This window comes from Bradyrhizobium iriomotense (assembly GCF_018129405.1).
In the GTDB taxonomy this organism is placed as follows: Bacteria; Pseudomonadota; Alphaproteobacteria; order Rhizobiales; family Xanthobacteraceae; genus Bradyrhizobium; species Bradyrhizobium iriomotense_B.
In genome coordinates, this window is record NZ_JAFCLP010000003.1 from 55619 (window position 1) to 112241 (window position 56623).

Consider the following 56623-nt stretch of genomic DNA (forward strand, 5'->3'; position numbering starts at 1 on the left):
ACGATGCAGATTCGCGCCGGCGACACCTATGATCCCCGCGTCATCGCGCTGCTGGACCATCACGTAACGGCTGCGCGGGCGCAGACCGCGCCGGGCAGCGCGCATGCGCTCGATCTGGCGGGCATTCGCGCCAGCGACATCGCGTTCTGGACCGGTTGGGACGGCGAGACGCTCGTCGCCACCGGCGCGCTCAAGACGCTTTCGCCCGGTCATGGCGAGGTCAAGTCGATGCATACGCTTCAGACCGCGCGGCGGCGCGGCTTTGGCGGCCAGATGCTCCGCCACATCATCGCAGAAGCCCGCGCGCGCGGCGTGGAGCGGCTCAGCCTCGAGACCGGCTCGTGGGATTATTTCAAGCCGGCGCACGCGCTCTACCAGGCGCATGGTTTTGTGCTCTGCGGCCCGTTCGAGGGTTATGTCCGGGATTCCAATAGCTTGTTCCTGACGCTCGATCTGAGCGCTCGCTGAGCCTCCGGCCAACTGCCGGGCCTGAAATGCCATCATGCCCCTCAAAATGAGTTGCGTACCTCAAAACACCTCTGCTAGCCTTCAGCCATGGCCGAGACGCTCACCACCGCCGCGCTGACGCTGAAAGACATCGCCCGCGAGGCGGGCGTCAGCCTCGCGACGGTCGACCGCGTGCTGCACAACCGGCCGGGCGTGAGGCCGGACACGGTCCGGCGTGTCCGGGAGGCGATCGAGCGCAACTCCTTCCAGCCGCATGTGGCCGCCGCGGAGCTCGCGCGCGGCCGCGCCCGCCGCTTTGCCTTCGTGATGCCGTCGGGGCCGAACCCGTTCATGCAGCAGATCGAGGCCTATCTCGGCGAGATGACGGCCTGGCTCTCGGCCCGCCGCCTCAATGTCGAGATGGTCACAACCGACGTGTTCGACGCCTCCGTGCTGGCCACCTCATTGGAGGCGCTGTCCGGCGATTACGACGGCGTCGCCGTGGTGGCACTGGATCATCCCACCGTCCGCGCCGCCATCAACGACCTCGTCGATGCCGGCACCAAGGTCGTGACGCTGGTCTCAGACGTGCCGTCGTCGCGCCGTCACCATTATGTCGGCATCGACAACATCGCGGCGGGGCGCACCGCCGGTGCGCTGGTCGGGCGGCTGGTCGGCGGGCGCTCAGGCAAGGTGGCTGTCGTCGCGGGATCGCAGGGCCTGCGCGACCATGCCGAGCGCATCTTCGGCTTCAACCAGGTGATGGCCTCGGAATTCCCCGACCTCAGTGTGCTGCCGGTGCTGGAAGGGCGCGACGAGGACGCGCGCTCGGAGCAACTTCTGGCACGGCTGTTGGGCAGGCATGCTGACATTGTCGGCCTCTACAACGTCGGCGCCGGCACACAGGGCGTTGCCAAAGCGTTGAGCGAGGCCGGCCGCGACAAGGTCGTGTTTGTCGGGCACGACGTCACCGCGCTGACGCGCAAGCTGCTGCTGCAGGGTGTGATGGATGCCGCGATCTCGCAGAACCCGGGACATGAGGCGCGCGCCGCCGTGCGCGTCCTGCTCGCGCTCGCCCGCGGCGAGCCGATCCTGCGTGAGCAGGAGAAGATCAGGATCGACATCGTGATGCGGGACAATCTGCCTTAGCGGCAGGTGGATTTGGAAACGGCCCGTTGCGGGGAAGGCGACGTCAAGCTCGCACACCGCGACGGAACAAGAGGAGGATGGCGTGTATCTCGGCATCGACATCGGCACGTCCGGTGTGAAGGCGGTTCTCGTGAACGACGCCGGCGCGGTGATCGCGACGGCGGCGCGCGAGCTCGCGCTGTCGCATCCGGCACCGCTGTGGTCCGAGCAGGATCCCGACGCCTGGGTCGAGGGCGCGATCGGTGCGGTCGACGATCTCGCGAGTCATCATCCGCGCGAGGTTGCGCGGGTTGCCGGCATCGGGCTGTCAGGCCAGATGCATGGCGCGACGCTGCTGGGCGAAGACGGACGCCCGCTGCGTCCCGCGATCCTCTGGAACGACGGCCGTTCGCAGGCCGAATGCGCCATACTGGAGCGACGCTGTCCGTCGCTGCACGCCATCGCCGGCAATCTGGCGATGCCCGGCTTCACCGCGCCAAAGCTGTTTTGGGTCGCGCGGCACGAGCCGGAGATATTTGCGCGTATCGCAAAAGTGCTGCTGCCGAAGGCCTATGTCCGCTACCGGCTGACCGGCGAGATGGTCGAGGACATGTCGGATGCGGCCGGCACGCTGTGGCTCGATGTCGGCGAGCGCCGCTGGTCGGCGCTGCTGCTGCACGCGACCGGCCTCGATCTGCATCACATGCCGCGCCTCGTCGAGGGCAGCGCGGTGAGCGCAGTGCTCGCGCCGGAATACGCGCAGCGTTGGGGCATGGCCAAAGACGTCGTGGTCGCGGGCGGCGCCGGCGACAACGCGGCGAGTGCGATCGGGCTCGGCGCCATTGCACCCGGCGATGCCTTCCTGTCGCTTGGCACCTCCGGCGTGGTGTTCCGCGTCACCGATCGTTTCGCGCCGGCACCGGCTTCCGCCGTGCATGCCTTCTGCCACGCGCTGCCCGGCCTCTGGCACCAGATGGGCGTGATGCTGTCGGCCGCGGCTTCGCTGGCCTGGCTGTCCGATGTGATGGAGACGCCCGCCGCGGCGCTCTTGGCGCCGCTCGGCGAGCGCGTCGACGGGCCGAGTCCCATAAAATTCCTGCCTTATCTCGATGGCGAGCGCGCGCCGCACAACGATGCGGCCGCGAGCGGCGCCTTCGTCGGCCTGCGCGGCGCGACCGGGCGTTCCCAGATCGTGCAGGCCGTGGTCGAAGGCGTCGCCTTCGCTGCGCGCGACAATCTGGCGGCCCTGAGCACGGCGAGCGGGCCGATCACTGAACTCGACCTCGTCGGCGGCGGTTCGCGCTCGCCGCTCTGGGCGCAGATCTGCGCCGACGTGCTTGGCATTCCCGTCCACCGCGTCGAGGAGGGCGAGGTGGGTGCCGCGCTCGGCGCCGCACGGCTCGGCCGCATCGCCGCCACCGGCGAAGCTCCGGCAGAGGTCTGCACCCGTCCGCGGCGGCTTGCGAGCTTCGCACCCCGCGCATCCGTGACCGCCGCCTATGACGAAGCCTATCGCCGCTGGCGTGCGCTTTATCCCGCATTGAAGGAGTCTCTCTAAGTGAACGCGCCAGCCAAATTCTTCGATGCAACGACGCCCGTTGCCTTTGCCGGCAAGGATGCGGCGAACACGCATGCCTTCCGCTGGTACGACAAGGACCGCCTCGTACATGGCCGCAGGCTCGAAGATCATTTGCGCTTTGCGGTCTGCTATTGGCATTCCCTGTGCTGGCCCGGCGGCGATCCCTTCGGCGGCGAGACATTTTTGCGGCCCTGGCATCACGGCAGCGATCCGATGGCGATGGCACGCGCCAAGGCCGATGTCGCCTTCGAGCTGTTCCGCCTGCTTGACGTGCCCTTCTTCACCTTCCACGACGTCGATGCGGCGCCGGAAGGGGACTCGCTCAGCGAGTCCGTCGCCAACCTCAACGCGATCGCCGATGTCTTCGAAGCGAAGATGGAATCGGCAAAAGTCCGCCTGCTCTGGGGCACCGCAAACCTGTTCACGCATCGCCGCTACATGGCGGGCGCCGCAACCAACCCGGACCCCGACATCTTCACCTATGCCGCCGGCCAGGTTCGCGCTGCGCTTGAGGTGACGCACCGGCTCGGCGGCCAGAACTATGTGCTGTGGGGCGGCCGCGAGGGCTACGAGACACTGCTCAACACCGATCTGAAGCGCGAGCTCGACCAGCTCGGCCGCTTCGTCTCGCTCGTCGTCGAGCACAAGCACAAGATCGGTTTCAAGGGCCCGATCCTGATCGAGCCCAAGCCCAAGGAGCCGACCAAGCATCAATACGACTTCGATGTCGCCACCTGCTACGGCTTCCTCGAACGCTACGACCTGCTCAAGGACGTCAAGCTCAACATCGAGCAGAACCACGCTATCCTCGCCGGGCACTCCTTCCATCACGAGGTCGCGCTCGCCGAAGCGCTCGGTGTGTTCGGTTCGCTCGACATCAACCGCGGCGACGATCTGCTGGGATGGGACACCGACCAGTTCGCGATGAACGTGAGCGAGTTGTCGCTGGTGTTCCACGAGATCCTGAACCACGGCGGCTTCACCTCGGGCGGGCTCAATTTCGACGCCAAGATCCGCCGCCAGTCGATCGACCCTGACGATCTCATTCACGCCCATGTCGGCTCGATGGATGCCTGCGCGCGCGCCTTTCTCGCCGCCGCCGACATGCTCGATGCCGGCGCCCTCACTGCGCCGCTCGACAAGCGTTATGAGGGCTGGGCCGGCCCCGAGGGCCGCGCCATTCTCGGCGGCCAGCGCTCGCTCGCCGATCTCGCCGACCGTGCGATGAGTCCCGGCTTCGATCCGCAGCCGCGGTCGGGCCGGCAGGAATATCTGGAATCCCTGGTCAACCGCTATGTCTGAGGAACGCCGCTGATGACAAAGGCTGACGCGACACCGGTCCTCGAATTGACCGGCATCGGCAAAGAGTTCGGCGCGATCCGCGCGCTGCACGACGTCGACATGCAGGTCTTCCCGGGCGAGGTGGTCGGCCTGATGGGCGACAACGGCGCCGGCAAGTCGACGCTGGTCAAGATCATCGCCGGCAATTTCCGCCCCACGCATGGCGAGATGCGCTTTGCCGGCAGCGCGGTCCACTTCAACCGGCCCGTCGATGCCCGCGCGGTCGGCATCGAGGTGGTCTACCAGGATCTCGCACTATCGGACAATCTGACGGCGGCGGCCAACGTCTTCCTCGGCCGCGAGCTGAAGCGCAAATTCGGACCCATCGCGCTGCTCGACCACAAGGCGATGGCGGCGCGCGCACTTGAGCTGTTCGGCGAATTGCGCTCGGAGACGCGCCCCGACGATCTCGTCAAGCAGATGTCCGGCGGCCAGCGCCAGGCCGTCGCGATCGCGCGGACCCGTCTCTCCAATGCGCGGCTGGTGATGATGGATGAGCCGACCGCCGCGATCTCGGTGCGCCAGGTCGAGCAGGTGCTCGGCCTGATTCACCGGCTCAAGGAGCAGGGCGTCGCCGTGATGCTGATCTCGCACCGCATGCCCGACGTGTTCGCGGTGTGCGACCGCGTCATCGTCATGCGCCGCGGCGAGAAGCGGGCCGACAAGCCGATCCACGAGACCTCACCGGAGGAAGTCACCGCCCTCATCACCGGCGCGAAGGAGGCGGCGTGATGGCTATGCCCATGGAATCCCCGATCAGCTTCACCAATGTCGGCAAGATCCGATGGTGGCAGCGCGGCATCTTCGCCTCGCAGACCGGCTACGTTCTGCTCGCGCTGGCGGTCCTGCTGGTGATCATGCATTTCGCCAGCCCGTACTTCTTCACCGAAGGCAACATGCAGAACGTGGCGAAGAACTTTTCCTTCATCGCCATTGCCACGCTCGGCGTCACCTTCGTGATCATCACCGGCGGCATCGATCTGTCGGTCGGCTCGATGATGTGCTTCTCCGCCATGATCACCTCGATGGTGATGACCGAGCTGTCGGCGCCCGGCTCGCCGTTGGTGCACATGGCGGCCGACGGCAAGACCGTGCTCGCCAATGTGCCCGGCCTGATCCTGCTGATCTCGCTCCTCGCCGGCCTCGGCGTCGCGCTGATCGCGGGGCTCGTCAACGGCTTCTGCATCGCCATGCTCGGCCTGTCGCCCTTCGTCACCACGCTCGGCATGCTCTCGATCGTGCGCGGGCTCGGCTATGTCGTCTCCAACGGCCGCGGCAGTTTCCCGGGCGGGCCGGACGCCGATTATTTCTATGCGCTCACCTCGGGCGACGTGCTCGGCGTGCCCGTGCCGTTTATCTATCTCGTGATCCTCGCGCTGACGATGGCGGTGGTGCTGCACCACACCTCGTTCGGCCGCCACGTCTTCGCGCTCGGCGGCAACGAGAAGGCGGCCGAGCTGACCGGCATCCCAGTGGTGCGGGTGAAGATCGAGGTCTATGTGATCTGCGCGCTCGCCGCAGGGCTCCAGGGCATCATCATCTCCGGCTGGCTCGGATCGGCGCCGGCCAACATGGCGACGTCCTATGAGCTCAACGTGATCGCGGCGGCCGTGATCGGCGGTGCCAACCTTGCCGGCGGCATCGGCGGCCCGCTCGGGGCCATCGTCGGCTGCGTGCTGCTCGAGGTGATCCGCAACGGTCTCGTGCTGGCGCAGGTCTCCTCCTACTGGCAGCAGACGCTGGTGGGCGTGATCATCATTCTGGCCGTGCTGGTCGATCGCATCCGCTCGCGAATGACCTGACGTGACGTCGTCTCGGGAAGGCAACGAAAATGCCGCCTGTCCGCTTCCCGGGCGCTTTCGAAAGGATGGGCACCAAACAAGGGTGGAGGAGACAATGAGGAAACTGCTTCTTGCCGGCATCGCTGTTGCGATGATGGCGACGCCGGCGCTTGCCGCGAACTACCGCTTCGTCATCGTGCCCAAGGCGATGAACAATCCGTTCTTCGACTTCGCGCGTGACGGTTGCCTGAAGCGCGCCAAGGAGCTCGGCAATATCGAGTGCATCTACAAGGGTCCGGTCGAGCACGAGCCGGCGACGCAGGCGCAGATCATCCAGGACTTCGTCACCCAGAAGGTCGACGGCCTCGCCATCTCGGTCGCCGACGTCGCGGCGATGACCAAGTCGATCGAGGCGGCGACGGCCGCCGGCATTCCCGTCATCACCTTCGATGCCGACGCGCCCGGCTCCAAGCGCATCGCCTATATCGGCACCAACAACAAGGAGTTCGGCTTAGCCCTCGGCAAGCAGCTGCTGAAGATGCGGCCGGATGGCGGCAAGTATGCGATGGTCTCGGGCGGTCCTGGCGCCAAGAACCTCGCTGAGCGCGTCGATGGCGTTCGCGAGGCGCTGAAGGGGTCGAAATGGACCGAGGTTGCGGGCTCGCCGACCTTCTGCAACGACGATCCAGCGCTCGCGGTCCAGCAGATGACGGATATGCGCACCGCCACGCCCGATCTCGCCGCCATCGTTCCCATCGGGGGTTGGCCGATGTTCGCCCCCGAAGGCTTCAAGGCCTTCGCGTCCAGGAACAAGAAGGACATCGATTCCGGCAAGTTCACGCTGGTCGTCGCCGATACGCTGAAGATGCAGCTCGAGCTGCTGCGTGACGGCTATGCCAATGCGCTGGTCGGCCAGCGTCCGTTCGAGATGGGCGAGAAGGCGATGGATACGCTGCTCGCCATCAAGAAGGGCGAGAAGGTGCCGGAGATCGTCTACACCGGCCTCGACCTCGTCACCAAGGACAACGTCGCGCAGATGCTGAAGTAGGAGCGCCCGCCAGCCCCGCGCTCCTGCGTGCCTCTCCCGCTTGCGCTTGCCGCAAGCGGGAGAGATGATCTTTGGACTGCTGGAATGAAGACTGTAAGGCAATGGGAATGAAGCGCTCGCGGCTCGGCTCTCTCGACGTCACCTCAATCGGTCTCGGTTCCGCCCCACTCGGCGGATTGTTCACCCCCGTCAGCGACGCGGATGCGGAAGCGACGATCGCGCGCGCCTGGACGGCCGGAATCCGCTTCTTCGATACCGCGCCGCTCTACGGCTTTGGCCTCGCGGAACGGCGGCTCGGTGCGTTCTTGCGGCAGCAGAAGCGCGAGTCCTACGCCGTCTCGACCAAGGTCGGCCGCCTGCTGCGCGCCCCCGATGGCGGCGCCGCCGAGGACGAACACTACAAGGGTACGCCGCGTGAGCGGCCCGTGTTCGATTTCAGTTATGACGGCGTGATGCGTTCGGTGGAGGAAAGTCTTGCCCGCCTCGGGCTCGACCGCGTCGACGTCCTGCTGGTGCACGATCCCGACGATCACTATGACGAGGCCGTCACGGGTGCCTTCCGCGCGCTGCAGCGCCTGCGCACTGAGGGCACGGTCAAAGCGATCGGCGCCGGCATGAACCAGTCGGAAATGCTCGTGCGCTTTGCCGAGGCCGTGCCGGTCGACTGCTTCCTGCTCGCCGGGCGCTATACGTTGCTCGACCAGGGCGCGCTGGACGCGCTGTTTCCGGTTTGCGCGGCCAGGAACATCGGCATCCTGCTCGGCGGCATCTACAACAGCGGCATTTTGGCCAATCCGCATGCGGGTGCGAAGTTCAACTATCAGGATGCCGACGCCGCGCTCGTCGCACGTGCGCTCACGCTCGACGAGCTCTGCCGCAAGCACGGCACCGAGCTGAAGGCCGCCGCGCTGCAGTTCTGCATGGCTCACCCGGCGGTGACCGTTGCCGTGATGGGCGCGCGTAACGCCGGCGAAGTTGCCGACAACATCGCAATGTCGGAGCGGGCGGTGCCGCCGGCATTCTGGCAGGAGCTACGTGCGCGAAATCTCGTCGACGCCCGCGCGCCGCTGCCCGGTGGAGCGTAGGCCATGATCATCGACGCCCATCAGCATTTCTGGGATCCCGCGCGCGCCGACTATCCCTGGATGGACGCGCCCGAGCTGGCGCCGATCCGCCGCGCCTTCGGCCCCGCCGATCTCGCACCGCTGTTGAAGGCGAACGGCATCGACGCCAGCATCGTCGTGCAGTGCCGCTCCGCCCTCGAGGAGACCGAGGAATTTTTGCGCATCGCGCATGCGACGCCCTCGGTGATCGGTGTCGTCGGCTGGGCCGATCTGACTGACGGCGACCTCGGCGAAACGCTCGACCGGTTGCGTGCGTTGCCGGGCGGCGACAAGCTCGTGGGCATCCGCCACCAGGTCCATGACGAGCTCGATGCGGACTGGCTGCTGCGCGAAGACGTCCAGCGCGGCCTCACCGCGGTGTTCGCCCGCGATCTCGCCTACGATTTCCTCGTCCGCACCCGCGAGCTGCCGGCCGCGATCGCAACCGCACAGGCCTTCCCGCAAGCGCGCTTCGTGCTCGACCATGCCGCAAAACCGCCGATCGCCGACGGCGGAAGCGACGAATGGACCGACCGCATCACAGCGCTCGCCGCCTGCGGCAACGTCTGGTGCAAGATCTCAGGCCTCGCGACGGAGGCTGTCTGGAGCGACTGGAATGCGGAACGGCTGCTTCCGTTCGTCGAACATGCCGCGAAATGTTTTGGCGAGGATCGGCTGATCTTCGGCTCGGACTGGCCGGTGTGCCTGCTCGCCGGCAGCTACGGCGAGATCAAGGGCGCGCTGGAGGGATGTCTGGCGAAGCTGGGCTCCGGTGTGCGGGAGAAGGCGTTTGGGGGGAATGCGAAGGCTGCGTATCGGTTGGTGACTGCATAAGCAAGCCCGCGCACCCAATCACAGGTGTCGTCCCGGCGAAGGCCGGGACCCATACCGCGTGATCTCTCGGGTTGCCCAAGGCAGGAGTACCGAACGACTAATCTTCGCCAAACTACTCCCTGTGGTTATGGGTCCCGGCCCCCCGCGCGCAATTGCGCGCTAGGCCGGAACGACACCGGAGTTTGAGGGAACGCCTGTGGCTCATGCCCCCGCGGGCACCTGATCCAGAAACCCCGTCACGCTCCGGATCCGCCCGTCCTTCAGCACGGCAAAATCCGTCCCCTTGATCGGGCTGTCGACACCGTCAGGGCCGAGGCCCCACGAGAACCGCACATGATCGCCGTAGCCGTTGGGCTCGCCGATCAGCTTGAACCTGAAATCGGGAAAACGCTGCTGCACGCCCGATATCAGCGCGTCGATGTCATCAGGGCCGTCGCCCTTCATCAGGGGATCGACATAGCTCGCATCCGCCGTCCAGGTCTGGCTCAGCAGCTCGCGCCGGCGGCTTGTCGTGCGCTCGTTCCAGAGATCGATATAGAGGCGGGCGATGGCGGTGTGGTCGGTCATGTTGCTCTCCTTCAATGACGCCGTGTCCGGCTGACCGTCACTATCGAAGGAAAGCGCGCGCTGATCGATTACCTCGGAGGTCATCGGCGCGTGCAAAAAAATGAAGCGCGATGATGACCTCATCGCGCTTCATTCGCATGTGTACTGCTTGCGAAGATTACTTCGCGGCCGTCACCATGATCTCGACGGTGTATTGCGGCGCCGCCAGCTTGGCTTCGACGGTGGCGCGGGCCGGGGTGTTGCCGGGCGAGACCCAGGCGTCCCACACCGCGTTCATCTCGCCGAAGGTCTTCATGTCGGTGATGTAGATCGTGGCCGAGAGCAGCTTCGACTTGTCGGTGCCGGCCTTGGCGAGATGGCCGTCGATGGTCTTCAGGATGTCCTGGGTCTGCTTGGTCACGCTTTCGCCGGCAGCGTTGCTGGCGACGACACCGGCGAGATAGACGGTGTTGCCGTGCACGACGGCCTGGCTCATGCGCGGGCCGGTTTCAAAACGCTGAATGCTCATTTGGGATCTCCTGGTGGAATGGCGGCCCTGTCTAGCCCAGCGGCCCGCGCCGTGCCACCCCGGTGGCGCATGCGTCGCCGGCAATGCATGCGCCGATTCACGGAAATTGACTGAAGAATGTCCAGATTGTTTCGGCGCCGTCGATGTCGCCGTTCTGCGGCCCCAGCAGGCTGGTCGCGACCCGCGGGAAGCGAGCATCCGGCGCAAAGCCGGGCATGCGGTGGCCGCCACCGTTGATGCGATAGAGTACGACGTCATGGCCTTTCGGACAGCGCGAAGTGATCCGCGTGACGGTGGACTGGTCTGCGGGCGCCTTGTCGGGCAAATCTGTCACGCTGGCATCGTCCGCCTCGCAGCCATTGAGCTTGCGCCAGAACGCCAGCGTTTCCTCGGTCGACCAGAACCCGTCTGCGGCAAAATAGCTCGATCCGCGTCCGCCCGCGTAAGGCACCAATGGATCGGCCGTGCCGTTCATGAGCAGCATCGGCAGCGGTCGCGACGGATGGCAAGTGACCGCGGTCTCATCGGTGAGGTTCATGACCACGCTGGCGCCGGCCGCGAACAGATCGGCGCGCGCGCAGAGAAGCGTCATCGCCATGGCGCCGCCATTGGAGATGCCGGCGACATAGACGCGCTTCGGGTCGGCCGTGCCGTTCGCCAGCAGCTTCTCGACGAGCTTGGCGATGAAGGCGATGTCGTCGGTGCCGTCGGGCGGGCCGCGGAGCGCGGGTCCCGCCTTGGTTCGCGCATCGGCCCAGGCATGGTTGAGGCCGTCAGGAAATGCCACGGCGAAACCTTCGCGCTTCGCGACCTGCGGCCACGCCGTCCGCGCGACCATGTCGGCGCCGCGCTGGGTCTTGCCATGCAGCACGACCACCAGCGGCACAAGTCTCTTCGCGGGCAGTTGCAAGGTGTAGGAGCGCTTCACGCCGTTGACGTCGATGATGTCGGCGGATGCGACCGAGGTCGAGGTCAATGCCGCAACAAACATCCCGACCTGCATCCACCGCCGCATGATCTATCCCACCGCTTTCGCCGCCGCGCGGCCGGCATTGCGGCCGGAGAACAGGCAGCCGCCGAGGAAGGTGCCCTCCAGCGAACGATAGCCGTGCACGCCGCCGCCGCCGAAGCCCGCGGCTTCGCCGACCGCATAGAGGCCCGGAATGACGCTGCCTTCGCTGCCGAACACGCGCGAGTCGAGATCGGTCTCGAAACCGCCCAGCGTCTTGCGGGTGAGGATGTTGAGCTTGACCGCGATCAGCGGCCCGTGCGCGGGGTCGAGGATGCGGTGAGGTGAGGCGGTGCGGATCAGCCTGTCCCCGATATAGCGGCGCGCATTGTGGATGTTCATGACCTGCGCATCCTTGACGTAAGGATTGGCGATCTCGCGGTCGCGCGCCTCGATCTGCACTTTGATGTGCTCGAGCTTGAGCAGGTCGTTGCCGGCAAGCTTGTTCATCTCCGCAACAAGGTCCTCGAGCTTGTCGCGCACGATGAAGTCGACACCATGGCTTTTGAAGGCCTCGACCGGCGCAGGCGCGCCCTTGTTGGTGGCGCGGCGCAAGGTCATGCGCCAGCTCTTGCCGGTGAGATCCGGGTTCTGCTCCGAGCCCGACAGCGCAAATTCCTTCTTGATGATGCTCTGGGTCAGGACGAACCAGGAATAATCATAGCCGGTGGACATGATGTATTTGAGCTGGCCGAGCGTGTCGGAGCCGGGGAACAGCGGCGCCGGCAATCGTGTGCCTGTTGCGTCGAACCACATCGACGAAGGCCCGGGCAGGATGCGGATGCCGTGGCGCGGCCAGATCGGTGACCAGTTCTGGATGCCCTCGACATAGTGCCACATGCGGTCGCGGTTGATCAGCCGCGCGCCGGTCTTTTCCGTGATGCCGATCATGCGGCCGTCGACGTGCTCGGGCACGCCGGAGATCATGAACTTCGGCGGCTCGCCGAGCCGCTTCGGCCAGTTCGCCCGCACCAGCTCATGATTGCCGCCGATGCCGCCGGACGCCACGATCACGGCCTGCGCCTTCAGCGCGAACTCGCCGACGACGTTGCGCGAGGAGCTCTTGCCGCGCTCGATCGTGTCGGGCGCAAGAACGGCACCGCTGACGCCATCCACCGTGCCGTTGGTGATGGAGAGCGCATCGACGCGGTGACGGAACTTGAAGACCAGCCGGCCGCTCTTCATCGCCTCGCGCGCACGGCGCTCGAACGGCTCGACGATGCCGGGGCCGGTGCCCCAGGTGACGTGGAAGCGCGGCACCGAATTGCCGTGACCCATTGCATCGTAGCCGCCGCGCTCGGCCCAGCCCACCACGGGAAAGATGCGATGGCCCATCGCGCGCAGCCAGTCGCGCTTCTCGCCCGCCGCGAACGTGACATAGGCCTCGGCCCATTGCCGCGGCCAAAAGTCCTCGTCGCGGTCGAAGCCGGCGGTGCCGAGCCAGTCCTGCATTGCGAGCTCGAACGAGTCCTTGATGCCGAGCCGGCGCTGCTCCGGCGTATCGACCAGGAACAACCCGCCGAACGACCAGAACGCCTGGCCGCCGAGCGATTGCTCGCCTTCCTGGTCGACCACGATCACGCGCTTGCCCGCGTCGGCGATCTCGGTGGCCGCCACGAGCCCCGACAGTCCCGCGCCGACCACAATGACGTCTGCTTCTTCAGCCATGTGTTTCCCCCTCCATGAGTTCCCCCCGGTAATTGCCCGGATTGAAGCCAGCGGTCGTAACTGAGATCAAGGGTGTGGCGCGCAAGACACCGTTAACTTGTTCCAGTTTGGGATAGGGACCGGCCGGGTGCAGCGCGGACGCAACACTGGATTTGAATTTGTTTTGAGCCAGCCGGCCTGCCTAGACAAAACCTTGGTTACGACGGACGCTAGCACTGCATCACCACCTGACACGCAGATTCGAATTCGACCGGGGCGGGGGACAATGAAGTTTCTGACGGGGTTGCTTGCGGCGGTTCTCTTGATCGCGGGCATGGGGGTTTCTCACGCGGTGGTTCGGATCGCGGATGACCGCGGCGGCCGGATTGGAACCTACGTCGACAGATACCAGGACCTCAGGCAGTCGGGCGAGACCGTCATCATCGACGGCCTCTGCGCCTCGGCCTGCACCATCGTCCTCGGCGCCATCCCGCACGACCGCATCTGCGTGACCTCCAGCGCGACGCTCGGCTTCCACGCCGCCTGGGATTTCGGCGCCAATGGCCGCGCTGTCACCAATCCCGAAGCGACCCAGATGCTCTACGCGATGTATCCGTCGCAGGTGAGGCGCTGGATCAACCAGCGCGGCGGCCTGACCCCGCACATGCTGTTCCTGAGGGGCAAGCAGCTCCAGGCCATGTACAAGCCCTGCTACATGGACGCCCAGGCTTCGGCGATCAAGCCGGCACGCCGGCCCATGCCGCAACCGGAGCAGGTCGAGACAGCCCGGGGCCAACTCCTCCACTAAACATTCGCCCGGCATGACGGGATCGTTTGGCTCGTCGGTGCCGCCTTGCCCGCAGGCGGGCTAAAGCCTATCTGAAAGCCTGGGAACCGGGGCCTTCGCCCCCAAAATTGTCATGGCTCAACCACTGCACCCGGGACATCCGCTACAGGACAATTCGCCCACTGCCGGCCGGACGCCGTCCGTGCTGCTCTTGGCGGGCGCCGGTGCCGGCGGGCTGGTCGTGATCGGCGCGCTGGCGCTCTGGTTCCACTACGGCAGCCAGGTGTTCTTCGAAATGATCAGGACCGGTTTCGCCGCCTGCTTCTGACCCGACAGGAAGTTTTCTATGAGTTCCGCCGCCCGTCCGCTGGTGATCGCGACCGCCTTTGCAGCAAGCCTCGTCCTCGGGCTCCTGATCATGTTCTGGGCCATGGGCGGGGTCAGCAAGGTGGCGCAGCCCGCCGCGATCGGCGGCCCGTTCCAGCTCACCGACCAGAACGGCAAGGCCGTCACCGACAAGAGCCTGAAGGGCAAGCCGACCCTGATCTTCTTCGGCTACACCCATTGCCCCGACGTCTGCCCGACCTCGCTGTTCGAGATCTCGGAGGTGCTGCGCGCGATGGGCAAGGACGCCGACAAGGTCAATGCCGTCTTCATCTCGGTCGATCCCGAGCGCGACACGCCGGCGACGATGAAGGACTATCTGTCGAGCTTCGACCCTCACCTCGCGGGCCTGTCCGGCGATCCCGCCGAGACCGCCAAGGTGATCACCTCCTACCGGGTCTATGCCAAGAAGGTCCCGACCAAGGACGGCGACTACACCATGGACCACACCGCGCTGATCTATCTGATGGACCGCGACGGCCGCTTCGTCTCGCCGTTCAACCTGAAGCGGACGCCGGAAGAGGCCGCGGTGGATCTGAAGCGGTATCTCTGAGCTTCACCCTGGCCGCAATCGGCGCTCGCGTTCCCGGCGGGATGGTCTATAAGGCCCTCTGATCCCAACGAAATTCATTGCTTTTCGGTCGATGGCTCCATCGCAACAGGCGAAATCGTTCAAATCTGTCCGTGGCTTGCTGGCAGGGCTGGCAGCCGGCCTTTGCCTGCTCGCTGGCCTGCCCGGCGCGTACGCCCAGGCCCCGGCCAAGCAGCCCCCCTCGGCAGCTCAGGCCACGCCGCCGACCGCCCCCCAGGCAGCCCCTCAGGCCGTGCCCGGGTTCTGGGACCCGCGCCGGCGCCCGGAGCGGCCGGACCTGTCGCGCCTCACCGTGATCCGCTTCCTGACCGAGACCGACTATCCGCCGTTCAACTACACCGGCGCCGACGGCAATCCGGCCGGCTTCAACGTCGATCTTGCCCGCGTGCTGTGCGAGGAGATCAAGGTCACCTGCACGGTGCAGATGCGGCGTTTCGAGACGCTGGTCGATGCGCTCACCTCCAACCGGGGCGATGCCATCATCGCCTCGATGGCGGTGAGCCCGCAGCTGCGCGCCCGCGTCGACTTCACCGATCCCTATTACCGCGTGCCGGCGCGCTTCGTCTCGCGCAAGGATGCGGTGATGCCGGAGATCCGCCCCGAATATCTCGAAGGCAAGAAGGTCGGCGTCATCGCCGGCTCCGCGCATGAGGCGTATCTGAAAGCGATGTTCACCGACGCCGAGCTGCACCCCTATCAGAGCGACGACGCGATGCGCGCTGCGCTTCGCAAGGGGGAGGTCGACTTCATCTTCGGTGACGCCATCTCGCTCGCGTTCTGGATCAACGGCACCGATTCCGGCGATTGCTGCGCCTTCTCAGGCGGCCCGTTCGTCGAGAGCCGCTTCTTCGGCGAAGGCATCGGCATCGCCGTCCGCAAGGGCAACGACGTGCTGCGCCAGGCCCTGAACTGGGCCCTGTTCCGCGTCTGGGAAAAAGGCCGCTACACCGATCTGTGGCTGCGCTATTTCTCGGTGAGCCCGTTCTAACCTATCAACCCCGTCATTCCGGGGCGCGCAAAGCGCGAACTACGGTGCGCAGTTGCGCACCTGAGAATCTCGAGATTCCGGGTTCGATGCTGCGCATCGCCCCGGAATGACGATCAAGACCATTTTTGCATTCTGCCCGGAAATCGCTATTTTCCGCGGCCCGGAGGCCCCTGATGTCCGTTATCGATCTTGCCGCGAATCCGAGCGACCTGCGTGCGCTCGCCGAACAATCCAACGCCTGGCCGTTCGAGCAGGCGAAGGCCATTGTCGCGCGGCTGAAGAAAAGCCCGAAGGACGAGGTGTTGTTCGAGACCGGCTACGGCCCGTCAGGCCTGCCGCATATCGGCACGTTCGGCGAGGTCGCGCGCACCTCGATGGTGCGCCATGCCTTCCGCGTGCTGACGGAGGACAAGATCAAGACGCGGCTTCTGGCGTTCTCCGACGACATGGACGGGTTTCGGAAAGTGCCCGACAACGTCCCCAACAAGGAGATGCTGGCCGCGCATCTCGGCAAGCCGCTGACGCGGGTGCCGGATCCGTTCTCCAACGAGTACCCGTCGTTCGGGCACCACAACAATGCGCGGCTGCGCGCCTTCCTCGATCATTTCGGTTTCGACTACGAGTTTGCGAGCTCGACCGACTACTATACGTCGGGCCGTTTCGACGCGACGCTGCTGAAGATGCTCGCGGCCTACGACAAGGTGATGGCGATCATCCTGCCGACGCTGGGGCCGGACCGCCGCGCAACCTATTCGCCGTTCCTCCCCATCAGCAAGACCACGGGTGTCGTGCTGCAGGTGCCGATGATCCGCCGCGACGTCGCGGCCGGCACGGTGACCTATGTCGATCCTGACACGAACCAGGAAGTCGAGACGCCGGTCACCGGCGGCAACGTCAAGTGCCAGTGGAAGGCCGACTGGGCGATGCGCTGGGTCGCGCTCGGCGTCGACTATGAGATGGCCGGCAAGGACCTGATCGATTCCGTGAAGCTGTCCGGCGCGATCGCGAAGGCGCTCGGCGCCACGCCGCCGGAGGGCTTCAACTACGAGCTCTTCCTCGACGAGAAGGGCCAGAAGATCTCGAAGTCGAAGGGCAACGGCCTCACCATCGACGAATGGCTGCGCTATGCCTCGCCGGAATCGCTGTCGCTGTTCATGTACCGCGAGCCGAAGGCGGCCAAGCGGCTGTATTTCGACGTCATCCCGCGCAACGTCGACGACTATCAGCAGTTCATCGACGGCTTCCCGAAGCAGGACGGCAAGCAGCAACTCGGCAATCCGGTCTGGCACATCCACAACGGCAAGCCGCCGCAAGGCGACATGCCCGTCACCTTCCAGCTGCTGCTGACGCTGGTGTCGTCATCGAACGCGGAGAACGCCGAGACGCTGTGGGGCTTCATCGGCCGCTATCGTCCCGGCGTGAGCCCGCAGACGCATCCCAAGCTCGATGCGATGGTCGGCTACGCCATCAACTATTATCGCGACTTCGTCGCGCCGACGAAGCAGTTCCGCGTGCCCACGGACACGGAGCGCGCGGCGCTGCAGGACCTGCGCGATGCGCTCTCGCAGCTTCCGCAGGACTCCTCGCCCGAGGACATCCAGAACGTCGTCTACGAGATCGGCCGCCGCGAGCCGTTCCTCGACCAGGTCAAGAAGGGCAAGGACGGCCGCCCCGGCGTCACGCTCGACTGGTTCAACATGCTCTACCAGGTGCTGCTCGGCCAGGAGAAGGGCCCACGCTTCGGCTCCTTCGTCGCGGTGTACGGCGTGCAGAACGCGGTGAACATGATCGACGGCGCGCTGGCAAGGAGCGCGTAGCCGCACCCTCATTGTCATCGTCCGCGAAGGCGGACGATCCAGTATTCCAGAGGCGGTCGTTGTGGAGTAGAGAGGCCGCGGCGTACTGGATTCCCCGCCTTCGCGGGGAATGACAGCGAACCAGATACGTAGCCCGGATGAGCGTAGCGACATCCGGGATGCCGCAAAGAAGGTCCCGGATATCGCTACGCTCATCCGGGCTACGAACCTTCATGCAAACGCAACTCTCTCCCCAACGTCGTCCTGGCGAAAGCCAGGACGCATAACCACCGTCGGATGTGGTTATGGGGACTCGGAGTTGCCAACTCGCACGACGACTTCTCCCTGGGGCAATGGGTCCTGGCTTTCGCCAGGACGACATCGATGAATACTTGCGCCCCGGTCAAATCGACCGCAGCACGTAACGCCGGTTATCCTTCTGCACCGGGCGTGCGTTCATCGGGTAGAGCTTTGCGAATGCTGCGACGTCGGCCGCCGACACCTGGATCGGCGTGGTCAGCAGCAGCCATTCGACCACTTCCGAGCAGGGCGGCGTCGTCAGCGAGCCGGGATAGCGGTAATAGCTGAGCTTCGGCGGCAGCATGGCGAGCGGATCGATGCTCGCATCCGCCTTCACCGCGGGCCCTTCCGCCGCCGGCATGGTCTTGACGATCTTGCCAAAGGCCGCGTTGGGCTTGCCCTCGGCCATCAGCACGCCGACCACGGCGAGCCCGCCGGCATCGTTGCGGTGGACGAAATGCGCCTCCATCGGAAAATTCTTGCCGCCGATCATGTGCTCGCTCGGCCGGTGGAAGTGCACCTGGAGCAGCTTGTATTTGACGTCGCCGAGCGTGAGCGTGCTGCCCTCGGCGAAGTTGAGCTGGATCGTGTGCCCGTTGTTGACGATGGTGTCGGCACTCTTGCCCCAGTTCAGCTTCAGCGCGGGCAGTTGCGACTTGACCGTCGTCTCGATGTCGATCGGCGATTGTTGCAGGCCGACCGCGCAGGCCTTGTTGGCTGCATCGATCTCGCCCCATTTGGCCGGCCCGCCGGCGCCCTCATAGCTCCAATGCGCGCCTTCGGCGGCGAAGCCCGGCTTGCAGAGCGGACAAAGCGCAAGACCGGCGAGTGCTTTCAAGGCGTGGCGGCGATTCATGATAGTCCCCCTCAGATCAACTTGATCGGCAATTTCGCGCGCAACCTAGGCGAGAGGGACGGTGAGTCGCAATGGCGATCGCGCGTCGAATCTATTGGCTCGCCCACACGATCCTTGCGATCCACGCGACCTCGCCGGTCGCCATCGTACGCTCGGCCAGCGAGACATCGAGCGGCTGCAATTCCAGCGCCTTTGCCGTGCGGCGCTTCAGGGTGGCGATCGTCACCTCGCCCGCTCTGGTCTTCACCACGACACGGTCGCCCTTGTGGATCGCTGCGCTGGGTGAAACCAGGATGACGTCGCCGTCGCGATAGGTGGGCGCAAGCACATCGCCCGCGATCGCCAGCGCAAAGGTCTTGCTGTCCTCGGGAAAAGGAAGCGCGACTTCGCTCCAGCCCTTGCCCGATGGAAGGCCGGACTCATCGAAGGCGCCGCTCGCGCCGGCCAGCGCGAGGCCGAGCAGCGGCACCGAACGGCCGTCGCCGGCCTCGCCGTCGACCAGCCTTGCAAAAGTGTCGATCGAGTCGCCGGTCGCCGCCAGCGCTTTCGCGATCGATTCGGTCGAGGGCCAGCGCTCGCGGCCGTCCGCGGTGACGCGCTTGGACCTGTTGAAGGTGGTGGGGTCGAGCCCGGCGCGCTTGGCAAGGCCGGACGGCGACAGGCCGGCACGCGCCGCCAGCCGATCCAGCGCGACCCAGATCTGGTCGTGACTCAGCATCCTCTGTGCTTTGGCCTGTCTGACCATGGAAGGTCCAGCCCGTCGCAACTCAGGAAAACTGTCCTCAAATCAACCGGTTTTCCGTTTTTCGCGCAAGGGGTGGCAGGAAAGCGGTTGTCGAGCGAAGGGTATACAAGTTCGTGGCCAGGAAAACGCGTCAAAACAGGAATACGCGCCCGTTCCGATTTCATCGGGACGGAATAGGCTCTAAGTCTTGAGTTCGGAAGGAGCGGCCTTTACGGTCGCGCCCGGGGTTTCAGGGACCCCAAGAGACGAAAAAACCCAAGAGACTCAAAGAGCTGTCTCAAAGGGCAAACAGGGCTGCGTAAGCGGTGGTCAAAATCTACAAAATCTGTCCGGCCTCGGCCTGGCGCGAGGCGGAACGACACGGCGTGTACCAGGGCAGCGCGGACGATTCGCGCGACGGCTTCATCCATTTCTCGACGGCCGCCCAGGTTCCCGAGACCCTGCGGAAGCATTTCGCCGGGCAGCGGGCGCTGTTCCTGGTCGAGGTCGACGGCGATGCGCTCGGCAGCGAGCTGCGCTGGGAGCGCTCGCGCAATGACGAGCTGTTTCCGCACCTCTACGGCGAGCTCGATCTCGGCGCGGTGATTTCGGTGATAAATCTCAACATGCGCTCGGACGGCGGTCACGACGTGCCGGAGCTTGCCCCGTGATCCGTGCTTTCGACGCTCTCTCGCTGCCGGTGCTGCGTTGGCTCGATCCGGAGGATGCGCATCGCCTGGCGATCCAGGGCCTGCGCTTCCTGCCGCCGGTCAAGCCGCGCCCTGACGATGCCAAGCTCGCGGTGCGCGCCTTCGGGCTCAACTTTCCCAATCCGATCGGCATGGCCGCGGGCTTCGACAAGAGCGCCGAGGTGCCGGACGCGCTGCTGCGGCTCGGTTTCGGCTTCGTCGAGATCGGCTCGGTGACGCCGAAGCCGCAAGCCGGCAACCCGCGCCCGCGCCTGTTCCGGCTCGAGCGCGACGAGGCTGTCATCAACCGCATGGGCTTCAACAATGACGGTGCGGAAGTCGCGCTGCGCCGCCTCGCCGCCCGCGCGCAGCATGGCGGCATCGTCGGCGTCAATGTCGGCGCCAACAAGGATTCGCCGGACCGTGTCGCCGACTACGTCAAGCTGATCGAGACCTTTGCGCCGGTCGCGAGCTATTTCACCGTCAACGTCTCCTCGCCGAACACGCCGGGCCTGCGAAACTTGCAGGAAGGCGCGCTGCTCGACGATCTCCTCGCGCGCGTGATCGATGCACGGGAGCGGGTGCGGCAAAAGGCGGGTGATACGCCGGTGCTGCTTAAGATCGCGCCTGACTTGAGCCTCGCCCAGCTCGACGATGTCGTGCAGGTCGCGCGCTCGCGAAAGGTCGACGGCATGATCGTGTCGAACACGACGATCGCGCGGCCGAGCACGCTGCGCGAGGAGATGCGCGCCAAGGAGCAGGGCGGCCTGTCCGGCCGGCCGCTGTTCCGCCTCTCGACGCGGATGGTCGCGGAGACTTATGTGCGGGTCGAAGGTGCATTCCCCCTGGTCGGCGTCGGCGGCGTCGATTCCGGCGGCGCGGCGCTGACGAAGATCCGTGCCGGCGCCAGCCTGATCCAGCTCTATTCGTCGCTGGTCTACAAGGGCCTCGGCCTCGTCGACGAGATCAAGCGCGACCTCACCTCGACGCTGCTGCGCACGGGCCGGGATTCGCTCTCCGACATCGTCGGCGCGGATGCGGCGACGCTGACCGCGGAAGACTGGCCGGGGATGTAGCGCGGTCTCGTAGCCCGGATGGAGCGTAGCGCAATCCGGGAATCTTTCCGCGAATACGAAGACCCCCGGATTACGCTGCGCTCCATCCGGGCTACGTTCTTCTATGGCTTCGAAAACGTCGCCCGATACAGCGCCGGATACCTCACACCCTGCAATCCGCCACGCGCGACATAGAACGCAATCAGCGCGCACCACAGTCCGGCATTGCCGAACGATCGCAGCGCCAGCCAGACGCCGAAGAAGATCGCGAGCGAGGCCAGCATCAGGTTGCGCATCTCGCGCGCCCAGGTGGCGCCGACATAGATGCCGTCGAAGCCGAACGCGAACACGCCGGGGACCGGCGCGAGCACGATGAACGGCAGGAAGTCGCGCGCGGCCCGGCGGACGTCCTCGCTCGCCGTCATGAAGTTGATCAGTGCCGGCCCGAACAGTGCGAACAGCACGGCGACGACCAGCGCGAAGCCGAGCCCCCACAGCAGCACCAGCCGGGTCGAATCCGAAAAACCCTTGGCGTCGCGCCCGCCAAAGGTGCGGCCGCAGAGCTGCTGGGCGGCATTGGCGAGGCCGTCGAGGAAGAAGGCGCTGACCAGCAGGAAATTGTTGAGCACGGAGTTCGCCGCCAGCGTGACGTCGCCGGCGCGCGCGCCCTTGGCGGTAAAGAACAGGAACACGGCGATCAGTGCCGCGGTGCGGATCAGGATGTCGGTGTTGACCGCCAACAGCCGCATCAGTTTTGCGCGATCGAACAGCGTTGCGCGGGGCACCTTGAAGCCGCCATCGGCATGGCGTCGGCAGACGATGACGCCGAGCACGAAGCCTGTTGTCTCCGACAGCAGTGCGGCGATCGCGGCGCCCGCAATGCCGGTGTCGTAGACCAGCACCAGCAAGATCGTCGCCGCCATGTTGATGAGGTTGATGACGACCTGCAGCAGCAGTGCCGGATTGGCGCGGGCCTGTCCCACCAGCCAGCCGAGGATGACGTAATTGGCGAAGGCGAAGGGCGACGACCAGATCCGGATCATGAAATAGGTCTTTGCGGCCTGCGTCACGCCTTCGCTGCCGCCCATCAGGTCGAACAGCACGGCGGCGAGCGGCAATTGCAGCACGATCAGCGCCGCGCCGATGAGGCCTGCGACGATGAAGCCGCGCACCAGGATCACGGTCTGCTCGCGCGTCTCGCCCGCGCCGAGCGCCTGCGCGGTGAAGGCGAGCGTGCTCATGCGCAGGAAGCCGAACAGCCAGAACAGGCAGTCGAAGATGACGGAGGCCATCGCGACGCCGCCGAGCAGCGCCGCGTCGTCGAGCCGGCCGATTGCGGTGGTCGAGACCACGCCGATCAGGGGCGTCGTGAGGTTCGCGACCATCGCGGGACCTGCGATGGCGAACACCTGCCGGCTTCCGACGCGGGGATGAACGGGGGCGTGCATGTCAGAACACGAGCACCATGCCGTCTTCGGCGGCGAGGTGCTCGATGTCGTCCAGGCGCGACAGCATGTCCTCGCTCATATGGGTGAGGACGAGCCGCTTGGCGCCGATGTCGGGCAGATGCTGTTCCAAGGTCTTCAGGCTGAGATGGTTCTTGACCACCTTCTCGTACATGTAGGCTTCAGCGATGAAAAGGTCCGCGCCATGCGCCAGCGGAATGAGCGTCTCCGTCCATTCGGTATCGGCGCTGTAGGCGAGCGTGCGGCCCTCGGCCTCGACGCGGTAGGCGAGGAAAGGACCGCCGGATTCGCCGTGCACGACCGGGTAGGGTGTCACGGTCACGACGCCGAAGGTTCGGCTTTGCTCGGGTGCAAGCTCGACGACGTTGAGTTCAAAACGCTGCTTGGTCTTGGAGGAGTGCTCGAACAGCGCTTCCATCACGTCACGCAGCCGCGTCTCGATGCCTTGCGGGCCCGCGATCGTCAGCGGCCGCGTCCGCCGGGAGAATTGCGCGTCGAGCAGAAAGAACGGCAGGCCGGCAAAATGATCGCCGTGGAAATGTGTGATCAGGATCAGGTCGATGTCGTTGCGATCGATCTCCAATCGCTTCAGCGCCGGCAGGGCCGACGCACCGCAATCGATCAGGAAGTTGGCTTCGCGCCCGGAGACATGGAAGCAGGTGTTGAGCCTGCCGCCGGAGCCGAAGGCGTCACCGCAGCCGACGAAACGCAGTTGCATCGGCTGCGCACTCCCTGAATCACATCCTTACCGGCCGCGTGGTGCGCCGAAGACGCGCGACAGCAGCCAGATCGGGATCACGATGACTGCGCCGAGCAGGAAGTAGCGCCACAGCCAGTTCACCGCATCGAAGCCGAGATCCCAGAGACGCTGGAACAGCAGGCGGATGCTGTGGATGATGTTCCAGGGATCGAAGCCGATCGCGGCGAGCACGACGCCGACCAGGATCGAGAGCAGGACCAGGCGAAACGCGACCGCCAGCGGCGAGCCGCCGAGAAAGCGGTTCAGGCCATCGCTGCGGCCGGCCGGCAAATCTCTGACGTCTTGGACCATCGCAAACTCCCTGGACGGATTCGATCCCATTATAGGGCACGGCGGGGGACATGGGGAACCCGGGACGGGGCGTCAATCGGGTTACGGGAGTTTAATTCGGGCAGTGCCTCACACCTCAATCTCCGCCGGCTCCGCGTTCAGCATCCTTTCCAGCGTCTCCAGCCGGTCGGCCTCCCGCGGCGGCTTGTCCCAGCGCAGGCGGCTGATGCGCGGAAAGCGCATGGCGATGCCGGATTTGTGCCGTGGCGAGCGCTGCAGCCCCTCGAAGGCGACCTCCAGCACCAGCCCCTTGTCGCCCTCGTGCACGACATGGCGCACGGGACCGAATTTTTCGGTGGTGTTGCGGCGGACGAAGCGGTCGATCTGCAGCAGCTCCTCGTCGGTGAAGCCGAAATAGGCTTTTCCGACCGGCACCAGCTCGTCGCCGCCTTCGCCCTTGGTCCAAACACCAAAGGTGTAGTCGGAATAATAGGACGAGCGCTTGCCGTGGCCGCGCTGCGCATACATCAGCACGGCATCGATGATGTGCGGATCGCGCTTCCACTTCCACCACTGGCCCTTCGGCCGGCCCGGCAGATAAGGCGCATCGCGCCGCTTAAGCATCACGCCCTCGACGGCGTCCGCATCTTCGCCGGCGCCGGCACTCGCGGGATCGGCGCGTGCGGCGGTCAACGCCTCCCAGCTCGCGAAGGGGACGGTGGGCGACAGGTCGATGCGGGAATCGTCGAGCTTCCTGACGAATGTCTCCAGCCGTTCGCGCCGCTCCACGAACGGCAGCTCGCGCAGATCGTTCTCGTCGTCGCCGAGCAGATCATAGGCGCGCAAATGGATCGGAAACTCCTTGATCAGTTTTGGCGACACGACCTTGCGGTTGAGCCGCTGCTGCAAAACGTTGAAGCTCTGCACGCGGCCTTCGCGCAGGATCAGCAGCTCGCCGTCGATCGCGCCGGGTAAGCGCAGCGACGGCACGAGATCCGGAAAGCTGCCGGTAATGTCCTCGCCGGTGCGCGAATAGAGCCGCGCCGTGATGTGCCCGCGATCGTCGCGGCCGGCGACTGCCTGCACCCGGATGCCGTCCCATTTCCATTCGGCGATGTAGTCGACGGGATCGAGCGCCGCGAAATCGCCGTCCTCGATCGCGTGAGCCAGCATCACCGGCCGGAACGGTGCGGGATCGCGATTAACCGGCTTTTCGCCGCGGCCTTCCAGCCAGGCGAACAGGTCGAGATAGGGCGGGCTGAGCCCCGGCCAAATCAGCTCGATCTCGTGCGGGTCCTTGTCCCCGAGCGCGGCGGCCGCAGTCTTGGCCAGTCGCGCGGAAATGCCGATCCGCAACGCTCCGGTGACGAGCTTGAGCAGTGCCCAGCGCCCGGTCTCGTCGAGCTCATCGAGCCAGCGCTCGAGCTGTTTTGGCAGTTCGGTCTTGCCGAGCGTGCGCAGCGTGGTGACGACCTCGGTGAGGGTCGGTGAGGGAGGGTTGTTGTGGGCGGCGAGCTCGGCCCTAGGCCACATCAGCGCGACCGTCTCCGAGAGATCGCCGACATAATCGTAACTCAACCCGAACAGCACCTCATCCGTGCGGGCCGCGATGAGGTCGCGGATCAGCGCCGGCTTGGCGTGCTTGAAGCTGAGCGCGCCGGTCAGCGCGGCGAGCGCATAGCCGCGATCGGGATCGCCGACCTCGCGGAAATAGCAGGTGATGAGCCGCAGCTTGTTGTTGCGGCCGGGCTCGTAGGCGAGGCGATCGAGCAGTTCGGCGAAGCGGTTCATGCTTCGGCCTCGTCGGCAATGGGCGTCTCGCTCTCCTCCTCGTCGCCATAGCCGACCAGATCGAGCGGCTGCGCTTTCAGGCCCTTGCTCCGGCACCAATGCACCAGCGCATCTTCCTGGCCGTGGGTGACCCGGATTTCGCCGGCGCCGGTCGCCGCGATGGTCGCGGTGAGGCCGTCCCAATCGGCATGATCGGAGATCACCAGCGGCAGCTCGACGCCGCGCTGCCGCGCCCGGGCGCGCACGCGCATCCACCCCGAGGCGAAGGCGGTGACGGGATCGGGAAAGCGGCGCGTCCAGAGATCGGATGTCGCCGAGGGCGGCGCCAGCGTGATGGTGCCGGCAAGCGCCGCCTTCTTCACGCCCTTCACCGGCCTGAGCTCGCCGAGGTCGATGCCGCGGCTCTGATAGTATTCGGTGATCGTCTCCATCGCGCCATGCAGATAGATCGGCGCGTCATAGCCGGCCTGGCGCAGCAGCGCGATCACGCGCTGCGCCTTGCCGAGTGAATAGGCGCCGACGAGATGCGCGCGCTCCGGAAACAGCGCGACCGACGCCAGCAGCTTCTTCACCTCGTCGGCCGCGTCGCCATGCCGGAACACCGGCAGCCCGAACGTCGCCTCGGTGATGAAGACGTCGCACGGCACCAGCTCGAACGGCGTGCAGGTCGGATCTCGCGCATCCTTGTAGTCGCCGGAGGCGACAATGCAGGTGTCCTTGCACGTCACCGCGATCTGCGCCGAGCCGAGCACATGGCCGGCCGGGTGGAATTTCACGCGGACGTCGCCGAGCTGGATCTCCTCGCCATAGCGGATGACTTGCGTCGAGCCGGCAAAATTCTCGCCATAGCGCAGCCGCATCATGTCCAGGGTTTCCTGCGTCGCCAGCACCGCGCCATGGCCGGCGCGGGCATGGTCGGAATGGCCGTGGGTGATCACGGCCCGCTCGACCGGGCGGACAGGGTCGATATGGAAGCCGCCGGGCTTGCAGCACAGGCCGGCAGCAGCTGGCAGCAGGATGTCTTGCGGACGCATCGAGGTCATATAGGCAGCGGTGCCCCGATATTCACCCGTCATGCGTGGGCTTGACCCACGCATCCATCCTCTTAAACAGTCCCCTTTTTCATGGATTGCCGGGTCAGGCCCGGCAATGACGAGTGTTGGTTCCTAATGCCGCTCCGCCTGTTTCTGACCTCCGGCGATCTCATGGCTGACCGCCGTTTCGAGTTCGCGCGCGACCTCCAGCTCAAGGGCGATCTGCCCGCCGCAGCCGACCTCCTGGAGCAGGCGATCGAGCTCGCACCGAATTTCACCTCGGCCTGGTTCACGCTCGGCGAGATCCGCCAGCAGCTCGGCGAGCGCGACAAGGCGATCGCGGCCTTCCGCAAGGCGCGGGACTCCGATCCTGAAGACCAGCACGGCGCCGGCCTGCATTTGATGCGGCTCGGCGACGCGCAAGTGGCGGAGATGCCGAAGGCCTATGTGCAGGCCCTGTTCGACCAGTACGCGCCGCGCTTCGAGCACGCGCTGATCAACGATCTCGGCTATCGCGCCCCCGCGCTGATCTTCAAGGCGGTGCTGGCCGCGCGCGTCGCCGCCAAGAAGCCGGCCTTCTTCAGGCGCACCATCGATCTCGGCTGCGGCACCGGCCTTGCGGCCGCCGCCTTCGCGAAGCAGGTCGACCATTTCATCGGCATCGATCTGTCGCCCGGCATGATCAAGGAGGCGCGCGCGACGCAGCTCTATGCGGAGCTCGAAGTCGCCGACATGATCGAGGGCCTGCGTACGAAGAGCGACGCGAGTGCGAACCTCGTGGTCGCGGCCGATGCGTTCGTCTATCTCTCCGATCTCGCCCCTGTTCTCACCGAGACAAAGCGCGTGCTCGTATCGGGCGGCGTGCTCGCCTTCACGCTGGAGACGCATGCGGGCGATGGCATCGTGCTTGGCGAAGGCCTGCGCTATGCCCATTCGGCGGAATATGTGCGCGGTGCCATCGCGAAAGCCGGGCTCAAGCTGCTGACACTCGAGCCGGCCTCGCCGCGCAACGAGAACAGCGAGCCGGTGCGCGGCCTCGTCGTCGTTGCCGAGAAAACTTGAGTCTAGGCGCTAACGCCCTCGCGATTTGAGCGTCATTGCGTCGCAAAGCTGCGACTTCTCACTTGCGAGCCGTGCTGCGTTCCCAGCACAATGCGCGCATCAGGGAGAAAACAACAATGACGAAAAATCCATCGCGGCGCGATTTCAGCGCCGCCGCGCTCGCCACCATCGCCGCATCGACATTGCCCGCGCCCTATGTCTGGGCCGCGGAGAAGAAATACGATGCCGGCGCCAGCGACACCGAGATCAAGATCGGCCAGACCGTGCCGCATTCCGGCCCAGGCTCGCTCTACGGCGTGCTCGGGCGCGTCGGCGAAGCCTATTTCCAGATGCTGAACGAGAAGGGCGGCATCAACGGGCGCAAGGTCAAGTTCCTCACCATGGACGATGCCTACAGCGCGCCGAAATGCGTCGAGGCGACGCGGCGCCTGGTCGAGCAGGAGGAGGTGCTGGCGCTCTACGGCTCGCTCGGCACCGCGCCGCAGACCGCCGTGCACAAATACCTGAACTCCAAGGGCGTGCCACAGCTGCTGCTCAACACCGGCGCGTCGAAGTGGAACAATCCGAAAGAGTTCAAATGGACGATGGCGGGTCTGCCGCTCTATCCGACCGAGGCGCGCATCTTGGCGCGGCACGTCGTCGCCGTGAAGCCGAATGCGAAGATCGGCATCCTCTACCAGAACGACGATTTCGGCCGCGACTTCCTCGGCCCCTTCAAGAAGGTGCTGGCGGACGCCGGCGGCACGGCGCAGGTGATCATGGAGCAGACCTACGATCTCACCGAGCCGACCGTCGATTCCCAGCTCATCAATCTCTCCAAGTCCGGCGCCGACGTCTTCTACAACATCTCGACCGGCAAGGCGTCGTCGCAGTCGATCCGCAAAGTCGCCGAGCTCGGCTGGAAGCCGCTGCAGCTGCTGTCTGCCGGCTCGACCGGCCGTTCGATCCTCAGCGCCGCGGGCCTCGAGAATGCCGCCGGCATCGTCGCCATCCGCTACAACAAGGAGGTCGGGCTGCCGAAATGGGAGAAGGATCCGGACGTGATGGCGTTCGAGGAGCTGCGCAAGAAGTACACGCCGGCGATCGACCCCGACAACACCATCGCCTTTGCCGGCTATGGCCAGGCGGTGACCATGGGCGAGATTTTGCGCCGCTGCGGCGACGACCTCACCCGCGCCAACGTCTTGAAGCAGGCCTCCACGCTCGCCGGCTTCCACTCGCCCTATTTCCTCGACGGCGTCACCTACAGCTACACGCCCGAGGACTACACGCCGATGAAGACGCTGTTCATCTCCACCTTCACCGGCAAGGACTGGGACATCTCCGACAAGCCGATGTCGGAGTAGGGTGACGCTCTCTCTTCCCCTCTCCCCGCTTGCGGGGAGAGGGCAGGGTGAGGGGGAGCCTCCGCGGGGACGGAGGCAGTTGCCCTTGCGGAGACTCCCCCTCACCCGGAATTCGCGCTGACGCGCAAATTCCGGCCTCTCCCCGCAGGCGGGGAGAGGCGAAGCAAGCCCCCCTCGACGAACCCACCCCCACGGCTTACCTCTTATGCCGTGCCGCCCCGCATCCTCAAAATCCCGGCCGAGCCGGCGACGCTGCTGCCCGACCGCTTCAACGCGTGGTTCGCGGCGCGCGGCTGGTCGCCGCGTGCGCATCAGCTGGCGCTGCTGGACAAGGCGCGCGAGGACCGTTCCGCGCTCTTGATCGCGCCGACCGGTGCCGGCAAGACGCTGGCGGGATTTCTGCCGACGCTGGTAGAGCTGTCGACGCCGGCGGTCGAACGCAACGCCGGCGTCAAGCAAAACCTCATCTCCACCGGCCGCAGCGTGCAACGCGCCGGCGGTCTCCACACCCTCTACATCTCGCCGCTCAAGGCGCTCGCCGTCGACATCGCGCGTAACCTCGAGCGTCCCGTTGCCGAGATGGGCTTGCCGATCAAGGTCGAGACCCGCACCGGCGACACGCCGGTATCGCGGCGCCAGCGCCAGCGACGCTATCCGCCTGATGTCCTGCTGACGACGCCTGAGCAGCTCGCGCTCTTGCTCTCCTCGGACGATGCGCCGTTCCTGTTCTCCTCCCTGAAGCGCATCGTGCTGGACGAGCTGCACGCGCTGGTGACCTCCAAGCGCGGTGATCTACTCTCGCTTGGACTCGCGCGCCTCTGGCGCCTCGCGCCGCAGATGCGCGCAATCGGCCTGTCGGCGACCGTGGCCGAGCCGGAGCAGCTCGCGCGCGTCCTGGTGCCGCAGCCCGACGGGAAGGAGGCGGCCGCCGACATCGTCGTCGCTGGCGGCGCGGCGCCGCCAGAGGTCGAGATGCTGGACACGCGCGAGCGGCTGCCCTGGGCCGGTCACAGCGCGCGCCACGCGCTCCCCGAGATCTACGAGCTGATCAAGGCGAACAGGACCACGCTCGTTTTCGTCAACACCCGCAGCCAGGCCGAGATGCTGTTCCAGAATCTCTGGAGCATGAACGACGACGGCCTTGCGATTGCGCTGCATCACGGCTCGCTCGACGTCGCCCAGCGCCGCAAGGTCGAGGACGCCATGTCGGCGGGACGCTTGCGCGGCGTCGTCTGCACCTCCTCGCTCGACCTCGGTGTCGACTGGGGCGACGTCGATCTCGTCGTCAATATCGGCGCGCCGAAGGGCTCCTCGCGCCTGATGCAGCGCATCGGCCGCGCCAACCACCGCCTCGACGAGGCCTCGCGCGCGGTGCTGGTGCCGGCCAACCGGTTCGAGGTGCTGGAATGCCGCGTCGCCATCGACGCCATCGCCGAGAATGCGCAGGACACGCCGCCGCTGCGCACCGGCGCGCTCGACGTGCTCGCGCAGCACGTGCTCGGCTGCGCCTGCGGCGAGCCGTTTTTCAGCGACGATCTCTACCGCGAAGTCCGCACCGCCGCGCCCTACGCAAGCCTCTCGCGGCAGGATTTCGACGACGTCGTCGATTTCGTCGCCTCGGGCGGCTACGCGCTGAAGACCTATGAGCGCTTCGCCCGCATCAAGCAGGACAAGGAGGGACGCTGGCGCGTTGCCAATCCCAAGGTGCGGCAGAGCTACCGCATGAATGTCGGCACCATCGTCGAGGACGACATGCTGAAGGTGCGCCTGGTGCGCTCGCGCGGCGGCGGTGATGGAAAGGCAGGTGGATCGACGGGCGTGATCGCGCGCGGCGGCCGGTTGCTCGGCGAGATCGAGGAAGCCTTCATCGAAGGCCTCAGCCCCGGCGACACCTTCGTGTTCAGCGGCGAGGTGGTGCGCTACGAAACCCTGGTCGAGGACCAGGTCTATGTCTCGCGCGCGCATGACAAGGACCCGAAAGTGCCGTCCTACATGGGCGGCAAGTTTCCGCTCTCGACCTATCTTGCCGAGCGCGTGCGCCGTCTGCTCGACGACGGCCGCGCTTGGGGCGGCTTGCCCGAGCAGGTGCGCGACTGGCTGTCGCTGCAAAAGGACGTCTCGCGCGTGCCCGCGGTGCGCGAGCTGCTGGTTGAGAGCTTTCCGCGCGCCAACAAGCATTATCTCGTCTGCTATCCCTTCGAGGGGCGGCTCGCGCACCAGACGCTGGGCATGCTGCTGACGCGGCGGCTGGAGCGCGCACGCGCGCGGCCGCTCGGCTTCGTCGCCAATGAATATGCGGTGGCGATCTGGGGGCTCGGCGATCTCTCCTTCATGATCCGCGACGGCAGGATCGACCTCAACGCGCTGTTCGACCCCGACATGCTCGGCGACGATCTCGAAGCCTGGCTCGCCGAATCCGCTCTGATGAAGCGCACGTTCCGCAACTGCGCGATCATCTCCGGCCTGATCGCGCGCCGTCACACCGGCGAAGAGAAAAGCCGCCGCCAGGTGCTGTTCTCGACCGACCTCGTCTACGACGTCTTGCGAAAACACCAGGCCGATCACGTCCTGCTCCGCGCCGCGCGCGCCGATGCCGCCACCGGCCTGCTCGATCTGCGCCGCCTCGGCGACATGCTCGCCCGTATCCACGGCCGCATCACCCATCGGGAACTCGATCATGTCTCGCCACTCGCCGTCCCCGTGATGCTGGAAATCGGCCGCGAGTCAGTTTATGGCGAAGCTGCAGACGAACTTTTGGCGGAAGCCGCCGACGAGCTCGTCAAAGAGGCGATGGATAGAAGCGGGTAAGACGTGACGGCAGGCGCGCTGGTTTCAGGGGATGACGAGGACATGCGCGTTTCCAAGGTCACCATCAGCGATGTGACGTTCGCGGCCGATCTCTCCGGCGCGCTGTTCTGGGAGGAGCAGCGCCTGCTCGTCGTCTCCGACCTGCATCTGGAAAAAGGTTCGAGCTTCGCGACGCGCGGCGTGCTGCTGCCGCCCTACGATACCATCGCGACACTTGGCCGGCTCGCTGCTGTCATCTCCCGCCATGATCCGCGAACCGTCATCGCGCTCGGCGACAGCTTTCACGACCGCACCGCGCATGAGCGCCTGTCGGCCGAGGACCGCGACGCAGTGGCCGCACTTCAGGCCGGCCGCGACTGGATCTGGATCTCGGGCAATCACGATCCGATGCTGCCGCGGGATCTCGGCGGCACCATTGCCGACGAAGTCGCGATCGGCCCGATCACCTTCCGTCACGAGCCGACCGGCGCGCATGGCGAGATTGCCGGCCATCTGCATCCCAAGGCCCGCATCTCCGCGCGCGGAAGGTCGATGGAGCGCCGCTGCTTTGCCAGCGACGGCATGCGCGCCGTGATGCCCGCCTTCGGCGCCTATGCCGGCGGCCTCAGCATCCGCGACGCCGCGTTCGCAAGGATCTTTCCGAAGAACGGCTTCGTCGCACACCTGCTCGGCGACCGCCGCGTCCACGCCATCGCCGCGTCGCGGTGTTATTGAGACGTTCACTTCGTAGGGTGGGTTAGCCTTGCGGCGGCGCGGAGCGCCGTCCGCTGGCGTAACCCACCATGCTTCCGCGCACGCGGGACGAAGTTGGTGGGTTACGCCGAGCAGATGCACTTCGTGCATCTGCGGGGCTAACCTACCCTACGCATCGCGTCACGCCGCCTTCGCCTGCACGTTCTCGCAGAACTCCGCCAGCCGGTCCGCGAGCCGCAGCGTCGCGGGGCTCGCATGAGGCGAGGCCATCAGCGCCACTTCCGTCCTGTTGATCGGCGCAAAGCCGTCTTTCGCGGTCAGCACGCGGTGATCGGACTGGATCGACATCTCCGACAGGATGCTCAGCCCCATGCCGGCGGCGACCGCGGCCTGGATGCCGGCGAGGCTCGATGACGAATAGGCCATGTGCCAGGCGCGGCCCGCGGTCTCCAGCGCGTGAATGGCGCCGGCGCGGTAGAGGCAGCCGGTCGGAAAGCCGATCAGCGGCACCGAGGAGGTGTCGACGTCGACCGGGTGGCTCTTGCTGGTGACCCAATGCACCCGCTCCGGCCACACCGCGATCGCGCCCTTCTCGCCGGCCGCACGCTTGTAGAGCGCGAGATCGAGCTCGCCGCGCTCGAGATCGCGAGCGAGGTTCTTGCTCTGGTCGGCGCGCACGTCGAGGCGCAGGCCAGGGTGCGAGCGCGAGAACGTCCCCAGCAGCTTCGCCAGCCGGTACGCGGCAAAGTCCTCGGGGATGCCGAGCCGGATCGCGCCTTCGCCGTCCGGCTGGCGCAGCACGTCGCGCGCCTCTTCCGCAAGCGACAGCAGCCGCCGCGCATAAGACAGCAGCCGCTCGCCGGCCTCGGTGGGGCGCACGTCCTTGCCGTCGCGATGCAGCAGCACCTGGCCGACGTCCTCCTCCAGCCGCTTGATCTGCTGGCTGACGGTCGATTGCGTGCGGTGGACGCGTTCGCCGGCGCGAGTGAAGCCGCCGGCCTCGACCACGGAGACGAAGCTGCGCAGAAGCTCCAGATCGAGCATCTCTGCCTCCATTTGAAAATCCACTGACTGGAAGTTAATCATTTAATTTCCAAATGACAAGCGGCGTCCCTAGATCGAGGGCCAGAAGAAAAAACATCCGAGAATGCCTTCATGTCCCTCGCCACCTCGCTTCCCGCACCCCGCAGCCGCTTCAACACGCTGCCGCTCGCCATCGGCCTGTTCTGCCTGCTCTGGAGCTATGCCTTCGTCGCCGGCAAGATCGGGGTCACCCATTGCCCGCCGCTGATCCTGCTGGCCGCGCGCTTCTCGCTCGCCGGCATTTTGATCCTGGGTGCAACGCTCATGCGCGGCGAGGCCTGGTCGCTGTCCTGGCGCGATGTCGCGATCTTCGCCGCGCTCGGCATCGCCAACAACGCGCTCTATCTCGGGCTCGGCTACACCGGCCTGCAATCGGTCTCCGCCGGTCTCGGCGGCCTGATCGTCTCGGCCAATCCGGTGTTCACGGCGGCCCTCGCCACGCTGCTGCTTGGCGAAGGCATGACCTGGCGCAAGGCGGCCGGCCTGCTGCTCGGCGTCATCGGCGTGACGGCGATCGTCTGGCACCGTCTGTCGGTCGGCACCGACTCCGCTCACGGCATCGTCTTCACGCTGGCCTCGCTCGCCTCCATCGTCGCCGGCACGATTCTGTTTAAGCTGCTGGCGCCGAAGGGATCCCTGTGGATCGGCAACGGCGTGCAGAACCTCGCTGCCGGCATCGTGCTGACGCCGGTCGCGCTCACCTTCGCCGACGTCCGCGCGATCGAATTCACGCCGAGCCTGATCGGGGCCTTTGCCTTCCTCGTGCTCGGCGGCTCGATCCTCGCCTACTGGCTCTGGTTTCATCTCTTGAAAGTCTGCGGCGCCACCGCCGCCAGCGCCTATCATTTCCTGATGCCGCCGCTCGGCATGCTGTTCGCGTACATCGTGCTCGGCGAGCACGTCGAGGCGCGAGACCTGCTCGGCATCATCCCGGTCGCGCTCGGCATCTATCTGGTGACGCGGCCGGCGAAGGCGGGGGCGTAAGGCGTGCAAAAATTTCTCAACGTCGTCCTGGCGAAAGCCAGGACCCATTACCCCAGGGAGCAGTTTGGCGCGTAGTGGTAACCCCGAGTCCCCGCAATCACGATGGCCGGTGGTTATGGGTCCTGGCTTTCGCCAGGACGACGTGGAGAGATTGTCGTGCGCCTTCGCAATGACGGAGTACGCAGCTAGTCCTTCCTGAACACAATCGACGCCATCCACCCCGTCATCAGCGCCATCGCCGCGGTGGCGAGGCCGTAGATCAGGCCGTTCTGCCGCGCCGTCGTCGCGACGAACTGCTCGAAGCCGACCTTGACGATCTCGAAGGCGGTCTCGGTCTTGGTGACCAGCGCGCCGTTCGCGAATAGCTTGATCTCGATCTCATAGGTGCCGATCGGCACCTCCGCCGGCAACGGAATGCCGGTGCGGAACACTGTCGGCGTCAGGAACGTCACCGCGCTCGGGTCTTCGCGATAGAGCCCGCGCTCGGTGCGCAGGCGGATGAAGGCCGAGCGGAACGCATCGTTCGGCACCACGTCGGCAAAGTCGCCGCTGACCCGCTGCGTCAGCAGCACGTTGTTGAGCCCGATCTGCTGCCGCCGCGCGATCTCGGGCGAGGTGATGGCGTCGAAGGGACGGTTGGCGAACAGCGCCAGATAGCTCGGCACCTGCAGGAATTGCCGGTAATCGGTGTTGATCCAGATCCCGAATTTGCGCTCCTTGCGCCGCGTCACCATGTCGGCGCGCGGGCCGATCACTGTGACCACGAGGTCGTAGGCGGTGCGGTCGGCGGGCGTCGTCGCATCCTTCTCGACCGAGCCGAACAGCACCAGCTCCTCGCCGGAATAATTCGGCGTCACCGTGACGCGATGGTTGGAGACCGACACGATCAGCCGCTCGGCCTGCGCGGCGGAGCCGAGCAGCAGGACGAGAAGCGCTGCGAGGAGCGTGCGCATCATGTGCTCACCCCCACCTCACGGATGGTGAAGAGATCCTCAGGCCGGATCACCAGCTCGATGGCGAAGCGGACGCCGACCGAGAGGATCAGCAGGCCCAGCAGCAGCCGCAGCTGCTCGCCGCGAATCTTCTGGCCGGCACGTGCCCCGAACTGCGCCCCGGTGACGCCGCCGACCATCAGGATCAGCGCCAGCACGGCGTCGACCAGGTGATTGGTCACCGCGTGCAGCAGGGTCGCGACCAGCATGGTGACGAGGGTGAGGACCATCGAGGTCCCGATCACCGTCGAGGTCGGCACCCTGAGCAGATAGATCATGATCGGCACCAGGATGAAGCCGCCGCCGATGCCCATGATGGCGCCGATGAAGCCGATCATGGTGCCGACGATCAGCACGGGGATCACCGAGAGATAGATTTTCGAGCGCTTGAACCGCATCTTCAGCGGCAGGCCGTGGATCCAGTTGTGCGTGCGCCGCGGCGGCACCGCGCCGCGCCGGGTCCGCATCAGGGCGCGCAGGCCCTCGGAGAACATCAGGCTGCCGACGGTGGTGAGCAGCACGACATAGGACAGCGCGATCATCAGATCGAGCTGGCCGAGCGCGCGAAGCTGCGTGAAGGTCCACACGCCCAGTGCCGTCCCGGTCACGCCGCCGCATAAGAGGACGCTCGCCAGCGCCGGATCGATCGCGCGTCGTCGCCAGTAGGAGAGGGCGCCTGAAAACGAGGAGGCCGCGATGTGGCTCGCCACGGAAGCGACCGCGACCGCCGGCGTGATGCCGATGAAGATCAGGAGCGGCGTCATCAGGAAGCCGCCGCCGATGCCGAACATGCCCGAGACGAAGCCGACGGCCGCGCCCATCGCCAGCACCAGGAAGACGTTGACCGGAAGATCGGCGATCGGGAGATAAAGCTGCATCGAGCCTGGTCCGGCGGACGATCAAAGACTGCGGAATGCTCGCGCAGGACGAGCGATTGCCGCGCTCCTCACATAGCCGAAAACGCCGCGCCGCGGGACAACGAATTGAACACGGCGCGGCGTTTTTCGCAACAAACCTGTGCTCTGAGAATGCCCATCCTTGTGCTCCTTTGTGGCACCCGAAACTGGCGATTGCCGCCATCGAAAGGGGCCGAAACGTTGATGCAGATCAACAGCCGAGCATCGTCAGCCCGGGACGATAACCGAGATAGAGAACGCAGCCTGATCCGCATCGTCCTGACGAAAAGGCCGGGTGACAAGATGAACGAGAATGTCGTCGCTCTTCTCAACCCCATCAAAACGATCAGGGCGCACAAGATCCTGAGTGTCGCGTTTTTGGCTCTCGCGCTGACGTTGATAGCGGTCGTCAACTCATTTCGGTTTTCACCAGATCCGAGCGGAGATGCAAGTTTCATCAACCGCGCCCAGCAGAAGTCCGTACCGGGAATCAAGGTGAGTGCGAGCGCACTCGGAGCGGATGAGAGCGAAAGGAGCTTTGGTGAAAATCTGGCCGGCTACAACATTCAACCCGTCTGGCTGTCGATCGAGAACGAGACCGATGAGGCATTGGCGCTTCTCCCGGTCACCATGGATCCCGATTATTATTCTGCCTATGAGGTCTCCTACAGATTCCACGGCGCTCTGTCATGGTTCGCCAACCGCGCCCGTGACGAATTCTTTCTCAAGCGCCAGATGCCGAGCGACCTTGCGCCGCACAGCAAGACGACAGGCTTCGTCTACGGGGTTCTGGATGCCGGCATCAAATATGCGCACATCATGATCGTCGGGAAGAGCCGCGTGGAGAGCTTCGACCTTGCGCTGTCGGTTCCAGGGCCGCCATTTGTCGGCACCAATATTCGGGCCGAGAAAGTCTATCCCGGCACGAAGATCGAGGAACTCGATCTTTCGTCATTGCGGGAGAGATTTGCAAACTTCGCCTGCTGTACTAAAGGGCCTGAGGGGAAACGTGATGGTGATCCGCTCAATCTCGTCATCATCGAAAGCAAGCAAGACCCCATCGTCCCTCTTATTGCCCGCGGATGGCACCTTGCCAGACAGCTCGATTTTGCAAGCGCGATCGAGACCGCGCGCGCTTTCCTGCTTCGAGATCCGTATCAGACGTCGCCCGTGAGCCCGCTTTATGTGTTCGGCCGCAGGGAAGACGTCGTCGTTCAGAAAGCCCGGTCCACCATCAATGAGCGCATTCACGCCCGTTTTTGGCTGACGCCGTACACCTTCGATAATCGAAGGGTGTGGGTCGGCCATGTGAGCCGGGATATTGGTGTCCGCCTGACCGATCAGACGTGGAATTTGACCACGCACAAGATTGCGCCCGACGTCGATTTCGATCGGGCCTATTTTCTTCAGGATCTAATCATGTCCGGATTCAGCGAGCGATTCGGTTACGTCAATGGTGTCGGAGCCGCACCACCATCCGCACCGCGTGCAAATCTGACAGGCGACCCCTATTACACCGATGGATTGCGCGCGGTCATATTCCTGTCGAATCAAATAACGCCGCTCGGCAAGATCGACAGGCTTGCCTGGGAAACGCCGCCGTAGTGCGAGGGACCCTGTTCGCGGAGCGCTATCGCATCGCGCTTCAGTGCGCCGCTGAGGCCGAGCGCTTGGCCGCCACCGGCTTCGGCGCCGGCTTTGCGGTCGCCTGCGGCGCGCTGTCCCAGCCGCCGTTCGGGGCGGGGACGTTGACCGCATCATCAGGCTGCGGCTCGGCGCTGAAAGTCTGGATCGCGAGCTTGGCGGCGGCGAGCGATTGCGGGTCGAGGCGCTTGGCGACATCGTCACGCTTGCCGGCGGCATCCGCATCGCCCTGCGCAGCCGCGAGGCTGAACCATTTGTAGGACTCGGCGAGGTTCTGCTCGACGCCGATGCCGCGGGCATAGAGGATGCCGAGGTTGAACTGACTGTCGGCGACGCCGCGATCGGCAGCTTTCCGGAACCACTGCGCCGCGCTCTTGTAATTGGCGCCGCGTCCGCCGCCATCGGCATCGAGCACCGCGAGATTGTGCATCGCCTTGGCGTTGCCGCGCTCGGCGGCCTGGGTGTAGTAGCGGCGCGCGATGTCGGCGTCCTTCTTCACGCCAAGGCCCTTCTCATAGAGCGTGCCGAGGCGGAAGGTCGCGGGCACAACGCCGGCCTGCGCCGCGCGGTCGTACCACTTCGCCGCTTCATCGTAATTGGTGGCGACGCCCTTGCCTTCCGCAAAGCGCACGCCGATCTCGTAGGCCGCGGTCGCATCGCCCTTCATCGCAGCGGTGCGCAGGCTAGGGCCGCCGATGCCGTCAGGCAGCTTCTCGCTCGGCGGCACCTGGATGAGGCCGAGCCGGGCGCGGCTGCTGCCGGACAGCGCGCCGGTGACGTCGCTGCTCGCAGCAGGCGGCGGCACTGCTGCGGCAGGCGCCTGCGGGATTTCAACCGAGGCCGAGCTGCCGGAATTGGGAGTGGGCGCCGGCGCGGCATTGTTCTGCGATTGCCGCCCGATCGGCGTCGGCGAGGTCATCGACGGCGTGATCTGCTCGGGCGCGGTTGGCTTGATCTCGACCGGCGGCGGTGGTGCGGCCTGCGGTGCTGGCTGGCTCGGAATATCCTGCATCGCCTGCGGCGCCGGCGGCGCGCTGCCGCCTTCGAGCAGGTTCATCGCCATCTTGAAGGTGCCGAGCACGATCACGACCACGCTCGCGCCGACCAGCAGCGAGCGGATCTTCGAGGTGATGGTCGAGCCGCCTTCCTGGGCCTTGTCCTTGGCGCGGGCGATCGCGGCCTTGGCGCCACGGGCCGGCTTCTCGGGCGGCTGCGCGGCGGCAGCCTGGGCCGCGCGGCGCGCGGCGGCGATGAAGCTCGACGACGACACCGGCTCTTTCGGTGCGGCGGGAATTTCGCTGATCGCGCTTTCGGACGCCGCAATGCGCTCCGACGGCGTGGCGACGCGGCCGCCCGGCCGTGTGCCCGGCTCGAGCGGATGATCCGGAGGCAATTCCGGCGCGATCGCGGCGCGCGCGGGCGCCGTATGCGGCTCCAGGATCTCGCTGATCGCGCGCGGCGGAACAGGCGGCGGCATCGGCGGCGGCGCTGCGGGGGCAGCGGCATGGAATTCGCGCGGCGCGGCGACGAAGGCAGAATGCGCCGTGTGTGCGGCGGCGGGATTGGGCAGCTCCGGCTTCGGATCGTATTTCGGCGGCTGTGCCTGCTGCTGTGGCTCACGCGCCACCGGCGCGGGCTCCATCGGCGCGGCGATCGGCATCGGGTGCGGCGCAGGGGCCGGCGGCGCGGTGCGCACCGCGCGCAGATCGCCCTCGATCATGGAGAGGCGATCCACGACATGGCCCAGCGCGCTGTGCACGGCGTCGAGCGAGTCCTGGGTGCTGCGGTTGGTCTCGGCCTGGCTGAAGCGGATGTCGGAGAGCTCGCGCTTGACGAGATCGACCACGCCTGAATCGACCGGCGGCGCCGAGTTGCGGCTTTCGGCGAGGGCCGAATAGGTCGCCTGCTGCCGCTCCAAGTGCCTGAGGATGTCGTGCAGCCCGTCCTCGACGCGGCTCAAATTGCCGTTGCGCGGATCGGCGGCGGCCTCGATCCGCTCCAGGAGATACGAGACCCGCTGTTCGAGATGCGCGAAGGTCGAGGCGGAATCGTTGCCGACCTGCATGCGGTCGAAGCGGTCCGACAGCGCGCGGATCGCGGCTTCCAGATGCTCGGTGCTTTCGGGCGGCTGCGGCCGCTCGCGGGTTTCGAGCGCTGCGGTGAGCGCGGCAATGCGCTGCTCCAGCACCGCGAAGCTGTCGCTGTGCCCGGACGAACGGGTGATCTGGTCGACCTTGGACGACAGCAGCTGCACGTCCTCGGACAGCCGGGCCAGCGCCTCGTTGGAGGCGACATTGGAGACGATGCCGCGCAGTGCCGCGATCGCGCCTTCGAGCTGGCGCACCGTCGTGGGATCGTCATTGGCGCGCAGGATCAGATCGAGCTTGGCGCCGAGATTGCGGATCGCTTCGTCATAGCCGGTGAGCTGCTCGGCCGGCGTCAGCGTGCGCAGCACCTGCTTGATGTCGGACAGCGCGCGCTCGATGCCGGAGAGAACCTGGCCGTCGGTGCCGTTGGAGCGGGTCTCGTCGATGCGCCGATGCAGCGAGCGGATCTCGTTCTCGATCGATTCGATCGCGCGCCGCGGCATCGCCTCGGTGATGGCGGTGCGAATTTCCGCAAGCTCGCTGCGGAAGGCATTGATGGCCTGCTCGGTATTGTCAGGACGCTGCAGCGCTTCGATCTGGCTCGTGATCTTGAGCAGGTGGCGCTCGAGCGACGAGAAATCGGGCCCCGGCTGCGGTGGCGGCGGAGCATAGGCAGGCGCGGGCGGCGCCATTGGTGCCATGGTCGGCGCGTACGGTGCTGCGGGTGCAATCGAGGGCGCGGCGCGCGGCGGCATCTGCCGGGGCGTAAAGCCGTCGAGCTCGCTCTGGCGCGCGGTGATCTCGGCGACCGCAACGTCGAACGACGCGGGGCTCAGGGGTGGTGAGCTGCGATAGACCTGTGTGGCTGCGCGCTCGACTGCATCGGCCTGACGCTGACGCGCTTCAACCGGTGACGGCGCTGGTGCCGGCCGCGGCGCCTGCGGCTGCTGCGGACGGGAGATTTGCGACAGCCGCGCGTCGAGCCGCGAGATCGCGTCGTTGAGCTGGCGCGCGACGCCATGCTCGCGCGAGACATCTCTTTCACGAGAAGAGTCCTGGCGCGGGGCGGGCTTTGAAATCCGTTCGATCTGCTGGGTGATCGCGTCGAGCCGCTGGTGGATGTCGGCGACTTCGCGGCTCTCCTGGCTCGGCATGTGTTGCGGACGTTGATCCTGACGCTGATCGTAAGGTCCGCGAAAGTTCGGCGGCGCAGTCTCGCCGAGCGTGGAGTTGAGCCAATCGTTGAGTGACATGCCCGCACGACGCGCAGCAGCTTCGGCCCGCTCCCTCACGGATGGATCGATGCCATCAACACTCCACGATACGCGCGAATTCATGACTCTGTCCGGTTCCGACTCCGGCGCCCCACCCGGCGCCTCCAGCCTCCCCACGCGTGCCGGTTGCAAAGACAATCGAATTTGGCGCGGGTCGTCTGCCTCGAAAACCGACTTTTTCCTGTTACGGTAAATAACGGGTTAAGGAATGCGGCGCGGGTGTCTTAAAGTTGGGCGGCGGGAACCTTCATCGGTGTCATGTCCCGCGAAGGTGCGTAGCCCGGATGGAGCGCAGCGCAATCCGGGGTCAGCGGTGCTCGGGGCGAAGACCCCGGATTACGCTGCGCTCCATCCGGGCTACAGACCAGCGCCCCCTCAGCCCTTCCCCTCGCGCTTGCCATCCTCGATCGGCACCACCGCGGCCTTGCCGCTCATCGTCGACAGCGCCGCGAGCGCCTCCTCGCAAAAATCGGCCACCATCTGCTCGTGGCGGGCCCCTAAGCGGAGCAGGAGCAGGTTGCCGAGGTCGAGCCGGCCTTCCGCCGTGCCGTCCGGAAAACGCTTCTTCAGGATGCGCTCGTAATTGGCGTGGCGGTCGCGGTGGTGCTCCAGGCGGGCCATCAGGTCGGTGCGCAGCGGCTCGATGTCGATGCTGTCGAGCGCATGGAGGCGAACCAGCAGGTCGTCCTTGGTCGAGGCCGGCGTGCTTGGCCGCGCGGCCCAGTGCCGCAGCGCTGTTCTACCTTCGGGCGTGAGCGTATAAACCAGCTTGTTCGGCTTGCCTGTCTGCACGACCTCGCGGCCCTGGATGTAGCCGCGGTCGCGCAGCTTGGAGAGCTCGCGGTAGATCTGCTGGTGGTCGGCCTTCCAGAAGAAGCCGATCGAGGAATCGAACGTCTTGGCGAGCTCGTAGCCCGTCATCGGACGTTCTGTCAGGCATGCGAGGATTGCGTCGCCCAGCGCCATGACCGGCCTCCTGTTCTCGATCTCTGACCAATCTGCTTGACTTTATGCGCATCGGCGCATATGCGTCAATGTGCATATGAGGCTCAAGGATGGGGCCAAAGACCCCACCCGAAAACCCAGCGAAATCAAGCTGGGCGCTACTGTGCATGGGGTTGTTTTCGCGTTTTTTTGCCAAGGCTCCTGGAAAGCCCTTTAGGGAGGCACCCGAGAATGACCGGCCTCGATTCCTGGTACGCCTACATGAAGTCCCATGACCGCACCGCGCTCTGGAACCTGCTGCATCCTGACGCCGTGTTCGAAAGCCCCGTCGTGCATTCGCCGCAGCGCGGCCGCGACATCACCTTCAAATACCTCTCCAGCGCCGAGAAGGTGCTCGGCGGTCCCGGCTTCACCTATGTCGGCGAGTGGAAGAGCGCTGACGGCGCCGTGCTCGAATTCAAGAACGTGATCGACGGCATCGAGATCAACGGTGTCGACATCATCACCTTCGATACCGAGGGACGCATCACGCATTTCAAGGTGATGGTGCGTCCGCTCAAGGCGATCAACATGCTGCACCGCCTGATGGCGGAGCAGCTTGCCGCCGCCCAATCATAAGCCCAACATCATCACTTCAAGGCCCAATGACTTCAAGGCCAATGCCGGGAGAACGCCATGCCGATCTATAAAGCCCCTGTCGAAGACGTGAACTTCCTGCTCAACGACGTCTTCCAGATCGACCGTTACGACAATCTGGCGGGCTTCTCCGATGCATCGAGCGACGTGCGCGAGGCGATCCTCGGCGAGGCCGCCAAGCTCGCCGAAGAGGTGCTGCAGCCGCTGAACCGCGTCGGCGATCTCGAAGGCTGCAAGCGCACGGACGACGGCAGCGTCACCACGCCGAAGGGTTTCAAGGACGCGTTCAAGCAGGTCGCCGAAGGCGGCTGGCTCGGTCTGTCGGCGCCGACCGAGTTCGGCGGCCAGGGCCTGCCGGTGACGCTCTCGCAAGCCGTCAACGAATTCCAGATCTCCGCCAACATGGCGTTCTCGATGTATGGCGGCCTCACCATGGGTGCGACCGCGGCACTTCTCGTGCACGGCACGCCCGAGCAGAAGCAGACCTACGTGCCGAAGATGGTGGCGGGCGAATGGACCGGCACCATGAACCTCACCGAGCCGCATTGCGGCACCGATCTCGGCATGCTCCGCACCAAGGCGGTGCGGCAGGCCGACGGCAGCTTCAAGATCACGGGCACCAAGATCTTCATCTCGGCCGGTGAGCACGACCTCGCGCCCAACATTATCCATCTCGTGCTCGCCCGCATCGAGGGCGCACCCGCCGGCATCAAGGGCGTGTCGCTGTTCGTGGTGCCGAAATTCCTGGTGAACGCCGACGGTTCGGTTGGCGCGCGCAATGGCGTCGTCTGCGGCTCGATCGAGCACAAGATGGGCATCCACGGCAATTCCACCTGCGTGATGAACTACGACCAGGCCACCGGCTGGCTGATCGGCGAAGAGAACAAGGGCATGCAGGGCATGTTCGTGATGATGAACGAGGCTCGGCTCGGCGTCGCCGTGCAGGGCCTCGCGCAGTCCGAGGTCGCCTATCAGAACGCGGTCGCCTATGCCCGCGAGCGCATCCAGGGCCGCGCGCTCACCGGCGCCAAGGCGCCGGACAAGGCGGCCGATCCGATCATCGTGCATCCCGACGTGCGCCGCACGCTGCTCTCGATCCGCGGCTTCAACGAGGCCGCGCGCGCCTTCGTGATGTGGACCGCGCTGAAGAGCGACGTCGCCCATCGCTCCGAAGACCCCAAGGACCGCCAGGCCGCCGACGACCACATGGGCCTGATGACGCCGGTGCTGAAGGGCTTCCTCACCGAGTACGGTTTTGCCAACGCGGTGCAGGCGCAGCAGATGTATGGCGGCCACGGCTACATCGCCGAGCAGGGCATGGAGCAGTTCGTGCGCGATGCGCGCATTGCCATGATCTATGAAGGCGCCAACGGCATCCAGGCGCTCGACCTCGTCGGCCGCAAGCTGCCGCGCGACGGCGGCCGCGCCATCATGGCCTTCTTCGGCGAGGTCATGGCCTTCGCCAAGGAGAACGGCGGCGACGAGGCGATGAAGCCCTTCATCACCCCGCTCTCGACCTCGCTCGGCCATCTGCAGCAGGCCACCACCTGGCTGATGCAGAACGCGATGATGAAGCCGGATAATGCCGGTGCAGCCGCGACCGACTACATGCATCTCTTCGGCTTCGTCGCGCTCGGCTACATGTGGGCGAAGATGGCCAAGGTCACGCAGGCGAAGATTGCCGAGAGCGGGGCGACGCCCTATCTCTCCACGAAACTCGTCACCGGCCGCTTCTTCATGGAGCGGATGCTGCCGGAGACCGCGGCCAATCTCGCGCGCATCCAGTCCGGCTGCGCCACCATCATGGAATTGCCGGCGGAAGCGTTCTGAGGCCCGCTCCCGCCGCCGTTTCCCAATAGCTTTCAAACATCACATCAGGAGGGCGTCATGCCTGAGGCATTCATCTACGATCACGTCCGCACCCCCCGTGGCCGCGGCAAAGCGGACGGCGCGCTGCACGAAGTGACCGCGCTCGCGCTCGCTAGCGTGCCGCTGAAGGCGCTGAAGGACCGCAACAACCTGCCGGAAGACTCGGTCGACGACGTCGTGCTCGGCGTGGTCGATCCCGTCGGCGAAGCCGGTTCCGACATCGCGCGCTTTGCCGCGCTGAAGGCCGGTCTCGGCGAAGCCGTGCCCGGCGTGCAGATCAGCCGCTTCTGCGCCTCCGGCCTCGACGCCGTGAACTTTGCTGCCGCGCAAGTGATGAGCGGCCAGCATGAGCTGGTGATCGGCGGCGGCGCCGAATCCATGAGCCGCGTCGGCATCGGCGCCTCCGGCGGCGCCTGGCCGATGGACCCCTCGATGGCCGTGCCGGCCTATTTCATGCCGCAGGGCGTTTCGGCCGATCTGATCGCGACCAAGTATGGCTTCTCGCGCGACGACGTCGACGCCTACGCGGTGCAGAGCCAGCAGCGCGCCGCCAAGGCCTGGGACGAGGGCCGCTTCAACAAGTCGGTCGTGCCGGTGAAGGACATCAACGGCCTCACCATCCTCGCCAAGGACGAGCACATGCGTCCTTCGACGACGATGCAGTCGCTGGCACAGCTGCAGCCGTCGTTCACGATGATGGCGCAGATGGGCGGCTTCGACGGTGTCGCGATCCAGTCGCACCCGGAGATCGAGCGCGTCAATTACGTGCACCACGCCGGCAACTCCTCCGGCATCGTCGACGGCGCCGGTGCCGTGCTGCTCGGCAGCAAGGAGGCGGGTGCCAAGTATGGCATGAAGCCGCGCGCAAAAATCCGCGCCTTCGCCAACATCGGCTCGGAGCCTGCGATGATGCTGACCGGTCCGGTCGACGTCACCGAAAAGCTGTTCGCGCGCTCCGGCATGAAGAAGTCGGACATCGACCTGTTCGAGCTCAACGAGGCCTTCGCCTCCGTGGTGCTGCGCTACATCCAGGCCTTCGACATCGACAATGCCAAGATCAACGTCAATGGCGGCGCCATCGCGCTCGGCCATCCGTTAGGGGCGACCGGCGCGATGATCCTCGGCACCGTGCTCGACGAGCTCGAGCGCACCAACAAGTCCACGGCCCTCGTCACGCTGTGCATCGGCGGCGGCATGGGCACCGCGACCATCATCGAGCGCGTCTAAGGGTAGGGAGCAACCAACATGACTTACAAGAACTTCAAGGTTGAGACCGATTCCGACGGCATCGCGCTCGTCACCTGGGACATCCCGGGCCGTTCGATGAACGTGCTCGACGAAACCTCGACCAATGAGCTCGACGCGATCGTCAAGGCAACCACGGCTGATGCCGCGGTGAAGGGCGTCGTCATCACCTCCGCCAAGGAAGCGTTCTGCGCCGGCGCCGACCTGTCCATGCTCGAAGGCATGAACCAGGCCTACGCAAAAGTCTTCAAGGAGCAGGGCGAGACCGCCGCGAACCAGATGCTGTTCGAGCAGAGCCGCCGCTTCTCGCAGGTGCTGCGCTCGATCGAGACATCAGGCAAGCCGTGGGCGGCCGCGATCAACGGCCTCGCGCTCGGCGGCGGCTTCGAGATCACGCTGTGCTGCCACTATCGCGTGGCGGCAGAAAATCCCAAGACCCGTCTCGGCCTGCCCGAGGTCAAGGTCGGCCTGTTTCCGGGCGCCGGCGGCACGCAGCGCGTGCCGCGCCTGGTGCCGCCGCAGGATGCGATGACCATCCTGCTCAAGGGCGATCCCGTCACGGTCGAGAAGGCCAAGGCGCTGAATTTGATTCACGCCATCGTTCCCGCCGCCGACCTCGTCAAGGCCGCGAAGGACTGGATCAAGGGCGGCGGCAAGGCCGTCGCGCCCTGGGATGAAAAGGGCTTCAAGCTCCCGGGCGGCCCGGTGTTCTCCAAGGCCGGCATGATGATGTTCCCGGCCGGCAATGCGATCTATCGTCGCGAGACCTACGACAATTATCCGGCCGCGCGCGCCATCATGAGCTGCGTCTATGAAGGCCTGCAACTGCCGATCGACGCCGCGCTGCGCGTCGAGTCGCGCTACTTCACCTCGGTGCTGCGCTCGAAGGAAGCGGCTGCGATGATCCGCAGCCTGTTCCTGTCGATGCAGGAGCTCAACAAGGGCGCGCGTCGTCCGAAGGATGTGCCCGCGACCAAGGTGAAGAAGATCGCCGTGATCGGCGCCGGCTTCATGGGCGCCAGCGTCGGCTACGTCTCGGCCCGCGCCGGCCTCGACGTCGTCCTGATCGACCGCGACCAGGAAAGCGCCGACAAGGGCAAAGCGCATGCGCAGAAGGTGATCGAGGACCAGATCAAGAAGGGGCGCGCCAAGCCTGATGATGCGGAGAAGCTGCTCGCGCGCATCACGCCGACCGCCGACTATGCGGCGCTGAAGGACGTCGACCTCGTGATCGAGGCCGTGTTCGAGGACCGCAAGGTCAAGGCCGAGACCTTCGCCAAGGCGCAGCAATATCTGAAGCCGGACGTGATCTTCGCGTCGAACACCTCGACGCTGCCGATCACCTCGCTGGCCGAGAGCTTCAAGGACCAGGGCAAGTTCGTCGGCATCCACTTCTTCTCGCCGGTCGAGAAGATGATGCTGGTCGAGATCATCCTCGGCAAGAACACCGGCGATGTCGCGCTGGCGACCGCGCTCGACTATGTCCGTCAGATCGGCAAGACGCCGATCGTGGTCAACGACTCCAGAGGCTTCTTCGCCAATCGCTGCGTCGGCCGCTACGTCGCCGAAGGCAACGAGATGTTCCTGGAAGGCGTGCCGCCGGCGATGATCGAGAACTGCGCCAAGATGGCCGGCATGCCGGTCGGCCCGCTCTCGCTGTCCGACGAAGTCGCGCTCGATCTCGGCCTCAAGATCATGAAGGCGACCGAAGCCGATCTCGGCCCCAACGCCATCAATCCCGATCAGAAGAAGCTGATGGTGGAGATGGTCGAGAAGCAGGGCCGTCTCGGCCGCAAGAACAGCAAGGGCTTCTACGATTACCCCGAGAAGGGCAAGGGCCAGAAGAGCCTGTGGCCGGGTCTGTCCGCGCTGCAGCCGAAGCAGCTCGACCCCGATACACTCGACATCGAGGAGCTGAAGCAGCGCTTCCTGGTGGTGCAGGCGGTGGAAGCCGCGCGCACGGTTGAGGACAACGTCATCACCGACCCGCGCGAGGCGGATGTCGGCTCCATCCTCGGCTTCGGCTTCGCGCCGTTCACCGGCGGCACGCTGTCCTACATCGATTTCATGGGCACGAAGAAGTTCGTCGAGCTCTGCCACAAGCTCGAGGCGAAGTACGGCTCGCGCTTCACCCCGCCGAAGCTGCTTGAGGAGATGGCGGCGAAGGGGGAAACCTTCTACGGGCGGTTCGCGCCGAAGAAGGCGGCAGCTGCCTGATCGTTTGACTTCGTAGCCCGGATGGAGCGTAGCGAAATCCGGGTCAATCTCGCCGCATGCAAAGATCCCGGATTGCGCTTCACTCCATCCGGGCTACGCGACAACGACAAGGGCTGGATCACTGATCCGGCCCTTTTGCTTTTGCGCATCCTCACGGTTGCATCCAATTTGTTCCAGGTTGTGGAACCGCTCACAGATTCCGGATAGGAACCGTGCCAGAGTCTCCGCTGCCGCGGCGTCGCGCAATTGTCATAGGCGCGCCAAAGCGGCGCCGTTCTTTTGCTCGGCCCTGGCACTAGTCTTGCTGCGGGTCAGGGTCACGAATTGCGTTGGGACACTTGCCGATCCCCATCGGCAAGCCGAAGACGAAAACGAAAGTTGTCCTTGATGAACTCCCTGGTGCTGCGGAAGACCGCGCTCGATCGCGATCTTGCCGCAAAATATGCTGTTGCGACCGCAACCCACCCTCTCTCATCGCAGCAGAAGCCGGCGCGCCTGCGCCGCAAGGGCCCGGCGCTCTGGGCCGCGCTGGCGCTACTTGTGCTGGCGGCGGATTTTTTGCTGGCCTATCTCGCCTGGCTCGCCATCGACCTCGTCATGGGGTGAGACCGCGCGAGCGTGCAGCAGATACGATGCCCCGAGATAGGCGAGCTGGGAGGCGACAAGGCAGACGGCAATGACAATCACGCCCCCCACCATCCCGAAATCGTACACGCGAAGAACGATCGCCGAGACAACTGCAATCAACGGCGAGATCACGACCAGCGCCCAGATACGGAAAACGCGACCTGTCGCTATTCCCACCAGCGCGCTTGCAACGATCAGGACGATGGCAATCGTCAACTTAAACTCCGATGAGAGTGCAAATATTCGTCAATCAATGCCTCAAACTCGCCCGCTTTGCGCGTGGTGACAAGACAGCACCACTTACATTTGGCGAACAGTCGTTCATAAGTCTAATCAAGGTACGATGATCCGCGGAGGAGATGGATCCGTGCGGCGCCGTGATGCAGCAACAAGAAGGGCCGGATCGTCCGACCCGGCCCTTGGAAAAGATTGGATTGTCGCGTCTCAGGCGGCCTGGATCAGGCCTTCCTTCTTCAGCGCCTCCTGCACCTGGGGGCGCGCGGCGACGCGGGCCTTGTAGGCGGCAAGGTTCGGCATCGCGGTGAAGTCGAACTTCAACCGGTCGGCCCAGGTCAGCATCGTGAAGAGATAGCCGTCGGCTACCGTGAACTGCTTGCCCAACAGGTAGTCGCGGCCGGCGAGCTGGCTGTCGATGTATTTCAGCTTGCCCATGACGCGGTCCTTGAAGAACGCTTTGGCCTCGTCGTTCAAGGCGGGAGCGAACAGCGGGCTAAAACTCTTGTGCACCTCGGAGGTGAGGAAGTTCAGCCATTCGAGCAGCTTGTAGCGCTCGGCGCTGCCGTGGGCGGGCGCCAGCGCCTTGGCTGATGCCTGATCGGCGATCATCTGGACAATCACCGGTCCTTCGGTCACGATCTCACCGCTGTCGAGGCCCAGCGCCGGGACCTGGCCCTTGGGGTTCAGCTTCAGATAATCCTCACCATTTTCGAGCTTCTTGGCCCGGATATCGACCTTGACCAGTTCGTAGGGCAGGCCGGCTTCCAGGAGCGCGATGTGGGGGGACAGGGAGCAGGCCCCGGGCGAATAATAGAGCTTCATGGAATTTCATCCTCTTGACGCTTGGCTGCGGCGAAGGAACGCCTACATGCATCTGCATGCAATAGTCAAGATTGATGCAGGTGCATCGAGTGAGGTAAGAGACGGGCGACGAGCTTGAGCGGGACCATGAAACGCAAACCATCGACCGAGGCAACCTCCGCCTGGATCCGCCTGATGCGGGTGCAGAGCCGCGTGCTCGACTGCGTCGAGCAGGACCTGAAGAAGGCGGGCTTCCCGCCGTTGGCCTGGTATGACGCGCTGCTCGAGCTGTCGCGTGCCCCCTCCGGCGAGCTGCGGCCGGTGGAACTCGAACGGCAGATGCTGATCCCGCAATACTCCACCTCGCGGTTGATCGATCGCCTAGTCGACGAGGGGCTCGCCTCCCGGCGCGAATGCAAGATCGACAAGCGCGGCCAGTTCGTGGAGATCACCGAAGCCGGCCGCGAATTGCAGAAGCGGATGTGGGGCGCCTATTCTGCCGCAATCGAGAAATATGTCGGCTCGAAACTGTCCGATGCCGATGCCGTCAAGCTCAGCGGCCTGCTCGACCGGCTGGGCTGCTCGTGCGGTGAGATGAAGCTGCCGCCCGTCGCCAACGTCAACGAAAGCACGCCGTCGCGATGATCGCGCGGCAAACCAGCACGTCCGCGCACCGGTGGGTTCGCGGACGATCCCCTTCACCCCGCGCGCATTCGGTCGAAGCGCCTTTGATTAGAGTTTGATATGGCGCGAGACCAGATCGATATGACGCCGCTGCAGTCACGCGACGAACTCGTCGCGTGGTTCGAGGCCGGCTGCAAGGACCCGTCCGAATTCCGCATGGGCACCGAGCACGAGAAGACGCCGTTCACGCTCGAGGGCCACCGCCCGGTGCCGTATGAAGGCGCACGCGGCATCGGCGCGCTGCTCGAAGGCATGAAGCTCCTGCTCGGCTGGGAGCCGATCATGGAGAAGGGCAACATCATCGGCCTCTACGACGTCACCGGCGGCGGCGCGATCTCGCTCGAGCCGGGCGGACAGTTCGAGCTCTCGGGCGCGCCGGTCGAGAACGTCCACCAGACCCAGAGCGAGCTGATGGCGCATCTGGCGCAGGTGCGCGAGATCGCCACGCCGCTCGGCATCGGCTTCCTTGGTCTCGGCATGACGCCGTCCTGGTCGCGTGCCGACATCCCGGTGATGCCCAAGGGCCGCTACAAGATCATGACCAATTACATGCCGAAGGTCGGCCAGTACGGCCTCGACATGATGTACCGGACCTGCACGGTGCAGACCAATCTCGACTTCTCCTCCGAAGCCGATATGGTCAAGAAGCTGCGCGTGTCGCTCGCGCTCCAGCCGGTCGCAACCGCCTTGTTCGCCAACTCGCCCTTCACCGAAGGCAGGCCGAACGGCTTCCTCTCCTTCCGCTCCGAGATCTGGCGCGACACCGACAATGCACGCTCCGGCATGATGCCGTGGGCGTTCGAGGACGGCATGGGCTTCGAGCGCTATGTCGACTACGCGCTCGACGTGCCCATGTATTTCGTCAAGCGCGGCGAGGAGTACATCGACGTCTCGGGCTCCTCCTTCCGTGCCTTCTTCGACGGCCGCAACAACAACCTTCCCGGCGAGCGTCCGACGTTGTCGGACTGGGCCAACCATCTCTCGACGATCTTCCCGGAAGTGCGGCTGAAGCGCTATCTCGAGATGCGCGGCTCCGACGGCGGGCCGTGGGGGCGCCTGCCGGCGCTGCCGGCATTCTGGGTCGGGCTGCTCTATGACGATGTGTCGCTCGATGCCGCCTGGGACATGGTGAAGCACTGGAGTGCGCATGAGCGCCAAGCCCTGCGCGACGACGTGCCGCGCTTCGGCTTCAAGTCGCGGATCAAGGACCGGTATCTGTTCGAGATCGCCAAGGACTGCCTCGTTCTGGCACATGCGGGCCTGCGCCGGCGCGGCCGGATCGACCAGCTCGGACGCGACGAGACCAGGCATCTGGAGCCGCTCGACCGCATCATCGATTCCGGCCGGACGCCGGCCGAGGAAATGCTCGAGAAGTTCAATGGCCCGTGGAAGGGCTCGGTGGAACCGGCCTACGCGGAATACGCGTTCTAATTCGATACGCGACGACCAGGATTTCGGCCGTTCATCGCCCATACAGGTTTGCGGCGATCAAATGATCGGCTGAAAAAACCTGAGCGTCGTCAATAACTCGAAAGCTGTTCCGATGGGGAAGGGCCGCCTGCGTGGGGCCGTCACGGCAAGCGTCTTGGCAGGCGTCACGCTGCTTTCGCTCGTGTTTGCGGGCGTGCTGGCGTGCGCGCAGACGGCGTTCGACCGGCCCGGCGGCGACTATTTCAGCACGCCGGTCACGTCGGGTGACCCCGAGGATTGTGCGCTGCTGTGCGAGCGCGACCGCAAGTGCCGCTCCTGGAGCTTCAGCTATCCTGATATCGACGGCGCCGCGGCGGTGTGCTGGCTCAAGAACACCGTGCCGGCGCGCGTGCCCGGCAGTTGCTGCATCTCCGGCGTCCGCGGCGCCGGCGTGATCGAGCCGCGCGTCGAAGGCGTGGAGACGTCGATCGATCGTCCCGGCGGCGACCTGCGCAACTTCGAGCTCAAGGACGGCGAAAGCGTAGAGGCCTGCAAGGCCGCCTGCACCGCCGACAACAAATGCCGTGCCTTCACCTACGCCCGCCCCGGCTATACCGGCCGCGAGGCGCGCTGCTTCCTGAAGAAGGAAATCAAGCCGCCGCGCAGGAAGGCAGGGTTCACGTCGGGCGTGGTGCGGTAGCCGCAGCTCTTTCCACCGTCATTGCTGTCGTAGCAACCATTAAGGCGATGCCCGTCTGCCGGCGCAGCATGACGCCGTGCTTGCGGTCGTCAAGGCGTGGCCTGGCTGCAGCGGAGATGGGGTGAGGCTGGAGCGACGGCCAGCCTTGACGTCCGCGGCACACGGCGTCGTATTGAGGGCAGGTCGGGACGAAGAAACGGTGCTTCGGCCGAACAAAGAAACGCGATCAGGTGACGGACAGATTGGCGTTTTTTGACGGTTCAGCGAGCCACGGCGTTCCGCGGGCGACGACGGCGTTGATGATGACGAGCAGCTTCCTGGCACAAGCGACGAGCGCGCGCTTGTGGCCCTTGCCGGCGGCAATCAGGCGGTTGTACATGGCCATGAGTTGCGGGTTCCAGCGGAAGGATGCCGGAAGAGCCGCGGTATAGAGCGCCCCGCGCAAGCGTTTGCGGCCGCCTTCGATGTGACGGGCGCCGACGCGATCGCCGCTGTCGTCATCATAAGGCGCAAGCCCAACGAGAGCTGCGGCTCGCTCGCGCGTGATCTGGCCGATCTCGGGCATCCTGACCAGGATGGCGACCGCGGTCGGCAGACCGCAGCCGCCGACACTGAAGATCAGATCCAGCCGTGCGGTGAGATCGCGATGCTCGCGGATCGCGGCCACCAGGGCCTTGAACTCGGCTCGTTTGTGCTTGGCCAAAAGAGCAATCTGCTCTTTCCAGAGCTTCTGGATCCGCTCGTTGCGGCAGCTCTCCAGCCGGTTCTTGAGCTTTGCGATATCCTCCTTGATCTGGTCGATCATCGTCAGATGCTCGGCAAAGGGCTGCATCCGGGAATCCGGAGCGGGATGGATCTCCTTCACGGCGGCGGTGCAGGCCGCAATCAAGGCAGCATCGATTTTGTCGTTCTTGGCCCGCTGCAGGAGGAACGTGGCATAAGCACGGACCTGGGCCGGCTGAAACAGGACGACGACAAACCGCTTGCGCCGCAGCGCGGCGACGACCGCCTGCTCATAGCCTCCACTCGCCTCGATCCCAATCCGCTCGACCTTGTGGCGCCGCAGCCACTCCAACAGCATCTGGTGATCTTCCGCCGTGTTCTCCACCTGCAGCCGCTCCGAGCTGCCATCGAGCGCCACGTCGAGCTTGCGTTTGCCGGTATCGATCCCGGCACAGATCGTGATACGCTTGGCCATCTTCCTCGACCCTCCCTTGTGATGCGAACCTGATGTTCGTTCAACCATACGGGTCCCGATGAAGTGCCGACCGCGATCTTGCTACGAAACGCAGCCCTCAAGGCTTCGGTGGGCATCGATCCGATCGATCGGCGGCCCAGCTCGGGCGGCCACCCGGGCTGGGCCATTCCTCACGGAACGAGACCATTCTAATCCGGTGCGCTAATACAAGGGTGGGCAAAGGCGCATAGCGCCGTGCCCACCATCTTTCTGCAACGGCAATAGAACTTTGTGAGCACGCTGACGCTTCCTCGTCATTGCGAGCGCAGCGAAGCAATCCAGAGTCTCTCCGCAGTGGCAGTCTGGATTGCTTCGCTGCGCTCGCAATGACGTTGTGGGGCACCCAAAAGAAAAGAGCCTCGTCGAAGACGAGGCTCTCGGAATTCCCAGGTCGTTCGGCCTTACTTGAGGCTGGACGAGATCGAGCCGAACTTGGTGTTCAGCGTGCTGCCGAGGTTGTTGACGACGGTGATGATCGCGAGCGCGATGCCGGCAGCGATCAGGCCGTATTCAATGGCGGTGGCGCCGGATTCATCCTTCACGAAACGCGCAACGAGGTTCTTCATAGAGTGCTCCCAAAAAGTACACAAAGGCTACAACTGTTCTGGTCTCTTCGGCTTCCCAGCGCCGCCCGACCATGGAACCGAAACTAGAGACAAAGAATTGCGCCGCAGTTAATTCGACTGCGGAAAGAAACTGCGGTTTGCGAGTATTCGACGATGGTAAATCGAAATTGAAAACAATCCGTTAAATTGTAACGACATCACGTCCTCGTCGCGGTTTACCCGAAGTTATGACCGACGTGGTCGAATGCCGCTCGCCAATCCGACAAGAACAAGCAGGACGACGAGGCGGCATGTCCCTTTCCATTGCCAACAGCATCGCAGCACAGAGCCGCGCGCGAGCGCTGGTGCCGCTCTGCGTCGGAGCGGGCTCCTATCTCTACTTTCTCTGTCTCGGCGATACGCTGCTTCAGGACTCCGACTCGTTCTGGCAGATCAAGATCGGGCAATGGATCCTCGACCATCACGCCCTGCCCTACACCGACTTTTATTCATTCACGCGGCCGGGCGCGCCCTGGGTTTCGACCTCATGGCTGTCGCAGGTCGCGTTCGCGCTCTCCTATACGCAATGGGGCTGGGCCGGCCCGGTGATCCTCACTGCAGTCGCAGTCGCATTGTCGGCGGCGACCCTCGTCTATCTGCTCGACACGCATCTGGAGATGCCGCGCTCGGTGCTGTTTGCGATGCTGGCGGTCGTGTTGTCGCTGCATCACATCCTGGCGCGGCCGCACATGCTGGCGCTGCCCGTGATGATCGCATGGGTCGGCATGCTGATGGCGGCAGCCGACCGCAAGGGCACGCCGTCATGGCACTGGTTGCCGCTGATGTCACTGTGGGCGAACCTGCATGGCGGCTTCGTGCTGGGCCTCGCGCTGATCGGCCCGATGTCGTTCGTGGCGCTGTGGGGCCTGGAGTCCGGCAAGCAGGTCCGGCTGCTGCTGCGCTGGTTCCTGTTCGGCGTTGCCGCGCTGGCCGCGAGCTGCGTCACGCCCTATGGCTGGCGTACGCTGCTGGGTGCGACCAACATCCTCAATCTCGGCGAGCTGCTCACGGTCATTTCCGAATGGTCGCCGGCGAGCTTCGCATCCTTCACCGCGTTCGAAGGCGCGCTGCTCGGCCTGATCGCGATCGGGCTCTATCGCGGCCTGACACTGTCGCCGCCGCGCATTCTGCTGATCCTGCTGCTGACCTGGATGGCGCTCAGCCATGTCAGGAGCATCGAGGCCTTTGCCTTCCTGGTGCCGCTGGTGCTGGCCAAGCCGCTCGGCGAAAAATCGTCGCTGCAGCCAGCCGATGCGCACACGGGTGAGAGCTGGCCTGCCCGCTACGTGACTGCAGCGGGCGCGTTGATGATCGTGGCAGCAAGCTGGACCTCGACCGCGATCTTCATGTCGCATCACCGCTTCAAATTCACGATGGACCAGACGCCGGTCGCGGCGACCGACCTGCTCGAAAAGCGTGGGGCAAAGCGCATCTTCAATGCCTACGGGTTCGGCGGCTATCTGATCGCGCGCGACATCCCGGTCTTCGTCGACGGCCGCGCCGAGCTCTATGGCGAGAAGTTCGTGATGGACTTCTTCAAGGCAACCGAGGGGAAGAAGCCCGAGCTCCTGCCCCGCCTGCTGGACGAGTACAAGATCGACGCGACGCTGCTGGCCGCCGATGCGCCGGGTCCCCAGATCCTCGATCACCTCAAGGGCTGGAAGCGGATCTATGCGGACGATATCGCGGTGATCCATGTACGGGACGACGCCACGGCTCCGTGACGATCCTGTCCACGGACTGCGCGTCCGGCGATCGTTGAGCTCGCCGCGCCGGATCGCGCTCGCGATGCCCGGTTGCTCAACCGGGAGATCGCCCTGTCGCCAATGATGCGTTCTTCCGCGCAGCGGGCTCGCTCACGCTCGCGGAAAATACGCAGAGCCGTCTGGTTCGATAGAGCGCGCCACTCTGCGCTTCCGGGCTCTGGCAGATATCGATGACGTAGCCGATGCCATTTCGCGATGCATAGGCGAGGCGCTCGTCCAGCGAATTCAGGTTGTCGACATCCGTCAACCTGCTTCGCCACGTCTGGTAATACGAGGGCATCCACATCGAGC

Annotated in this window: 53 protein-coding genes (2 of these 53 cut by a window edge); 32 read left to right on the plus strand and 21 right to left on the minus strand. The window is 65.3% G+C overall.

What is annotated here, in order from left to right; genetic code table 11:
• The 10 genes from JQ592_RS09420 to JQ592_RS09465 form a co-directional block, all read left to right on the plus strand.
• Position 1 carries a 1-nt sliver of a GNAT family N-acetyltransferase gene (locus JQ592_RS09420; protein ID WP_211402603.1) on the plus strand. 512 nt of this gene lie to the left of the window's left edge, so just 1 of its 513 coding nucleotides falls inside the window; its start codon lies beyond the left edge, outside the window; its stop codon straddles the left edge of the window (only 1 of its three bases is visible, at position 1).
• A 2-nt stretch (positions 2–3) separates the two neighbouring features.
• Positions 4–468 carry a GNAT family N-acetyltransferase gene (locus JQ592_RS09425; RefSeq protein ID WP_211402935.1) on the plus strand — a complete coding sequence of 155 codons (465 nt, stop codon included), beginning with the start codon at positions 4–6 and terminating at the stop codon, positions 466–468.
• An 87-nt stretch (positions 469–555) separates the two neighbouring features.
• Positions 556–1596, plus strand: coding sequence for a LacI family DNA-binding transcriptional regulator (locus JQ592_RS09430; RefSeq protein ID WP_211402604.1), 1041 nt, complete (start codon positions 556–558; stop codon positions 1594–1596).
• A gap of 82 nt (positions 1597–1678) precedes the next feature.
• Positions 1679–3133: a xylulokinase gene (xylB, locus tag JQ592_RS09435; protein ID WP_211402605.1), complete on the plus strand. Its 1455-nt coding sequence runs from the start codon at positions 1679–1681 to the stop codon at positions 3131–3133.
• Positions 3134–4456 carry a xylose isomerase gene (gene xylA, locus JQ592_RS09440; protein WP_211402606.1) on the plus strand — a complete coding sequence of 441 codons (1323 nt, stop codon included), beginning with the start codon at positions 3134–3136 and terminating at the stop codon, positions 4454–4456.
• A gap of 12 nt (positions 4457–4468) precedes the next feature.
• The gene (locus JQ592_RS09445; RefSeq protein ID WP_183250502.1) at positions 4469–5227 is read left to right on the plus strand and encodes an ATP-binding cassette domain-containing protein; all 759 of its coding nucleotides are present in this window, start codon (positions 4469–4471) and stop codon (positions 5225–5227) included.
• On the plus strand, positions 5227–6297 hold the full coding sequence (locus tag JQ592_RS09450; RefSeq protein ID WP_211402607.1) for an ABC transporter permease: 1071 nt from the start codon (positions 5227–5229) through the stop codon (positions 6295–6297). Before JQ592_RS09445 ends, JQ592_RS09450 begins: the two co-directional genes overlap by 1 nt.
• A 94-nt stretch (positions 6298–6391) precedes the next feature.
• Positions 6392–7324: a sugar-binding protein gene (locus JQ592_RS09455; RefSeq protein ID WP_211402608.1), complete on the plus strand. Its 933-nt coding sequence runs from the start codon at positions 6392–6394 to the stop codon at positions 7322–7324.
• A gap of 107 nt (positions 7325–7431) precedes the next feature.
• A complete protein-coding gene (locus tag JQ592_RS09460; RefSeq protein ID WP_211402609.1) occupies positions 7432–8409 on the plus strand; it encodes an aldo/keto reductase in 978 nt (325 codons plus the stop codon).
• A 3-nt stretch (positions 8410–8412) separates the two neighbouring features.
• Positions 8413–9261 (plus strand): amidohydrolase family protein, encoded by an 849-nt coding sequence (locus tag JQ592_RS09465; protein WP_211402610.1) that lies wholly within the window; start codon positions 8413–8415, stop codon positions 9259–9261.
• Positions 9262–9462: 201 nt separating this feature from the next.
• On the opposite strand, the gene JQ592_RS09470 is transcribed toward JQ592_RS09465, so the two are convergent.
• From JQ592_RS09470 to JQ592_RS09485, 4 genes are all read right to left on the minus strand, one after another.
• Complete coding sequence (locus JQ592_RS09470) at positions 9463–9828, minus strand: nuclear transport factor 2 family protein (protein ID WP_211402611.1); 366 nt, start codon at positions 9826–9828, stop codon at positions 9463–9465.
• Positions 9829–9985: 157 nt separating this feature from the next.
• On the minus strand, positions 9986–10336 hold the full coding sequence (locus JQ592_RS09475; RefSeq protein WP_211402612.1) for a RidA family protein: 351 nt from the start codon (positions 10334–10336) through the stop codon (positions 9986–9988).
• Between the two features lie 97 nt (positions 10337–10433).
• A complete protein-coding gene (locus JQ592_RS09480) occupies positions 10434–11351 on the minus strand; it encodes an alpha/beta hydrolase family esterase (protein WP_211402613.1) in 918 nt (305 codons plus the stop codon).
• 3 nt (positions 11352–11354) lie between these two features.
• Positions 11355–13013 (minus strand): FAD-binding dehydrogenase, encoded by a 1659-nt coding sequence (locus JQ592_RS09485; RefSeq protein WP_211402614.1) that lies wholly within the window; start codon positions 13011–13013, stop codon positions 11355–11357.
• Between the two features lie 265 nt (positions 13014–13278).
• Here JQ592_RS09485 and JQ592_RS09490 point away from each other — a divergent pair, with 265 nt between their 5' ends.
• The 5 genes from JQ592_RS09490 to JQ592_RS09510 all read left to right on the plus strand — a co-directional run bounded on the left by JQ592_RS09490 (position 13279) and on the right by JQ592_RS09510 (position 17560).
• Entirely contained in the window at positions 13279–13800 is a 522-nt protein-coding gene (locus JQ592_RS09490; protein WP_211402615.1) for a hypothetical protein, read from the plus strand.
• A gap of 112 nt (positions 13801–13912) precedes the next feature.
• Entirely contained in the window at positions 13913–14107 is a 195-nt protein-coding gene (locus JQ592_RS09495; RefSeq protein ID WP_183245669.1) for a hypothetical protein, read from the plus strand.
• 18 nt (positions 14108–14125) lie between these two features.
• Positions 14126–14716: an SCO family protein gene (locus JQ592_RS09500; RefSeq protein ID WP_211402616.1), complete on the plus strand. Its 591-nt coding sequence runs from the start codon at positions 14126–14128 to the stop codon at positions 14714–14716.
• 91 nt (positions 14717–14807) lie between these two features.
• Positions 14808–15743, plus strand: coding sequence for a transporter substrate-binding domain-containing protein (locus tag JQ592_RS09505; protein WP_211402617.1), 936 nt, complete (start codon positions 14808–14810; stop codon positions 15741–15743).
• A gap of 173 nt (positions 15744–15916) precedes the next feature.
• Positions 15917–17560 carry a lysine--tRNA ligase gene (locus tag JQ592_RS09510; protein ID WP_211402618.1) on the plus strand — a complete coding sequence of 548 codons (1644 nt, stop codon included), beginning with the start codon at positions 15917–15919 and terminating at the stop codon, positions 17558–17560.
• 382 nt (positions 17561–17942) lie between these two features.
• Here JQ592_RS09510 and JQ592_RS09515 read toward each other — a convergent pair whose 3' ends face one another.
• Positions 17943–18695: a carbonic anhydrase gene (locus tag JQ592_RS09515; protein WP_211402619.1), complete on the minus strand. Its 753-nt coding sequence runs from the start codon at positions 18693–18695 to the stop codon at positions 17943–17945.
• A 91-nt stretch (positions 18696–18786) separates the two neighbouring features.
• Complete coding sequence (locus tag JQ592_RS09520; RefSeq protein ID WP_211402620.1) at positions 18787–19440, minus strand: S24 family peptidase; 654 nt, start codon at positions 19438–19440, stop codon at positions 18787–18789.
• A gap of 305 nt (positions 19441–19745) precedes the next feature.
• On the opposite strand from JQ592_RS09520, the gene JQ592_RS09525 reads away from it, so the two are divergent.
• A complete protein-coding gene (locus JQ592_RS09525) occupies positions 19746–20090 on the plus strand; it encodes a DUF952 domain-containing protein (protein ID WP_211402621.1) in 345 nt (114 codons plus the stop codon).
• Entirely contained in the window at positions 20087–21184 is a 1098-nt protein-coding gene (locus JQ592_RS09530; protein ID WP_211402622.1) for a quinone-dependent dihydroorotate dehydrogenase, read from the plus strand. The genes JQ592_RS09525 and JQ592_RS09530 overlap by 4 nt, the downstream gene beginning before the upstream one ends.
• Before the next feature lie 101 nt (positions 21185–21285).
• Here JQ592_RS09530 and JQ592_RS09535 read toward each other — a convergent pair whose 3' ends face one another.
• The 5 genes from JQ592_RS09535 to JQ592_RS09555 all read right to left on the minus strand — a co-directional run bounded on the left by JQ592_RS09535 (position 21286) and on the right by JQ592_RS09555 (position 26484).
• Positions 21286–22611 carry an MATE family efflux transporter gene (locus JQ592_RS09535; RefSeq protein ID WP_211402623.1) on the minus strand — a complete coding sequence of 442 codons (1326 nt, stop codon included), beginning with the start codon at positions 22609–22611 and terminating at the stop codon, positions 21286–21288.
• 1 nt (position 22612) lies between these two features.
• Complete coding sequence (locus JQ592_RS09540) at positions 22613–23347, minus strand: MBL fold metallo-hydrolase (RefSeq protein WP_211402624.1); 735 nt, start codon at positions 23345–23347, stop codon at positions 22613–22615.
• A 27-nt stretch (positions 23348–23374) separates the two neighbouring features.
• Positions 23375–23680, minus strand: a complete 306-nt coding sequence (locus JQ592_RS09545; protein WP_211402625.1) for a DUF6460 domain-containing protein — start codon at positions 23678–23680, stop codon at positions 23375–23377.
• Positions 23681–23788: 108 nt separating this feature from the next.
• Positions 23789–25450: a cisplatin damage response ATP-dependent DNA ligase gene (locus tag JQ592_RS09550; protein ID WP_211402626.1), complete on the minus strand. Its 1662-nt coding sequence runs from the start codon at positions 25448–25450 to the stop codon at positions 23789–23791.
• Entirely contained in the window at positions 25447–26484 is a 1038-nt protein-coding gene (locus tag JQ592_RS09555) for a ligase-associated DNA damage response exonuclease (RefSeq protein WP_211402936.1), read from the minus strand. Before JQ592_RS09555 ends, JQ592_RS09550 begins: the two co-directional genes overlap by 4 nt.
• A gap of 135 nt (positions 26485–26619) precedes the next feature.
• Here JQ592_RS09555 and JQ592_RS09560 point away from each other — a divergent pair, with 135 nt between their 5' ends.
• The 4 genes from JQ592_RS09560 to pdeM all read left to right on the plus strand — a co-directional run bounded on the left by JQ592_RS09560 (position 26620) and on the right by pdeM (position 32414).
• Entirely contained in the window at positions 26620–27546 is a 927-nt protein-coding gene (locus JQ592_RS09560; RefSeq protein ID WP_211402627.1) for a class I SAM-dependent DNA methyltransferase, read from the plus strand.
• Positions 27547–27662: 116 nt separating this feature from the next.
• Positions 27663–28892 carry an ABC transporter substrate-binding protein gene (locus tag JQ592_RS09565; protein WP_211402628.1) on the plus strand — a complete coding sequence of 410 codons (1230 nt, stop codon included), beginning with the start codon at positions 27663–27665 and terminating at the stop codon, positions 28890–28892.
• Positions 28893–29102: 210 nt separating this feature from the next.
• Positions 29103–31700 carry a ligase-associated DNA damage response DEXH box helicase gene (locus JQ592_RS09570; RefSeq protein ID WP_211402629.1) on the plus strand — a complete coding sequence of 866 codons (2598 nt, stop codon included), beginning with the start codon at positions 29103–29105 and terminating at the stop codon, positions 31698–31700.
• 42 nt (positions 31701–31742) lie between these two features.
• Entirely contained in the window at positions 31743–32414 is a 672-nt protein-coding gene (gene pdeM, locus JQ592_RS09575) for a ligase-associated DNA damage response endonuclease PdeM (protein ID WP_211402630.1), read from the plus strand.
• Between the two features lie 159 nt (positions 32415–32573).
• Here pdeM and JQ592_RS09580 read toward each other — a convergent pair whose 3' ends face one another.
• Positions 32574–33437: a LysR family transcriptional regulator gene (locus tag JQ592_RS09580; RefSeq protein ID WP_211402937.1), complete on the minus strand. Its 864-nt coding sequence runs from the start codon at positions 33435–33437 to the stop codon at positions 32574–32576.
• Between the two features lie 111 nt (positions 33438–33548).
• Between JQ592_RS09580 and JQ592_RS09585 the strand changes: the two genes are divergently transcribed.
• Complete coding sequence (locus JQ592_RS09585; RefSeq protein WP_211402631.1) at positions 33549–34460, plus strand: DMT family transporter; 912 nt, start codon at positions 33549–33551, stop codon at positions 34458–34460.
• Positions 34461–34645: 185 nt separating this feature from the next.
• Here the strand turns inward: JQ592_RS09585 and JQ592_RS09590 are convergent, their stop codons facing one another.
• Both JQ592_RS09590 and JQ592_RS09595 read right to left on the minus strand, forming a co-directional pair.
• Entirely contained in the window at positions 34646–35416 is a 771-nt protein-coding gene (locus tag JQ592_RS09590; RefSeq protein ID WP_211402632.1) for a TIGR02186 family protein, read from the minus strand.
• The gene (locus tag JQ592_RS09595) at positions 35413–36330 is read right to left on the minus strand and encodes a sulfite exporter TauE/SafE family protein (RefSeq protein ID WP_211402633.1); all 918 of its coding nucleotides are present in this window, start codon (positions 36328–36330) and stop codon (positions 35413–35415) included. Before JQ592_RS09595 ends, JQ592_RS09590 begins: the two co-directional genes overlap by 4 nt.
• 222 nt (positions 36331–36552) lie before the next feature.
• Between JQ592_RS09595 and JQ592_RS09600 the strand changes: the two genes are divergently transcribed.
• Entirely contained in the window at positions 36553–37953 is a 1401-nt protein-coding gene (locus JQ592_RS09600) for an LssY C-terminal domain-containing protein (protein ID WP_211402634.1), read from the plus strand.
• 40 nt (positions 37954–37993) lie between these two features.
• On the opposite strand, the gene JQ592_RS09605 is transcribed toward JQ592_RS09600, so the two are convergent.
• Together JQ592_RS09605 and JQ592_RS09610 are read right to left on the minus strand one after the other, a co-directional pair.
• The gene (locus tag JQ592_RS09605; protein ID WP_211402635.1) at positions 37994–41416 is read right to left on the minus strand and encodes a tetratricopeptide repeat protein; all 3423 of its coding nucleotides are present in this window, start codon (positions 41414–41416) and stop codon (positions 37994–37996) included.
• Positions 41417–41728: 312 nt separating this feature from the next.
• Positions 41729–42319, minus strand: coding sequence for a PadR family transcriptional regulator (locus JQ592_RS09610; RefSeq protein ID WP_211402636.1), 591 nt, complete (start codon positions 42317–42319; stop codon positions 41729–41731).
• A 210-nt stretch (positions 42320–42529) separates the two neighbouring features.
• Here JQ592_RS09610 and JQ592_RS09615 point away from each other — a divergent pair, with 210 nt between their 5' ends.
• From JQ592_RS09615 to JQ592_RS09635, 5 genes are all read left to right on the plus strand, one after another.
• Positions 42530–42916 (plus strand): nuclear transport factor 2 family protein, encoded by a 387-nt coding sequence (locus tag JQ592_RS09615; RefSeq protein WP_211402637.1) that lies wholly within the window; start codon positions 42530–42532, stop codon positions 42914–42916.
• Positions 42917–42973: 57 nt separating this feature from the next.
• A complete protein-coding gene (locus tag JQ592_RS09620) occupies positions 42974–44764 on the plus strand; it encodes an acyl-CoA dehydrogenase C-terminal domain-containing protein (RefSeq protein ID WP_211402638.1) in 1791 nt (596 codons plus the stop codon).
• A 57-nt stretch (positions 44765–44821) separates the two neighbouring features.
• Positions 44822–46030 carry an acetyl-CoA C-acetyltransferase gene (locus JQ592_RS09625; RefSeq protein WP_211402639.1) on the plus strand — a complete coding sequence of 403 codons (1209 nt, stop codon included), beginning with the start codon at positions 44822–44824 and terminating at the stop codon, positions 46028–46030.
• An 18-nt stretch (positions 46031–46048) separates the two neighbouring features.
• The gene (locus JQ592_RS09630; RefSeq protein WP_211402640.1) at positions 46049–48265 is read left to right on the plus strand and encodes an FAD-dependent oxidoreductase; all 2217 of its coding nucleotides are present in this window, start codon (positions 46049–46051) and stop codon (positions 48263–48265) included.
• A gap of 387 nt (positions 48266–48652) precedes the next feature.
• On the plus strand, positions 48653–48871 hold the full coding sequence (locus tag JQ592_RS09635; RefSeq protein ID WP_211402938.1) for a hypothetical protein: 219 nt from the start codon (positions 48653–48655) through the stop codon (positions 48869–48871).
• Here JQ592_RS09635 and JQ592_RS09640 read toward each other — a convergent pair.
• The gene (locus tag JQ592_RS09640) at positions 48800–49108 is read right to left on the minus strand and encodes a hypothetical protein (RefSeq protein ID WP_211402641.1); all 309 of its coding nucleotides are present in this window, start codon (positions 49106–49108) and stop codon (positions 48800–48802) included. The genes JQ592_RS09635 and JQ592_RS09640 overlap by 72 nt on opposite strands.
• A gap of 228 nt (positions 49109–49336) precedes the next feature.
• Positions 49337–49951 carry a glutathione transferase GstA gene (gene gstA, locus JQ592_RS09645; protein WP_211402642.1) on the minus strand — a complete coding sequence of 205 codons (615 nt, stop codon included), beginning with the start codon at positions 49949–49951 and terminating at the stop codon, positions 49337–49339.
• A gap of 126 nt (positions 49952–50077) precedes the next feature.
• Here gstA and JQ592_RS09650 point away from each other — a divergent pair, with 126 nt between their 5' ends.
• From JQ592_RS09650 to JQ592_RS09660, 3 genes are all read left to right on the plus strand, one after another.
• Complete coding sequence (locus JQ592_RS09650) at positions 50078–50575, plus strand: MarR family winged helix-turn-helix transcriptional regulator (protein ID WP_018644966.1); 498 nt, start codon at positions 50078–50080, stop codon at positions 50573–50575.
• 99 nt (positions 50576–50674) lie between these two features.
• Positions 50675–52045 (plus strand): glutamate--cysteine ligase, encoded by a 1371-nt coding sequence (locus JQ592_RS09655; RefSeq protein ID WP_211402643.1) that lies wholly within the window; start codon positions 50675–50677, stop codon positions 52043–52045.
• 112 nt (positions 52046–52157) lie between these two features.
• Positions 52158–52724 (plus strand): PAN domain-containing protein, encoded by a 567-nt coding sequence (locus JQ592_RS09660; RefSeq protein WP_211402644.1) that lies wholly within the window; start codon positions 52158–52160, stop codon positions 52722–52724.
• A gap of 226 nt (positions 52725–52950) precedes the next feature.
• On the opposite strand, the gene JQ592_RS09665 is transcribed toward JQ592_RS09660, so the two are convergent.
• Both JQ592_RS09665 and JQ592_RS09670 read right to left on the minus strand, forming a co-directional pair.
• Positions 52951–53922 carry an IS110 family transposase gene (locus tag JQ592_RS09665; RefSeq protein ID WP_246820333.1) on the minus strand — a complete coding sequence of 324 codons (972 nt, stop codon included), beginning with the start codon at positions 53920–53922 and terminating at the stop codon, positions 52951–52953.
• A gap of 440 nt (positions 53923–54362) precedes the next feature.
• Positions 54363–54527 (minus strand): Flp family type IVb pilin, encoded by a 165-nt coding sequence (locus JQ592_RS09670; RefSeq protein ID WP_018641576.1) that lies wholly within the window; start codon positions 54525–54527, stop codon positions 54363–54365.
• 290 nt (positions 54528–54817) lie between these two features.
• Between JQ592_RS09670 and JQ592_RS09675 the strand changes: the two genes are divergently transcribed.
• Positions 54818–56290: a hypothetical protein gene (locus tag JQ592_RS09675; RefSeq protein ID WP_211402646.1), complete on the plus strand. Its 1473-nt coding sequence runs from the start codon at positions 54818–54820 to the stop codon at positions 56288–56290.
• A 76-nt stretch (positions 56291–56366) separates the two neighbouring features.
• Here JQ592_RS09675 and JQ592_RS09680 read toward each other — a convergent pair whose 3' ends face one another.
• A protein-coding gene (locus JQ592_RS09680) for a DUF6798 domain-containing protein (protein WP_211402647.1) crosses the window boundary here: on the minus strand, positions 56367–56623 show its end. It continues 1519 nt past the right edge of the window; the window shows 257 of its 1776 coding nt (coding positions 1520–1776); the start codon falls outside the window, past its right edge — the gene reads right to left on this strand; the stop codon is at positions 56367–56369.

Excerpts from the sequence above, each read along its gene's own strand:
- JQ592_RS09515 (WP_211402619.1), bottom strand. The coding sequence starts at position 18,695 with ATGAATCGCCGCCACGCCTTGAAAGCACTCGCCGGTCTTGCGCTTTGT.
- JQ592_RS09470 (WP_211402611.1), bottom strand. The coding sequence starts at position 9,828 with ATGACCGACCACACCGCCATCGCCCGCCTCTATATCGATCTCTGGAAC.
- JQ592_RS09490 (WP_211402615.1), top strand. The coding sequence starts at position 13,279 with ATGAAGTTTCTGACGGGGTTGCTTGCGGCGGTTCTCTTGATCGCGGGC.
- JQ592_RS09520 (WP_211402620.1), bottom strand. The coding sequence starts at position 19,440 with ATGGTCAGACAGGCCAAAGCACAGAGGATGCTGAGTCACGACCAGATC.
- JQ592_RS09475 (WP_211402612.1), bottom strand. The coding sequence starts at position 10,336 with ATGAGCATTCAGCGTTTTGAAACCGGCCCGCGCATGAGCCAGGCCGTC.
- JQ592_RS09565 (WP_211402628.1), top strand. The coding sequence starts at position 27,663 with ATGACGAAAAATCCATCGCGGCGCGATTTCAGCGCCGCCGCGCTCGCC.
- JQ592_RS09560 (WP_211402627.1), top strand. The coding sequence starts at position 26,620 with ATGCCGCTCCGCCTGTTTCTGACCTCCGGCGATCTCATGGCTGACCGC.
- JQ592_RS09670 (WP_018641576.1), bottom strand. The coding sequence starts at position 54,527 with ATGAAGAACCTCGTTGCGCGTTTCGTGAAGGATGAATCCGGCGCCACC.
- JQ592_RS09605 (WP_211402635.1), bottom strand. The coding sequence starts at position 41,416 with ATGAATTCGCGCGTATCGTGGAGTGTTGATGGCATCGATCCATCCGTG.
- JQ592_RS09635 (WP_211402938.1), top strand. The coding sequence starts at position 48,653 with ATGAACTCCCTGGTGCTGCGGAAGACCGCGCTCGATCGCGATCTTGCC.
- JQ592_RS09535 (WP_211402623.1), bottom strand. The coding sequence starts at position 22,611 with ATGCACGCCCCCGTTCATCCCCGCGTCGGAAGCCGGCAGGTGTTCGCC.
- JQ592_RS09550 (WP_211402626.1), bottom strand. The coding sequence starts at position 25,450 with ATGAACCGCTTCGCCGAACTGCTCGATCGCCTCGCCTACGAGCCCGGC.
- JQ592_RS09675 (WP_211402646.1), top strand. The coding sequence starts at position 54,818 with ATGTCCCTTTCCATTGCCAACAGCATCGCAGCACAGAGCCGCGCGCGA.
- JQ592_RS09425 (WP_211402935.1), top strand. The coding sequence starts at position 4 with ATGCAGATTCGCGCCGGCGACACCTATGATCCCCGCGTCATCGCGCTG.
- JQ592_RS09495 (WP_183245669.1), top strand. The coding sequence starts at position 13,913 with ATGGCTCAACCACTGCACCCGGGACATCCGCTACAGGACAATTCGCCC.
- JQ592_RS09480 (WP_211402613.1), bottom strand. The coding sequence starts at position 11,351 with ATGCGGCGGTGGATGCAGGTCGGGATGTTTGTTGCGGCATTGACCTCG.
- JQ592_RS09455 (WP_211402608.1), top strand. The coding sequence starts at position 6,392 with ATGAGGAAACTGCTTCTTGCCGGCATCGCTGTTGCGATGATGGCGACG.
- JQ592_RS09430 (WP_211402604.1), top strand. The coding sequence starts at position 556 with ATGGCCGAGACGCTCACCACCGCCGCGCTGACGCTGAAAGACATCGCC.
- JQ592_RS09510 (WP_211402618.1), top strand. The coding sequence starts at position 15,917 with ATGTCCGTTATCGATCTTGCCGCGAATCCGAGCGACCTGCGTGCGCTC.
- JQ592_RS09650 (WP_018644966.1), top strand. The coding sequence starts at position 50,078 with ATGAAACGCAAACCATCGACCGAGGCAACCTCCGCCTGGATCCGCCTG.
- JQ592_RS09600 (WP_211402634.1), top strand. The coding sequence starts at position 36,553 with ATGCAGATCAACAGCCGAGCATCGTCAGCCCGGGACGATAACCGAGAT.
- JQ592_RS09660 (WP_211402644.1), top strand. The coding sequence starts at position 52,158 with ATGGGGAAGGGCCGCCTGCGTGGGGCCGTCACGGCAAGCGTCTTGGCA.
- JQ592_RS09585 (WP_211402631.1), top strand. The coding sequence starts at position 33,549 with ATGTCCCTCGCCACCTCGCTTCCCGCACCCCGCAGCCGCTTCAACACG.
- JQ592_RS09620 (WP_211402638.1), top strand. The coding sequence starts at position 42,974 with ATGCCGATCTATAAAGCCCCTGTCGAAGACGTGAACTTCCTGCTCAAC.
- JQ592_RS09505 (WP_211402617.1), top strand. The coding sequence starts at position 14,808 with ATGGCTCCATCGCAACAGGCGAAATCGTTCAAATCTGTCCGTGGCTTG.
- JQ592_RS09460 (WP_211402609.1), top strand. The coding sequence starts at position 7,432 with ATGAAGCGCTCGCGGCTCGGCTCTCTCGACGTCACCTCAATCGGTCTC.
- JQ592_RS09615 (WP_211402637.1), top strand. The coding sequence starts at position 42,530 with ATGACCGGCCTCGATTCCTGGTACGCCTACATGAAGTCCCATGACCGC.
- pdeM (WP_211402630.1), top strand. The coding sequence starts at position 31,743 with ATGCGCGTTTCCAAGGTCACCATCAGCGATGTGACGTTCGCGGCCGAT.
- JQ592_RS09610 (WP_211402636.1), bottom strand. The coding sequence starts at position 42,319 with ATGGCGCTGGGCGACGCAATCCTCGCATGCCTGACAGAACGTCCGATG.
- JQ592_RS09655 (WP_211402643.1), top strand. The coding sequence starts at position 50,675 with ATGGCGCGAGACCAGATCGATATGACGCCGCTGCAGTCACGCGACGAA.
- JQ592_RS09630 (WP_211402640.1), top strand. The coding sequence starts at position 46,049 with ATGACTTACAAGAACTTCAAGGTTGAGACCGATTCCGACGGCATCGCG.
- JQ592_RS09555 (WP_211402936.1), bottom strand. The coding sequence starts at position 26,484 with ATGCGTCCGCAAGACATCCTGCTGCCAGCTGCTGCCGGCCTGTGCTGC.
- JQ592_RS09485 (WP_211402614.1), bottom strand. The coding sequence starts at position 13,013 with ATGGCTGAAGAAGCAGACGTCATTGTGGTCGGCGCGGGACTGTCGGGG.
- JQ592_RS09450 (WP_211402607.1), top strand. The coding sequence starts at position 5,227 with ATGGCTATGCCCATGGAATCCCCGATCAGCTTCACCAATGTCGGCAAG.
- JQ592_RS09665 (WP_246820333.1), bottom strand. The coding sequence starts at position 53,922 with ATGGCCAAGCGTATCACGATCTGTGCCGGGATCGATACCGGCAAACGC.
- gstA (WP_211402642.1), bottom strand. The coding sequence starts at position 49,951 with ATGAAGCTCTATTATTCGCCCGGGGCCTGCTCCCTGTCCCCCCACATC.
- JQ592_RS09465 (WP_211402610.1), top strand. The coding sequence starts at position 8,413 with ATGATCATCGACGCCCATCAGCATTTCTGGGATCCCGCGCGCGCCGAC.
- JQ592_RS09500 (WP_211402616.1), top strand. The coding sequence starts at position 14,126 with ATGAGTTCCGCCGCCCGTCCGCTGGTGATCGCGACCGCCTTTGCAGCA.
- JQ592_RS09595 (WP_211402633.1), bottom strand. The coding sequence starts at position 36,330 with ATGCAGCTTTATCTCCCGATCGCCGATCTTCCGGTCAACGTCTTCCTG.
- JQ592_RS09540 (WP_211402624.1), bottom strand. The coding sequence starts at position 23,347 with ATGCAACTGCGTTTCGTCGGCTGCGGTGACGCCTTCGGCTCCGGCGGC.
- JQ592_RS09545 (WP_211402625.1), bottom strand. The coding sequence starts at position 23,680 with ATGGTCCAAGACGTCAGAGATTTGCCGGCCGGCCGCAGCGATGGCCTG.
- JQ592_RS09445 (WP_183250502.1), top strand. The coding sequence starts at position 4,469 with ATGACAAAGGCTGACGCGACACCGGTCCTCGAATTGACCGGCATCGGC.
- JQ592_RS09590 (WP_211402632.1), bottom strand. The coding sequence starts at position 35,416 with ATGATGCGCACGCTCCTCGCAGCGCTTCTCGTCCTGCTGCTCGGCTCC.
- JQ592_RS09625 (WP_211402639.1), top strand. The coding sequence starts at position 44,822 with ATGCCTGAGGCATTCATCTACGATCACGTCCGCACCCCCCGTGGCCGC.
- JQ592_RS09580 (WP_211402937.1), bottom strand. The coding sequence starts at position 33,437 with ATGCTCGATCTGGAGCTTCTGCGCAGCTTCGTCTCCGTGGTCGAGGCC.